The 54,281-nt window shown below is 66.6% G+C and carries 62 protein-coding genes (1 of these 62 running past the window's edge); 31 read left to right on the top strand and 31 right to left on the bottom strand.

From position 1 onward, the window contains the following. Nucleotides 1-439 precede the first annotated feature (439 nt). From ACZ3HV_RS17725 to ACZ3HV_RS17735, 3 genes are all read left to right on the top strand, one after another. Nucleotides 440-1,546 (top strand): lactonase family protein, encoded by a 1,107-nt coding sequence (locus tag ACZ3HV_RS17725; RefSeq protein ID WP_465685531.1) that lies wholly within the window; start codon nucleotides 440-442, stop codon nucleotides 1,544-1,546. Nucleotides 1,547-1,757: 211 nt separating this feature from the next. After that, nucleotides 1,758-2,225 (top strand): GNAT family N-acetyltransferase, encoded by a 468-nt coding sequence (locus ACZ3HV_RS17730; RefSeq protein WP_465685533.1) that lies wholly within the window; start codon nucleotides 1,758-1,760, stop codon nucleotides 2,223-2,225. Further along, on the top strand, nucleotides 2,222-3,079 hold the full coding sequence (locus tag ACZ3HV_RS17735) for a GNAT family N-acetyltransferase (RefSeq protein WP_465685535.1): 858 nt from the start codon (nucleotides 2,222-2,224) through the stop codon (nucleotides 3,077-3,079). The genes ACZ3HV_RS17730 and ACZ3HV_RS17735 overlap by 4 nt, the downstream gene beginning before the upstream one ends. A 23-nt stretch (nucleotides 3,080-3,102) precedes the next feature. On the opposite strand, the gene ACZ3HV_RS17740 is transcribed toward ACZ3HV_RS17735, so the two are convergent. The 3 genes from ACZ3HV_RS17740 to ACZ3HV_RS17750 form a co-directional block, all read right to left on the bottom strand. After that, nucleotides 3,103-3,462, bottom strand: coding sequence for a transaldolase family protein (locus ACZ3HV_RS17740; RefSeq protein WP_465685537.1), 360 nt, complete (start codon nucleotides 3,460-3,462; stop codon nucleotides 3,103-3,105). Between the two features lie 42 nt (nucleotides 3,463-3,504). Then, nucleotides 3,505-4,236 carry a hypothetical protein gene (locus tag ACZ3HV_RS17745; RefSeq protein ID WP_465685539.1) on the bottom strand — a complete coding sequence of 244 codons (732 nt, stop codon included), beginning with the start codon at nucleotides 4,234-4,236 and terminating at the stop codon, nucleotides 3,505-3,507. Nucleotides 4,237-4,447: 211 nt separating this feature from the next. Beyond that, the gene (locus ACZ3HV_RS17750; RefSeq protein WP_465685541.1) at nucleotides 4,448-5,689 is read right to left on the bottom strand and encodes a PucR family transcriptional regulator; all 1,242 of its coding nucleotides are present in this window, start codon (nucleotides 5,687-5,689) and stop codon (nucleotides 4,448-4,450) included. Between the two features lie 142 nt (nucleotides 5,690-5,831). Between ACZ3HV_RS17750 and ACZ3HV_RS17755 the strand changes: the two genes are divergently transcribed. Beyond that, the gene (locus ACZ3HV_RS17755; RefSeq protein ID WP_465685543.1) at nucleotides 5,832-6,095 is read left to right on the top strand and encodes a hypothetical protein; all 264 of its coding nucleotides are present in this window, start codon (nucleotides 5,832-5,834) and stop codon (nucleotides 6,093-6,095) included. Between the two features lie 17 nt (nucleotides 6,096-6,112). Beyond that, the gene (locus tag ACZ3HV_RS17760) at nucleotides 6,113-6,457 is read left to right on the top strand and encodes a DUF488 domain-containing protein (RefSeq protein WP_465685545.1); all 345 of its coding nucleotides are present in this window, start codon (nucleotides 6,113-6,115) and stop codon (nucleotides 6,455-6,457) included. 45 nt (nucleotides 6,458-6,502) lie between these two features. Here ACZ3HV_RS17760 and ACZ3HV_RS17765 read toward each other — a convergent pair whose 3' ends face one another. Next, nucleotides 6,503-6,910, bottom strand: coding sequence for a hypothetical protein (locus ACZ3HV_RS17765; protein WP_465685547.1), 408 nt, complete (start codon nucleotides 6,908-6,910; stop codon nucleotides 6,503-6,505). Continuing rightward, complete coding sequence (locus ACZ3HV_RS17770; RefSeq protein ID WP_465685549.1) at nucleotides 6,903-7,628, bottom strand: DUF2249 domain-containing protein; 726 nt, start codon at nucleotides 7,626-7,628, stop codon at nucleotides 6,903-6,905. Before ACZ3HV_RS17770 ends, ACZ3HV_RS17765 begins: the two co-directional genes overlap by 8 nt. Before the next feature lie 84 nt (nucleotides 7,629-7,712). Here ACZ3HV_RS17770 and fdxA point away from each other — a divergent pair, with 84 nt between their 5' ends. From fdxA to ACZ3HV_RS17785, 3 genes are all read left to right on the top strand, one after another. Continuing rightward, nucleotides 7,713-8,039 (top strand): ferredoxin, encoded by a 327-nt coding sequence (gene fdxA, locus ACZ3HV_RS17775; RefSeq protein WP_465685551.1) that lies wholly within the window; start codon nucleotides 7,713-7,715, stop codon nucleotides 8,037-8,039. Between the two features lie 4 nt (nucleotides 8,040-8,043). Beyond that, a complete protein-coding gene (locus tag ACZ3HV_RS17780; protein ID WP_465685553.1) occupies nucleotides 8,044-8,751 on the top strand; it encodes a helix-turn-helix transcriptional regulator in 708 nt (235 codons plus the stop codon). A 206-nt stretch (nucleotides 8,752-8,957) separates the two neighbouring features. After that, entirely contained in the window at nucleotides 8,958-9,386 is a 429-nt protein-coding gene (locus ACZ3HV_RS17785) for a hypothetical protein (protein WP_465685555.1), read from the top strand. An 8-nt stretch (nucleotides 9,387-9,394) separates the two neighbouring features. On the opposite strand, the gene ACZ3HV_RS17790 is transcribed toward ACZ3HV_RS17785, so the two are convergent. Both ACZ3HV_RS17790 and ACZ3HV_RS17795 read right to left on the bottom strand, forming a co-directional pair. Continuing rightward, on the bottom strand, nucleotides 9,395-10,630 hold the full coding sequence (locus ACZ3HV_RS17790) for an NAD(P)/FAD-dependent oxidoreductase (RefSeq protein WP_465685557.1): 1,236 nt from the start codon (nucleotides 10,628-10,630) through the stop codon (nucleotides 9,395-9,397). A 37-nt stretch (nucleotides 10,631-10,667) separates the two neighbouring features. Beyond that, nucleotides 10,668-11,099 (bottom strand): DoxX family membrane protein, encoded by a 432-nt coding sequence (locus ACZ3HV_RS17795; RefSeq protein WP_465685559.1) that lies wholly within the window; start codon nucleotides 11,097-11,099, stop codon nucleotides 10,668-10,670. A gap of 86 nt (nucleotides 11,100-11,185) precedes the next feature. Here ACZ3HV_RS17795 and ACZ3HV_RS17800 point away from each other — a divergent pair, with 86 nt between their 5' ends. Beyond that, the gene (locus ACZ3HV_RS17800) at nucleotides 11,186-11,887 is read left to right on the top strand and encodes a helix-turn-helix transcriptional regulator (RefSeq protein WP_465685561.1); all 702 of its coding nucleotides are present in this window, start codon (nucleotides 11,186-11,188) and stop codon (nucleotides 11,885-11,887) included. A gap of 67 nt (nucleotides 11,888-11,954) precedes the next feature. Here the strand turns inward: ACZ3HV_RS17800 and ctaD are convergent, their stop codons facing one another. From ctaD to ACZ3HV_RS17820, 4 genes are all read right to left on the bottom strand, one after another. Continuing rightward, on the bottom strand, nucleotides 11,955-13,646 hold the full coding sequence (gene ctaD, locus ACZ3HV_RS17805) for an aa3-type cytochrome oxidase subunit I (RefSeq protein ID WP_465686315.1): 1,692 nt from the start codon (nucleotides 13,644-13,646) through the stop codon (nucleotides 11,955-11,957). 155 nt (nucleotides 13,647-13,801) lie between these two features. Continuing rightward, nucleotides 13,802-13,996 (bottom strand): hypothetical protein, encoded by a 195-nt coding sequence (locus ACZ3HV_RS17810; protein ID WP_465685563.1) that lies wholly within the window; start codon nucleotides 13,994-13,996, stop codon nucleotides 13,802-13,804. Nucleotides 13,997-14,194: 198 nt separating this feature from the next. Further along, entirely contained in the window at nucleotides 14,195-14,854 is a 660-nt protein-coding gene (locus tag ACZ3HV_RS17815) for a response regulator (RefSeq protein WP_465685565.1), read from the bottom strand. Between the two features lie 2 nt (nucleotides 14,855-14,856). Further along, nucleotides 14,857-15,813, bottom strand: a complete 957-nt coding sequence (locus ACZ3HV_RS17820; protein ID WP_465685566.1) for a HAMP domain-containing sensor histidine kinase — start codon at nucleotides 15,811-15,813, stop codon at nucleotides 14,857-14,859. A gap of 342 nt (nucleotides 15,814-16,155) precedes the next feature. Here ACZ3HV_RS17820 and ACZ3HV_RS17825 point away from each other — a divergent pair, with 342 nt between their 5' ends. From ACZ3HV_RS17825 to ACZ3HV_RS17835, 3 genes are all read left to right on the top strand, one after another. Further along, nucleotides 16,156-16,470 carry a TraR/DksA family transcriptional regulator gene (locus ACZ3HV_RS17825; RefSeq protein WP_465685568.1) on the top strand — a complete coding sequence of 105 codons (315 nt, stop codon included), beginning with the start codon at nucleotides 16,156-16,158 and terminating at the stop codon, nucleotides 16,468-16,470. Nucleotides 16,471-16,538: 68 nt separating this feature from the next. Then, entirely contained in the window at nucleotides 16,539-16,910 is a 372-nt protein-coding gene (locus ACZ3HV_RS17830) for a TraR/DksA C4-type zinc finger protein (RefSeq protein ID WP_465685570.1), read from the top strand. A 140-nt stretch (nucleotides 16,911-17,050) separates the two neighbouring features. Then, a complete protein-coding gene (locus ACZ3HV_RS17835; protein WP_465686317.1) occupies nucleotides 17,051-17,692 on the top strand; it encodes a rod shape-determining protein in 642 nt (213 codons plus the stop codon). Nucleotides 17,693-17,953: 261 nt separating this feature from the next. Here ACZ3HV_RS17835 and ACZ3HV_RS17840 read toward each other — a convergent pair whose 3' ends face one another. Further along, nucleotides 17,954-18,334 (bottom strand): nuclear transport factor 2 family protein, encoded by a 381-nt coding sequence (locus ACZ3HV_RS17840; protein ID WP_360375456.1) that lies wholly within the window; start codon nucleotides 18,332-18,334, stop codon nucleotides 17,954-17,956. Between the two features lie 219 nt (nucleotides 18,335-18,553). On the opposite strand from ACZ3HV_RS17840, the gene ACZ3HV_RS17845 reads away from it, so the two are divergent. Both ACZ3HV_RS17845 and ACZ3HV_RS17850 read left to right on the top strand, forming a co-directional pair. Next, nucleotides 18,554-19,777: an MFS transporter gene (locus ACZ3HV_RS17845; RefSeq protein ID WP_465685572.1), complete on the top strand. Its 1,224-nt coding sequence runs from the start codon at nucleotides 18,554-18,556 to the stop codon at nucleotides 19,775-19,777. 4 nt (nucleotides 19,778-19,781) lie between these two features. Then, nucleotides 19,782-20,156, top strand: a complete 375-nt coding sequence (locus ACZ3HV_RS17850) for a GNAT family N-acetyltransferase (RefSeq protein WP_465685574.1) — start codon at nucleotides 19,782-19,784, stop codon at nucleotides 20,154-20,156. Between the two features lie 132 nt (nucleotides 20,157-20,288). Here ACZ3HV_RS17850 and ACZ3HV_RS17855 read toward each other — a convergent pair whose 3' ends face one another. Beyond that, complete coding sequence (locus tag ACZ3HV_RS17855) at nucleotides 20,289-20,822, bottom strand: GNAT family N-acetyltransferase (RefSeq protein WP_465685576.1); 534 nt, start codon at nucleotides 20,820-20,822, stop codon at nucleotides 20,289-20,291. 240 nt (nucleotides 20,823-21,062) lie between these two features. Here ACZ3HV_RS17855 and ACZ3HV_RS17860 point away from each other — a divergent pair, with 240 nt between their 5' ends. Continuing rightward, entirely contained in the window at nucleotides 21,063-21,860 is a 798-nt protein-coding gene (locus tag ACZ3HV_RS17860; RefSeq protein ID WP_465685578.1) for a GNAT family N-acetyltransferase, read from the top strand. Between the two features lie 81 nt (nucleotides 21,861-21,941). On the opposite strand, the gene ACZ3HV_RS17865 is transcribed toward ACZ3HV_RS17860, so the two are convergent. Next, nucleotides 21,942-22,580: a TetR/AcrR family transcriptional regulator gene (locus ACZ3HV_RS17865; protein WP_465685580.1), complete on the bottom strand. Its 639-nt coding sequence runs from the start codon at nucleotides 22,578-22,580 to the stop codon at nucleotides 21,942-21,944. Between the two features lie 183 nt (nucleotides 22,581-22,763). On the opposite strand from ACZ3HV_RS17865, the gene ACZ3HV_RS17870 reads away from it, so the two are divergent. From ACZ3HV_RS17870 to ACZ3HV_RS17890, 5 genes are all read left to right on the top strand, one after another. After that, nucleotides 22,764-23,204: a DUF5709 domain-containing protein gene (locus ACZ3HV_RS17870; RefSeq protein WP_465685582.1), complete on the top strand. Its 441-nt coding sequence runs from the start codon at nucleotides 22,764-22,766 to the stop codon at nucleotides 23,202-23,204. Next, nucleotides 23,204-24,253 (top strand): GNAT family N-acetyltransferase, encoded by a 1,050-nt coding sequence (locus ACZ3HV_RS17875; RefSeq protein WP_465685584.1) that lies wholly within the window; start codon nucleotides 23,204-23,206, stop codon nucleotides 24,251-24,253. Before ACZ3HV_RS17870 ends, ACZ3HV_RS17875 begins: the two co-directional genes overlap by 1 nt. A 73-nt stretch (nucleotides 24,254-24,326) precedes the next feature. Then, nucleotides 24,327-25,100, top strand: coding sequence for an SDR family NAD(P)-dependent oxidoreductase (locus ACZ3HV_RS17880; protein ID WP_465685586.1), 774 nt, complete (start codon nucleotides 24,327-24,329; stop codon nucleotides 25,098-25,100). 259 nt (nucleotides 25,101-25,359) lie between these two features. After that, the gene (locus ACZ3HV_RS17885) at nucleotides 25,360-26,223 is read left to right on the top strand and encodes an alpha/beta fold hydrolase (protein ID WP_465685588.1); all 864 of its coding nucleotides are present in this window, start codon (nucleotides 25,360-25,362) and stop codon (nucleotides 26,221-26,223) included. Between the two features lie 219 nt (nucleotides 26,224-26,442). Then, entirely contained in the window at nucleotides 26,443-26,745 is a 303-nt protein-coding gene (locus ACZ3HV_RS17890; RefSeq protein WP_465685590.1) for a DUF427 domain-containing protein, read from the top strand. A 161-nt stretch (nucleotides 26,746-26,906) separates the two neighbouring features. Here the strand turns inward: ACZ3HV_RS17890 and ACZ3HV_RS17895 are convergent, their stop codons facing one another. Beyond that, nucleotides 26,907-27,575, bottom strand: a complete 669-nt coding sequence (locus ACZ3HV_RS17895; protein WP_465685592.1) for a sigma-70 family RNA polymerase sigma factor — start codon at nucleotides 27,573-27,575, stop codon at nucleotides 26,907-26,909. Between the two features lie 386 nt (nucleotides 27,576-27,961). Here ACZ3HV_RS17895 and ACZ3HV_RS17900 point away from each other — a divergent pair, with 386 nt between their 5' ends. Further along, nucleotides 27,962-28,516: a uracil-DNA glycosylase family protein gene (locus ACZ3HV_RS17900; RefSeq protein ID WP_465685594.1), complete on the top strand. Its 555-nt coding sequence runs from the start codon at nucleotides 27,962-27,964 to the stop codon at nucleotides 28,514-28,516. Here ACZ3HV_RS17900 and ACZ3HV_RS17905 read toward each other — a convergent pair. From ACZ3HV_RS17905 to ACZ3HV_RS17920, 4 genes are all read right to left on the bottom strand, one after another. After that, nucleotides 28,479-28,808 carry a hypothetical protein gene (locus tag ACZ3HV_RS17905; RefSeq protein ID WP_465685596.1) on the bottom strand — a complete coding sequence of 110 codons (330 nt, stop codon included), beginning with the start codon at nucleotides 28,806-28,808 and terminating at the stop codon, nucleotides 28,479-28,481. The two genes, ACZ3HV_RS17900 and ACZ3HV_RS17905, sit on opposite strands and share 38 nt — an antisense overlap. 150 nt (nucleotides 28,809-28,958) lie before the next feature. Next, a complete protein-coding gene (gene msrA, locus ACZ3HV_RS17910; protein ID WP_465685598.1) occupies nucleotides 28,959-29,510 on the bottom strand; it encodes a peptide-methionine (S)-S-oxide reductase MsrA in 552 nt (183 codons plus the stop codon). Beyond that, nucleotides 29,507-29,998, bottom strand: coding sequence for a peptide-methionine (R)-S-oxide reductase MsrB (msrB, locus tag ACZ3HV_RS17915; RefSeq protein WP_465685600.1), 492 nt, complete (start codon nucleotides 29,996-29,998; stop codon nucleotides 29,507-29,509). Before msrB ends, msrA begins: the two co-directional genes overlap by 4 nt. A 131-nt stretch (nucleotides 29,999-30,129) precedes the next feature. Further along, nucleotides 30,130-30,384 carry a hypothetical protein gene (locus ACZ3HV_RS17920; RefSeq protein WP_465685602.1) on the bottom strand — a complete coding sequence of 85 codons (255 nt, stop codon included), beginning with the start codon at nucleotides 30,382-30,384 and terminating at the stop codon, nucleotides 30,130-30,132. A 220-nt stretch (nucleotides 30,385-30,604) separates the two neighbouring features. Between ACZ3HV_RS17920 and ACZ3HV_RS17925 the strand changes: the two genes are divergently transcribed. Further along, nucleotides 30,605-31,522, top strand: coding sequence for an NADP-dependent oxidoreductase (locus ACZ3HV_RS17925; protein WP_465685604.1), 918 nt, complete (start codon nucleotides 30,605-30,607; stop codon nucleotides 31,520-31,522). A gap of 100 nt (nucleotides 31,523-31,622) precedes the next feature. Here ACZ3HV_RS17925 and ACZ3HV_RS17930 read toward each other — a convergent pair whose 3' ends face one another. The 4 genes from ACZ3HV_RS17930 to ACZ3HV_RS17945 are packed head-to-tail and all read right to left on the bottom strand — an operon-like array spanning nucleotide 31,623 to nucleotide 33,416. Then, nucleotides 31,623-32,006, bottom strand: coding sequence for a nuclear transport factor 2 family protein (locus ACZ3HV_RS17930; RefSeq protein ID WP_465685606.1), 384 nt, complete (start codon nucleotides 32,004-32,006; stop codon nucleotides 31,623-31,625). Continuing rightward, entirely contained in the window at nucleotides 32,006-32,428 is a 423-nt protein-coding gene (locus ACZ3HV_RS17935; RefSeq protein ID WP_465685608.1) for a DUF6510 family protein, read from the bottom strand. The genes ACZ3HV_RS17930 and ACZ3HV_RS17935 overlap by 1 nt, the downstream gene beginning before the upstream one ends. Then, complete coding sequence (locus ACZ3HV_RS17940; RefSeq protein WP_465685610.1) at nucleotides 32,317-32,913, bottom strand: sulfite oxidase-like oxidoreductase; 597 nt, start codon at nucleotides 32,911-32,913, stop codon at nucleotides 32,317-32,319. The genes ACZ3HV_RS17935 and ACZ3HV_RS17940 overlap by 112 nt, the downstream gene beginning before the upstream one ends. After that, nucleotides 32,913-33,416 carry a Dps family protein gene (locus ACZ3HV_RS17945; RefSeq protein WP_465685612.1) on the bottom strand — a complete coding sequence of 168 codons (504 nt, stop codon included), beginning with the start codon at nucleotides 33,414-33,416 and terminating at the stop codon, nucleotides 32,913-32,915. Before ACZ3HV_RS17945 ends, ACZ3HV_RS17940 begins: the two co-directional genes overlap by 1 nt. Nucleotides 33,417-33,678: 262 nt before the next feature. On the opposite strand from ACZ3HV_RS17945, the gene ACZ3HV_RS17950 reads away from it, so the two are divergent. The 5 genes from ACZ3HV_RS17950 to ACZ3HV_RS17970 are packed head-to-tail and all read left to right on the top strand — an operon-like array spanning nucleotide 33,679 to nucleotide 41,922. Further along, nucleotides 33,679-35,793, top strand: coding sequence for a hydantoinase/oxoprolinase family protein (locus ACZ3HV_RS17950; protein ID WP_465685614.1), 2,115 nt, complete (start codon nucleotides 33,679-33,681; stop codon nucleotides 35,791-35,793). A 1-nt stretch (nucleotide 35,794) separates the two neighbouring features. Then, nucleotides 35,795-38,107, top strand: a complete 2,313-nt coding sequence (locus ACZ3HV_RS17955; RefSeq protein ID WP_465685615.1) for a hydantoinase B/oxoprolinase family protein — start codon at nucleotides 35,795-35,797, stop codon at nucleotides 38,105-38,107. Beyond that, nucleotides 38,104-39,591, top strand: coding sequence for an FAD-dependent monooxygenase (locus ACZ3HV_RS17960; RefSeq protein ID WP_465685617.1), 1,488 nt, complete (start codon nucleotides 38,104-38,106; stop codon nucleotides 39,589-39,591). Before ACZ3HV_RS17955 ends, ACZ3HV_RS17960 begins: the two co-directional genes overlap by 4 nt. Beyond that, nucleotides 39,588-41,204: a (2,3-dihydroxybenzoyl)adenylate synthase gene (locus ACZ3HV_RS17965; RefSeq protein ID WP_465685619.1), complete on the top strand. Its 1,617-nt coding sequence runs from the start codon at nucleotides 39,588-39,590 to the stop codon at nucleotides 41,202-41,204. Before ACZ3HV_RS17960 ends, ACZ3HV_RS17965 begins: the two co-directional genes overlap by 4 nt. Nucleotides 41,205-41,214: 10 nt before the next feature. Beyond that, nucleotides 41,215-41,922 (top strand): TetR/AcrR family transcriptional regulator, encoded by a 708-nt coding sequence (locus tag ACZ3HV_RS17970; RefSeq protein WP_465685621.1) that lies wholly within the window; start codon nucleotides 41,215-41,217, stop codon nucleotides 41,920-41,922. On the opposite strand, the gene ACZ3HV_RS17975 is transcribed toward ACZ3HV_RS17970, so the two are convergent. The 7 genes from ACZ3HV_RS17975 to ACZ3HV_RS18005 form a co-directional block, all read right to left on the bottom strand. Beyond that, entirely contained in the window at nucleotides 41,909-43,105 is a 1,197-nt protein-coding gene (locus ACZ3HV_RS17975; protein ID WP_465685623.1) for an alpha/beta fold hydrolase, read from the bottom strand. The two genes, ACZ3HV_RS17970 and ACZ3HV_RS17975, sit on opposite strands and share 14 nt — an antisense overlap. Then, complete coding sequence (locus tag ACZ3HV_RS17980; RefSeq protein ID WP_465685625.1) at nucleotides 43,102-43,350, bottom strand: hypothetical protein; 249 nt, start codon at nucleotides 43,348-43,350, stop codon at nucleotides 43,102-43,104. Before ACZ3HV_RS17980 ends, ACZ3HV_RS17975 begins: the two co-directional genes overlap by 4 nt. Further along, nucleotides 43,347-43,988 (bottom strand): VOC family protein, encoded by a 642-nt coding sequence (locus ACZ3HV_RS17985; protein ID WP_465685627.1) that lies wholly within the window; start codon nucleotides 43,986-43,988, stop codon nucleotides 43,347-43,349. The genes ACZ3HV_RS17980 and ACZ3HV_RS17985 overlap by 4 nt, the downstream gene beginning before the upstream one ends. 13 nt (nucleotides 43,989-44,001) lie before the next feature. Beyond that, on the bottom strand, nucleotides 44,002-44,751 hold the full coding sequence (locus ACZ3HV_RS17990; RefSeq protein ID WP_465685629.1) for a maleate cis-trans isomerase family protein: 750 nt from the start codon (nucleotides 44,749-44,751) through the stop codon (nucleotides 44,002-44,004). Between the two features lie 71 nt (nucleotides 44,752-44,822). Next, nucleotides 44,823-47,666, bottom strand: a complete 2,844-nt coding sequence (locus ACZ3HV_RS17995; protein ID WP_465685631.1) for a leucine--tRNA ligase — start codon at nucleotides 47,664-47,666, stop codon at nucleotides 44,823-44,825. Between the two features lie 59 nt (nucleotides 47,667-47,725). Next, nucleotides 47,726-49,177 (bottom strand): dihydrolipoyl dehydrogenase family protein, encoded by a 1,452-nt coding sequence (locus ACZ3HV_RS18000; protein ID WP_465685633.1) that lies wholly within the window; start codon nucleotides 49,175-49,177, stop codon nucleotides 47,726-47,728. A gap of 1 nt (nucleotide 49,178) precedes the next feature. Then, nucleotides 49,179-49,769, bottom strand: coding sequence for a hypothetical protein (locus ACZ3HV_RS18005; RefSeq protein ID WP_465685635.1), 591 nt, complete (start codon nucleotides 49,767-49,769; stop codon nucleotides 49,179-49,181). A 168-nt stretch (nucleotides 49,770-49,937) separates the two neighbouring features. Here ACZ3HV_RS18005 and ACZ3HV_RS18010 point away from each other — a divergent pair, with 168 nt between their 5' ends. Then, a complete protein-coding gene (locus tag ACZ3HV_RS18010; RefSeq protein WP_465685637.1) occupies nucleotides 49,938-50,510 on the top strand; it encodes a TetR/AcrR family transcriptional regulator in 573 nt (190 codons plus the stop codon). Nucleotides 50,511-50,663: 153 nt separating this feature from the next. Here ACZ3HV_RS18010 and ACZ3HV_RS18015 read toward each other — a convergent pair whose 3' ends face one another. Beyond that, on the bottom strand, nucleotides 50,664-51,344 hold the full coding sequence (locus ACZ3HV_RS18015) for a GntR family transcriptional regulator (protein ID WP_465685639.1): 681 nt from the start codon (nucleotides 51,342-51,344) through the stop codon (nucleotides 50,664-50,666). A gap of 219 nt (nucleotides 51,345-51,563) precedes the next feature. Here ACZ3HV_RS18015 and ACZ3HV_RS18020 point away from each other — a divergent pair, with 219 nt between their 5' ends. The 3 genes in view from ACZ3HV_RS18020 to ACZ3HV_RS18030 are tightly spaced (at most 17 nt apart) and all read left to right on the top strand, a layout consistent with a single transcriptional unit that may run on beyond the window. Next, complete coding sequence (locus tag ACZ3HV_RS18020) at nucleotides 51,564-53,282, top strand: GH39 family glycosyl hydrolase (RefSeq protein WP_465685641.1); 1,719 nt, start codon at nucleotides 51,564-51,566, stop codon at nucleotides 53,280-53,282. A 17-nt stretch (nucleotides 53,283-53,299) separates the two neighbouring features. Next, a complete protein-coding gene (locus tag ACZ3HV_RS18025; RefSeq protein WP_465685643.1) occupies nucleotides 53,300-54,136 on the top strand; it encodes an aldo/keto reductase in 837 nt (278 codons plus the stop codon). 7 nt (nucleotides 54,137-54,143) lie between these two features. Next, nucleotides 54,144-54,281 carry the beginning of a carbohydrate ABC transporter permease gene (locus ACZ3HV_RS18030; RefSeq protein ID WP_465685645.1) on the top strand. 846 nt of this gene lie beyond the right edge of the window, so only the first 138 of its 984 coding nucleotides appear in the window; the start codon lies at nucleotides 54,144-54,146; the stop codon falls past the right edge of the window.

The raw sequence follows: 54,281 nt of genomic DNA on the forward strand, positions 1-54,281 counted from the left end.
TCCACACAACCCGAGATCATCAACCGGTGGCTGTGCTACGTCCTGGACCGCCACACTGCCACACCGCAGATCACGAACTACGGCTGGAGTACTAGAGCACTCCCAATGCTGACGGTAGTAGCGAAATGACCACCCTGGCCGATTCCGTCATCGGTCCGTAAGGCCAAGCGGCCCGGATCAGATCGTGCCGGCGAACGTTCGTACGTGCTTGCCCTTCGCTCCTGTAACGCCTGGGCGCCCGCAGGCACTGAACCTTTCAGAAGCGGTCCGTCGCTGTCCGTATTCCACGGAACTACCGGCGACAACCTCTTATGATTTGCGAACAATTTCGACCGGGATAACAGGTCCCTTACCGCGACTGGAGATTTCTGATCAGGCATTTCTCAGGCATCTATTGTCGAAAGGAATTCAGCGGTATCCGCCTAGGAAAGGAACTTCCATGCGCACCAGATCGGCCCGCGTCCTCGCTCCCGCACTGGCCGCCGTCGCCGCGGCGTCCCTGCTCGGACTCGCCCCCGCACACGCGACGGCCGGCCCTGTCGCGAACCCGGTCGTCGGGCACGTCTACGAGACGACCAACTCGGCCGCCGGCAACGCGATCCAGGTCTTCAACCGGTTGCATGACGGCCGGCTGCAGGCCGGTGCCACAGTCCCGACCGGCGGTCGTGGGCTGGGTTCCTCCCTCGCCTCGCAGAGCGGTCTGGTCCGAGACGGCAACCTGCTGTTCGCCGTGAACGCCGGAGACGACACCATCTCAACCCTCGCCATCACAGGCCACGGCCTGGTACGCCGTGACGTCGCTGCCAGCGGCGGCGACCAGCCGGTCAGCCTCACCGTGCGCCATGGACTTGTCTACGTCCTGAACCAGAACAGCGAAAACATCAGCGGCCTCCGGGTGAGCCACGACGGCCACCTCCAGCCGCTGCCACACTCGACCAGGGCACTCAGCAAGACCACGGCCAATCCGACCGCGGCCGCACAGGTCTCGTTCAGCCCCGACGGACAGGCTTTGGTCGTGACCCACAAGGGCGACCAGACAATCGACACCTTCGCCGTCACGAACGGTTACGCCGGACCCGCTGTTGCCCACCACTCCTCAGGCTCGACGCCGTACGGATTCGCCTTCGACCGACGCGGCCACGCGATCGTCTCCGAAGCCGATGCCAGCGCCGTCTCGTCGTACGCCGTACACGCGAACCAATTGCGGACCATCAGCGCCTCGGTGCGCGACGACCAGGCGGCCGCCTGCTGGCTCGTGGTCACCAACGACAGCCGCTACGCCTACACCGTGAACGCGGCCAGCTCGTCGATCTCGTCGTACCGCATCAGCGCCGACGGGCATTTGCGGCTGGTGGCATCAGTAGCGGGAAGTACCAGCGGTGGTGGCACGGACGCCGCTCTGAGCCCTGACAACACATCCCTCTACGTCCGCCTCGCCAACGGTGCCGTCGCCTCGTTCACTGTCCACCACGACGGCTCACTGACTACGCAGCACGACACCACCGGAGCCGCCATCTCCGGCTCCGCAGGACTCGCCACCGACTGATCAGGCGATCAGAACGAGCACACGCGAAGGCTGGTGCCGGCGGAGATGCCAGCCGTGACGAAACACTCGAATCGAGTGCCTACCCGCGACTCGACATCCCCGCCGGCACTTCGCCTACAGGACGATCGCCGAGGTCGCGTAACGTCTCGCGCCCTCTGTGACACAGACATCCGGAGAGCCAAAGCCACGCCGACAAACGGAGTTCGCCGAGATGATGGTGCATCGCTATGACGGGGATCGGGAGCTGCTGCGCCCGCTCTTCCGGGAGGCCGACGACTCCGAGCAGCAGATCGATACCTACCTCGGCCTCGGCACCGTCTTCGTGGCCGAGGACGACGGCGAGATCATCGGCCACCTACAGCTGATGACCGGCGACGACGCCGCCGAACTGAAGAGCATGGCCGTCGCCGAGAGCCGCCGCGGCACAGGCGTCGGCCGGGCTCTGGTCCGAGCAGCGCTCGAACATTGCCGGCAGAACGCGGCGACACGCCTTCTCGTCGCCACCGCGGCAGCCGACATCGGCAATCTGCGCTTCTACCAACGTCAAGGTTTCCGCATGCTCCACATCGAACGCGACGCGTTCGAGGCATCGACCGGCTACCCCGACGAAATCGTCATCGACGGCATCCCACTACGCGACCGGGTCTGGCTGAGCCAAGACCTGTCAGGAGAATCATGAAGACCGGTCGGACACCTCTGTTCTGCGACGCTGACCTGGCCGCGCGTATCGAGCGGGCCGAAACCGAGCTCATCGAGACCACCGCCCTCGCCGCCCACCGCCGCCTCGCCGACGGCCGAGGCTTCGTGATCCCGGTGGCAGGCGGACTCGCGAGCTTCGCCGACGACGACTCGCCGTTCAACAAGGTCGTCGGGCTCGGATTCGGCGGCGTACCGACTGCCGACGAGCTCGACGAGATCGAGCACGCGTACGCCGCCGTGGGCGCACCCGTGCAAGTCGAGCTACCGCACCTCGCCGACCCCGAGCTCGGCATCGCCCTCAGCCGACGTGGGTACCTACTGGAGTCATTCGAGAACGTGCTCGGCATCGCCATCGAGAACGCGTACGACGTCACGCTGCCCGCCGGAGTCGAGGTCCGGCGAAGTGGCGAGGATGAACTCGACGCCTGGCTGAACATGATGGCCGACGCGGTCGCCGTACCCGACACCCAGGGAGTCCCGTGGCGCGAGGAGTTTCCTCGCGACACCTACCTCGAAGCCGAACGCGACAGCGCCGCAGCCGACATCACCCGCTACACCGCCATCCTGAACGGCGAAATCGCCGGCGGAGCCGGACTCCGGACAACCGACGACGTCGCCCAGTTCGCCGGCGCAGCAACACTCCCCGCGCACCGCCGCCACGGCATCCAGTCCGCTCTGCTGTTCACCCGCCTCTCCGATGCAGCTACCGCAGGCTGCGACGTCGGCGTCATCACCACCCAACCCGCATCGAAATCCCAGCAAAACGCCCAACACAGCGGCTTCGGCCTCCTCTACACCCGAGCCGTCCTCGTGAAGCACCTCGACCCCTCCTGACCAACCTCAAGACCACTCAGCACTCAACCCCGACGATCCCGACGTCCGCAGGTCGTTGCCAGCAGCAACGCGGTAGGTCGACCGGCGGGCGAATCGTCGAAAACCGGTCGCAGTACGGCTAGCGCCTGACCGGCGTCGGTGATGACCAACTCCCAGTAAGCCTCGTCCACGGATCTACCGGCCGCCATCAGCGCCGAGAATTGTTCGTCATAGTCGTGGGAGCCGGTGATGCTCCTGGCGAACATCGTCGGGTTGGCGGTGACGCCTCGGATCCCGTTGTCGACCATGCGCGCGAGGGTGCCGTCACGCAGGTAGGCACGGGTGAGGTTGTCCAGCCAAGGGCTCTGCCTGTAGTAGCCGTAGAGGTGTTCGAGCTTGGTCATCGTGTTCTCGGTTCCCCTGGCATTCGCCGGAGTAGTGGTTGTTCACATGTCCGTGTCGTGGAGTAGGGCGTCCCAGTCAATGGGGGCGCGACCTGCCGGGTCTCCCAGAACGAACCTGCTGGGGTCTCCAGCTGCTCTCGGTCCTGACGCCAGCCACGCGGCCATGCCATTGGCGGTGCGGCGCTCGATCTCGTCGAGATACGCCCGGCGCTCGTCGACGATCCGCAACCGTTGCGTCGGCGAACTGGCCCTTTGCAGAGCCGAGAAGCTAGCCCGCCAGGCCAGGCAGAGGGCTTTGTCGCTCAGGGCATCTGGCGTGACGTGAGGTTTGGCCCCCTGTTCTGGTTCGGTCCTCAGGACGGCTGCCGTCGCGGCCCTTGACATGCGTTCGGCACGATCCGGCCGGGCAGGCCGAGGCGCCGAGCTGGCCAGGTGGCCGTGATCGCTCAGCCGGCCAAGGCAGTACTGAATCGCAGAAGGGGATCCTCCGACGATGATGGCCAGCAGCAGCAGCGCTATCGGAGCGCCCAGCAAGGTACCCAGGCCAATGAAGGAGACCGTGCCACCCGCGCTGAGGGCTGCACTGCGGACCACTATCCGTCGTCGATCCCGCGGATGCCGGGTGGGTCCGTCGAGGTTCACCAAAGCGACCAACGCCACGACTGCACCCATGAGGGCGGCGAGGACGAGCAGCATGATGACGCTCGAGAGTGACCAGGTGAAGGCCATGACTGCACCAAGGGCGCTGAGCAGACCACCGAAGAACACCCACACGACCCGATAGGCCCTCATGACGTCTTCTCCGGCACCGTGGCGTCGGGTCGGAGGACGACTGATTGGTCCACGACAACCTCCTTGTTCGCAGCTACGACTTTGCCGCTGCCGGCCCACGACCGGTACGGTGCCGATCGGCGAACTGCGGCCGTCCTGATCGCCGAGGTCCGGCAACGATGGGCCGCCTCAGCGGGACACTGCGCCGGGTTGGCTAGGCGCGGGCCTCCGCGCCGTGAGGGAGCTCACGCGCGGGCCATTCGAGAAGGCGTGCGCCGAGGACCGCGATGTGCAGGATGAACCGCTGAGCAGGATCGCCTGGATCGTGGCCCGTCAGTTCCTTGACCTTGGTCAGCCGGTAGGTGACGGTGCGGACCGAGACGTTCAGGCGGCGTGCGGCGTCGGTGGCGACCTCGCCGACCTCGAAGTACGCCTCGAGGGTTGACAGCAACGGCTCAGCGCCGCCGCGGGCCGCGGTCAACGGGGTGAGCACAGCCTGGACGAGATCGACGATGGCGGCCTGGTCGCGGACCAGGACGCGGTACACGAGCATGTCCCGTGCATCGACGACCGCGGCGTCGAGTCGCAACCGGTCGGAAAGCGTCAACGCTTCCCGCGCCTCCTCGTAGGAGCGGGCAATGCCATACGCGCCGGGGTAGGGCCGGCCGGTCGAGACGCGCCACTCTCGGCCCGACCGGTGCCGGATCAACGCGTCATGGATCAGAGTCCCCACGTCCTGATTGACAGTGCGCGGTGCCGTGCTGGGGGCGATCGCCGGGATCAACACCACCAGCAGTCCCTCTTTGGTCGCGACGAGCACTTCACGGTCCCCGAAACGGTCGAGAATGAAGAGCTCGAGCATGTTCACGCTCGTGTCGCCCTCCGGTAGCTCGTCGGCGGGGCGGGCCAGGACCACCTGATGCGGCCGGCCGAGGTCGAGTCCGAACGGTTCGGCACGCTCGACGATTCGCGAGACGTCGGGGTCGCCCCGCAGCAGGTCGTCAACCAGTTCGCGGCGCAGCGCTTCCTCCTGCCGGATCAGATGCTGGGTGGCAACCTGATAGCTGTCGACGAGGACTGCGATTGCTTCACCGACAGCATGCAGGACCGCCTGTGCCGACGCCCGGACGGTGTCGCGGTCGCGGTACGGCACGACATCCGGGAGGTCCCTCCACATCCGCCAGGCCGCGGACAGGTACAGGTCAACGACCCGTCCGGCCGGGATGCCCTGTTCGGCAGCGCGACGCCCGAGTTCACGCACGATCGCCAACTCGTGTTCCCGGGGCCGTCTTCCGGAGATGGCAGCGTCTGCGAGCAGGCTGAGGTACTCGACCAGCAACTCCAGCGGCGCCTGGGAGTCTCCGGCGGCCGCTTGCGCGATCGCCGTCAGCCACGCTTCATCCGCACTGTTCCCGGCGCCGGAACCCGGCCACCGCAGACCACCGGACTCGCTCATGCCACTCCCCTCGCGCTGAACCGACGCAGGTGCTGGGCCATGTCCCAGTAGAGCATCGTTGCCGGACGAATACTTCGCCAGGTACATCATGGAGAAGTTGATACGCATCGCGCGGTCCGCGGGCAGATGAGGACGTGATCATATGCAGACCGACACGAGGAAAGGCGACCCCGTGGCCAAGCCGTTGACGAAGGCGGATTTCGAAGCGTCGGCTCAGTTCCGTTGTGGCATTCGCCGGTACCCGCGCTTCCGCGAGCAGACCGTCCGCGCGGTCCACGTGGAGCTCACGCTGCGCGGCGAGCGGGCCATGGCCAGGCCAGGTGCGTTGCACCGTGACGAACTTCGGCGCGCGCGCACCGCTTTGACGCTGCCTGACTGGGACGGGCCCGCCGGCGGTGAAGCATGACGCGCCGAGATGTCCGGGTGCGTAGGATCTACGATCGGCCCGCGCCCGAGGACGGCATCCGGGTCCTGGTCGATCGTGTGTGGCCACGCGGAATCCGCAAGGAAGCGGCCGCCATCGACGAGTGGGCCAAAGACGTCGCACCGTCCACGGAACGCCGCAAGTGGTACGGCCATGTCCCAGACAAGTTCACTCAGTTCGAGGCGCGCTATCGCGACGAACTGGCAGCACAGACCGCACGGACGGCGCTGGATCACCTGCGCACGCTGGCAGAACGCGACAATGTCACCCTGCTGACGGCGACCAGGGACGTGGACCACAGCCAGGCGGCGGTCCTGGCCCGACTCCTGCGGGAGCCACGGTGACCTCGCCGCCCGAACTCATCGGCACGGCGGATCGCTCCGTGCGACCTACTGACTGGAACGTTTGCCGATCTGCAGGCCGGGACGGCGCCGATGGACGGTCAGATAGGACAGGCCGTCGTTGCCCGCGGTGAGATTCCGGGTCGAGCCGTGGGGTAACCAGACAACGTTGCCGTCGGCAAGAACCTGCTCCGCGCCGGGTGTACCGACGGTGCCGCCACCCGCGACGACGACGAGTACGACGTCGAGATCCGGCTCGGTGTGGGTGTCCACGCGCTGCCCGGCGGGTAGATGGATGAGGTTCGCGTCAAGTTGGCGACCCGGCTCGGCAAGCGTCCAGCGAGCACCCGACGGTACGCGCGAATCATTGACGAGTTCGTGCACGTCGGCCAGGACCCGCACCGTCGGCTGCTCAGGCAGCGAGTCGACTGGAGCGACCGGCGAATCCTCAGGCATCAGCTGCAAGCCTGCCGATCCGGACTCGCCACTCCCCGGGTCCGGTCTGCAGGTAGTCCCAGCTGAAGGCGCCGTGGTGGATGGCCTCGAACTCCCGGCGCAATGGCTTGGGGTCATGGTTGTTGACCAGGATGAACGCCTCTCCGGGCGCCAGCCGCGCATAGCGGGCGAAGATCCGCGGGTGACGTCCACCGCGAGCGATTCGCCGGACGTCAATGATCGTCGGCTGTTCGACCTGCTCCCTCGCGAGGTAAGCCCGCAGGTTCGCGGCCAGCAGCGACGGATCCACGCCCGGCAGGCCTGCGAGCGCGGGGAGCAACACCGACTCCTCGATCTGAAGGTGAAGATCCAAGGCCGCCATGATCGTCACGCCGAGCCTCGCCGCATCGACCGGGTCGGCGGCCGTCAGTTGGTCGATCTGCGCGTCGAGATTTGCCGCTCCGAGTCGTAGAGCATCGACCAGAAGTCGCGTCTCGTCATCTCCGGCCGCCGGCATGTACAGGTCCTGATCCGCGGTGACCAAATACCGGCGTACCTCACGTCGGCAGAAGTCCACCAACTCCGCAGATCGCGGGGGATCGCCATCGACAACTGGCTGCGTGGCAGCCAACTCCGCCAGCCCGAACCGCAACCGCGCGTGGGCCTCACGGACCACGCCTCGGGCGATGACGTCCGGATCGGTCTCGGTCGCCTGGATGAAGATCTCCGTAGCCGGCATGTTGCCACTCTCCTCAGGTCTGTTCTTATGATTATTACATGTGATATTTGTAGTAATTACAAGCGTCTGGCGAGGGAGTTCGTTGTGACCTATGTGATCGCGTTGCCGTGCGTCGACCTCAAGGACCGCGCCTGCGTCGACGAATGCCCGGTCGACTGCATCTACGAAGGTGGGCGCTCCCTCTACATCCACCCTGACGAGTGCATCGACTGCGGTGCGTGTGAACCGGTATGCCCGGTCGAGGCCATCTTCTACGAGGACGACCTACCCGAGCAGTGGAAGGACTATCAGGTCGCGAACGCAGGATTCTTCGACACCCTCGGCTCCCCCGGCGGGGCATTCAAGACAGGTGCCGTTCCCTACGACCATCCCCTCATCGCGGCGCTACCGCCGCAGGATCAGGGAAGCTGACCCCATGACCAGGACTGACCAGACCGCCGACGACCAGCCACGCCGACAGGCCCTGCTCGATGCCCTGCGAGGCTCCGACGCTCCACTGGGTGTCACTGAGCTCGCCGACAGACTCGACGTCCATCCCAATACGGTCCGCTTCCATCTCGATGCCCTGGCGACGCAAGGACTCGTCGATCGCCGGCTCGAGGAGCCGACCGGACGGGGCCGGCCTCGGACCGTGTACACGCCACATCCCGGGATGGACCGAGGCGGCCGGCGTCAGTACGACCTGCTCGCCAAAATCCTGCTAGGTCAGTTGTCCACGAGTCCCGATGCGGGCGCCGCCGCCGAGGCCGCGGGCCGCAGTTGGGGCGGCTACCTGGTCGAGCACATCCCTCCATCCCGGCAGCCCGGTGTCGCCGAGGCCACCCAGCGGCTGAGCGCGATGATGACCGACCTCGGTTTCGCGCCGGAACCCGACAGCAAGTCAACCGAGCGCATCAGGCTGCGGCACTGCCCCTTCCTGGAGCTCGCAGAGGAGTACTCGTCCACCTTGTGTCCGCTGCACCTCGGCTTGATGCGGGGTGCCCTCGCCGAGATCCGCGCACCGATCGCAGCGACCAGCCTCGTGCCGTTCGCCGAGCCCGATGCCTGCATCGTTCACCTCTCCCCCACCCACAGCCCTGGCGTGGACACCGGCCCGCCCCAGCATCGAAACAGGAGCACATGATGCACCTCACCAGCATCGGCACCACACCCCGACGCCGGGCACCCTCGCCCCCGGGGACGTCGCCACCGGGGAACGCGTCAGCCTGACCAACCCAGGAACCGAACCCGCCGTCATGATGATCGTTGCCTCACCCCCCGAATTCGTCGCGCGAATCACCGGCCGGCCGGCCGCGTAGGTTTCAGCACGCCGCAGATCCAGGAGGAACAGTGAACACCGCTTCGGCCGCCGTAGCAGCTGCCGCCGTCTTCGTCTGGCTCGGCATGGTGCTGGCGATCTCCTTCCTGGAGACTCCGCTCAAGTTCCGGGCGCCGGGCGTCACCATCCCGGTCGGCCTCGGCATCGGGCGCGTTGTGTTCCGGGCGCTCAACCGCGTCGAGATCGCCCTGGCCCTGGTGACACTTGCAGCGATCGTCGCTGGGCGGCCGTCCGGGACGGCCGCGACTCTCACCGCGGCCGTCGTCATCATTCTCGCCGGACAACTGACCGCCATCCGGCCGCGGCTCAACCGGCGCTCTGACCGGGTTCTGGCCGGAGACAACCTGCCGCGATCGACTGTTCACCTGTACTACATCGCGTGCGAGGTCACCAAGGTGCTTGGCCTGGCGGCGCTCGGCGTCAGCCTCATGACAGGCTGACTCGCCACCTAGGCCATGACGTGCGCAGCCAGTGGCACCGAGGTGTCCGCGAGCCGATCCGGATCAACGGATTGCCTGCTGCGGATCAGATCCTCTACCGGCGCGATGCCGTCGTCCCATCGGTTGACGTGCATGCCTGCAACAACCCGGCCGCCGGCCAGCCAGAACGCATGGAATCCCTGGCCGGAGACGTCGCCGCGGGTTACCAATCGGTCGTAACCGTCCGGACCGATCCAGCCGGAGAATTCCATCCCGACGTCGTATTGGTCGGTGAAGAAGTACGGCAACCGGTCATAGACGACCTGCTGACCGAGCATCGCCTTGGCTGCGACCGGCGCCCCACGCAACGCGTTCGCCCAGTGCTCGGTCCGCAGATGTCGACCGTAGAAGGGATGGAACGAATTCGCGGCATCGCCCACCGCGTAGATGTCCGGGTCATCCGTGCACAGCGACTCGTCGACCACGATCCCGTTGTCGCAACTCAGCCCGGCGCGTTCGGCAAGCTCGACGTTCGGGATCGCACCGATTCCCACGACGACGGCATCCGCCGCGAACTCGCAGCCGTTGCCGGTAGAGACGCTGGTCACTCGACCGGCCCCGTGGAACGCCGTGACGGTATGACTCAACCGCAGGTCGACACCGTTGCGCAGGTGCAGTTCAGCGAAGAACGCTCCCATCTCGCTGCCGAGCGCAGCGAGTAGCGGCGCCGGCTGTGGGTCGAGGACTGTTACCTGACACCCGGAGTCCCGGGCCGCGGCTGCGGTTTCCAGACCGATCCAACCGGCACCCACAACGACGATCCGGCCTCCGGCGCCGATCACCTCGCGCAGCCGATCGGAATCCTCGACTCGCCGCAGGTAGTGCACGCCCCCGAGTTCCGCGCCCGGCACCCGAAGCCGCCGCGGAGACGAGCCTGTTGCCAACAGCAACTTCGCGTAGCCGATCCGTTCGCCGGTGTCGAGCTCCACCTCATGGGCGCCGCGGTCCAACGACGTCACCCGCCGCTCCAGCAGCAGATCCACCGCGTGCTCGGCGTACCAGGGCTCCTCATGGACATAGATCTTTGCTCGCTCGTCCTTGCCCAGCAGGTAGCCCTTGGACAACGCCGGCCGCTCGTACGGCAGCTCGGTCTCGTCGCCGACCAAGGCGATCCGTCCGGCGAAGCCCTCTTCCCGAAGGGCCTGAGCCGCGGTCGCTCCTGCCAGGCTCGCTCCGACGATGACGTAGGTGGACTGCTCGTTCATGATCACCTTTCCAGTGCTGACGTCTTCCCCAGCCCGTTCAGGAGCTGTGTCGGGCAGGGGCGTATTTGATGGCGAGTCGCGATAGTGCGAGGGCTGCGACGAGGAGTCCGAAGTCGCGGAGTGCGACGTCGTAGAAGCCTGAGAGCGTGAGCAGGTTGAGGATGATGCCCGCGAGCCAGGCGGCCACCAGCAGGGCTCCGTAGCGGGGGATCAGGGCGACCGCGATGCCGGCGATGATTTCGATGACGCCTACCGCATACATGGCGTCCTGGCCGGAGCCGGGGACGATGTCGTTGATCCATGGGGCCAGGTAGTCCGGCCAGTCGGTCAGAAGGTTGGCGAACTTGTCCAGGCCGAACACGATCGGCGCCACCGTGAAGACCGTCCGCAGAACAAGGAACGCCTGGTACGCCGGATCGGACAAGGCCTCCCGGCTTGGCGTGCGTGGCCTGTGCACCTCAGTCGTCATGATCTCACTCCTTCTAAAGTAGATATATCTTGACTTTAGAAGCGAGTACGGTTTTCGTCAATGGGAGTTGGCTTTAGAATCAGTTCGTGGACGAGACCAGAGAAGCCCGGATCTTGGCGGTCGCTACGTTGGAGGAACCGACCCGGCGGCGCCTGTACGACCACGTCGTACGCCAGACCGCCGCCGTGACCCGGGACGAGGCAGCTACGGCGCTGGGTCTGCCGCGCGCTACCGCCGCGTTCCATCTCGACCGACTCGCCGCAGAGGGTCTGCTCGACGTCGTTTACGAACGTCGCAGCGGCCGGTCGGGGCCTGGTGCGGGCCGGCCGGCGAAGCTGTACCGACGATCGGAGCGGCATGTCGAGGTGTCCCTGCCCGAACATCGCTACAACCTGGCGGGAAGCCTGCTGGCCGCGGCCATCGAGGACGCGGAGACCACCGGCGAATCGCCAAGAACAGCGCTCGAGCGGCGTGCCCGCCAACTTGGCAACGCGCTGGCGGCCGCCGGCCCGGGTACCGCTGGTGCCGGAGCCAGTTCCGATGCCGTGATGCGCATCCTCGAAGCGCATGGCTTCGAGCCACGCGTCGATGATGGGGCGATCGTGCTTGGCAACTGCCCGTTCCACACGCTGGCCCAGAACCACACCGACCTGATCTGTGAGATGAATCTTTGCTTGCTCGACGGACTCCTGGCCGGCCTGGACGCCACGCAACTACAGGCCCAGCTCAAGCCGGAGCCCGGCCACTGCTGTGTCCGCCTCGAGCCCAACCCGACATCCCGCTCATAAGCCTGCGAGGACTAGAAATCTGCAGCGGTGCTCCTTCCGTACTGGCTTCCGAACGAGGCCTCGGTCATTACGTCTCGTCCTCTCCTTCGGCCTCGATGCCAACGGTCCCCTCGAGATGCTCGCCCCGGCCCTGGTCCTCGCCGGCGTCGAGCAGGTTGTCCGTCGAGGCTCTGTTGTCCCGATACTCGGTGAGCGAGACGTCCGGATGGCGGAGGTCGAAGGCCGGGCTTTCGGACCGGATCCGTGGCAGCCGCTCGAAGTTGTGCCGCGGCGGCGGCGAGCTGGTCGCCCACTCCAGCGACCGGCCCCAGCCCCACGGGTCGTCGACGCCGACCGGCGGCGACTTGCGCGACTTGTAGACGTTGTAGAGGAACGGCAGCGTTGAGGCCCCGAGGATGAACGCACCGACGCTGGACACCTGGTTCAGCGTGGTGAAGCCCTCGTTGGCGCCGTACGACGCGTAGCGCCGCGGCATCCCCTCGACACCCAGCCAGTGCTGCACCAGGAACGTGGTGTGGAAGCCGATGAACAGCAACCAGAAGTGCAGCTTCCCGAGCTTCTCGTCGAGCATCCGCCCGGTGAACTTCGGCCACCAGAAGTAGAACCCGGCGAACATCGCGAACACCACGGTCCCGAAGACCACGTAATGGAAGTGCGCGACCACGAAGTAGGTGTCTGTGACCTGGTAGTCCAGGACCGGCGAGGCCAGGATGACCCCAGTCAACCCGCCGAAGAGGAACGTGGTCAGGAAGCCGATCGACCACAGCATCGGGGTGTCGAACGACACCGATCCGCCCCAGATCGTCCCGATCCAGTTGAAGAACTTCACCCCAGTGGGGACCGCGATCATGAATGACATGAACGAGAAGAACGGCAGACTGACAGCGCCGGTGACGAACATGTGGTGTGCCCAGACGGTCGCTGACAGCGCGGCGATCGCCATGGTGGCGCCGACCAGGCCGAGGTAGCCGAAGACCGGCTTGCGGCTGAACACCGGCAGGATCTCGGTCACGATGCCGAAGAACGGCAAGGCGATGATGTACACCTCGGGATGCCCGAAGAACCAGAACAGGTGCTGCCACAACATCGGCCCGCCGTTCCCGGCGTCGAAGACGTGAGCCCCTAGAGCTCGATCCGCCTCCAGCATCAGCAGCGCACCGGCCAGGATCGGGAAGGCGATCAGCACGAGGATCGAAGTGATCAGGATGTTCCAGGTGAAGATCGGCATCCGGAACATCGTCATACCGGGTGCCCGCATGGTGATGATCGTGGTGACGAAGTTGACCGCACCGAGGATCGTGCCCAGACCGGCCATCCACAGACCCATGATCCACAGATCGCCACCGATGCCCGGCGAGCGGACCGTGCTGGACAGCGGCGCATAACCGGTCCAACCGAAGTCTGCTGCTCCTCCGGGGGTCAGAAATCCACCGAACGCGATGAGGCCGCCGAACAGGAACAGCCAATAGCTGAACATGTTCAGCCGCGGGAACGCGACATCGGGGGCGCCGATCTGCACCGGCATGATGACGTTCGCGAAGCCGACGAACAGCGGTGTCGCGAACAGCAGCAGCATGATCGTGCCGTGCATCGTGAACAGCTGGTTGTAGACCTCTTCGTTCACGATCTGCAGGCCCGGCTTGGCCAGCTCGGCGCGGATGACCAGCGCCATCACACCGCCGATCAGGAAGAACGCGAACGAGGTGATCAGGTACATGTGGCCGATCAGCTTGTGGTCGGTCGTGGTCAGCCATTTCACGGCTGCGCCGCCAGGTCGGCGGCGACCTGCCGCTGGTTCGGCGAGTCCGACCCTGGCCGTCACCGACCAAGGACGGTCCTGGTGGGCACCGACGTGCGTCAACTGCTGGTGGATCGGGTCGCTGTCGCCGGCCTGAGAAGTCCCCACGGGCCGACTCACCAGTTCGCCGGCGGATCGCCGACCGGGAACGAATCCTCGCCCCACACCTCGACGATGTCACGCGGCGATCGCAGCTGCGACGTCGCAGGAAGCCGTCGCTGCTCCTCGAGCTCGCGGCGACACGATTGCGAGCCGGCGGCGTGCCAGTCAGGTGGTGCGCTAGGTGGTGCCACCGGATCCTGGTCGGTCATCGAAACCTCCTCGTCGCCACGGATCGCGGAGCCGCGATGTCCCACGCCTCCGGGTCCGCACGAGCCCAACGATGCCGTCCCGCACGCGGAGTGAACACGTGCCCGATCGGCGAAGGGAGGTCTCCCTCGTTGCCGGGTATCGGCAACCTCGCACCCTGGCTGAGAATCCGGCCCCGTTGGTGGGCGAAAACCTCAGGGTCAGGGCTCGATCAGGCCCGCCCGGATTGCGTAGCGGGCGAGCTCCAAGCGGTCGCGGAGTCCAAGCTTCTGGAGCATGTTCGCCCGGTGTCGCTCGACCGTTTTGATGCTGATGAACAGCGTCTCGGCGATCTCCTTCGAAGAATGTCCCTCGGCGACGAGTTTGAGGACCTCCTCCTCGCGGGCGGTCAGTATCTGCTCCGGGATCGTCTGACCGAGCCGGACACGGTTCAGGTAGTTGCGGATCAGCGCGTTCACCGCTCCCGGGTAGAGGAAGGGCTCGCCCCGCATGGCTGCGTGGCAGGCCCCCACCAGGTCCCGGTCGGCCACCGACTTCAGCACGTATCCCGCGGCTCCGGCCCTGAGCGCCTGGAAGAAGTACTGCTCGTTGTCGTACATCGTCAGCATGAGGATTCGCAGGTCGGGCCGGCGCGTCGACAGCTCACGCGCAGCCTGCAGGCCGGTCATCCGTGGCATCGCGATGTCGAGAATCGCCAGGTCGATCTCCGGGGACAGGGCCAGGTCGACGGCTTCCTTTCCATCACCGGCTTCGGCGACCACCGTGAGGCCAGGTTTGCTGTCCAGGATCAGCCGGATGCCCCGTCGTACCAGCGCATGATCGTCTGCGAGCAGGATGCGGATCGCTTCCGATGCAGCCATGCTCATGCTCCGTTCCGCTCGAGAGGCACCACCAGGTTCACCTCGGTGCCACCGGTCGGCGAGGCACCGAGATCCAGTGTGGCGCCGACAAGCAGGGCACGCTCCCGCATGCCACGGATTCCGGCGCCCTCATGGGCCAGACCGAGGCCGCGGCCGTCGTCACGGATCCGGAGACCTACAACTGCGTCGCTGTGCCGCAGGGAGATCTCAACGCGGGCAGCCTCGGCGTGGCGGGCGACGTTCGTCAGTCCCTCCTGGGCGACCCGATACACGACCAGTTCGGTCTGCTCGTCCAACGCGGGTAGCCCAGGCTGGAAATCGTGAAGTATCGCGAGGCCGGTATGCGTGGACAGGTCGGTGACCAGTGCGGTCAACGCACTGACCAGACCGAGATCCTCGAGCACGCCCGGTCGCAGCCGGCGCGCCAGTCGGCGTACTTCGTCGAGGCTCTCCCGGGTCGTCGCCTCGGCGTGTTCCAGGTCCGCGCGCAGGTCGGCGTCGTCCACCCGTTCGGCAGCGCGGATGAGTTCCAGCACGACGGCGGTCAGGCTCTGGCCGACCTCATCGTGAAGCTCCTGTGCAATCCGTCGACGCTCCGCCTCCTGAGCCGACAGCGCCCGGGTATTGCTGGCCGCACGTTCAGCCTCCAACCGCGCCAGCATGTCGTTGAAGGCTCGGATCAACTGCGAAACACCACCCTGCCCGGCAACCGGCAGACGCTGCCCGGGTCGCAGCAGATCGACCGTCGCCATTCGACGGCTCAGCCGGTCCAACGGAGCCAGGCCCACGTGCAGTAGTACGGCGTTCGCGATGAGCATGACCACCAATCCGCCCAGCAGCACCAGGGCTTCGGTGAACACCACCGGAACAGACACCGTCACCGGCGCCCACAGCAACAATGCTGTCGCGGCGGCAAGCACCACCGCGTTCAGCGCGAAGATGCGCCAGAACAATGGCACCGAAAACACCCCTTCCTTCGGTGACGCAGTCTCCCGACTCGGCAGGTACTGAGCAGGTGGTGTGCGGGCCGTGAGCAGACGTGACACACCATCCAGCCTGCCTGCAACCGCGCCGCAAGTCGATCCGGCCTGACACTCATCTGCCGACCGCTACCTGCAGGTCTCCGCGCGCACGAAATGGGTGTCAGGCCCGATGGTCAACGATCGCAGCATCGCCGATGGTGGAGACAGAACCAAATCACGAGCCTCAAGACGGGCGACGCAAGACTGCCGGCGTACGCAATGCCTCCTGCTGCGTACGCCGGCCTCCCGTTGCCGTCCCCTTGAAAGGATCCGATGCAAGTGACCATCCACCTGGGCCGCGCCCCGAACCTCACCAAGCACGACGCCCTCCAGCGCCTCGAACACGAGCGCAACTCCCGCCTTGCCCAACTCAGGGCGATCGAGGAGTCCGCACCGCACGCGGACAAGGATCTGCAGGAGGCTCAAACCGCGGCGATCGAGCGTGTGCTCGAAGAGATCGAAGCTGCCGGGGAACGTCTGGCGGATGGCTCCTACGGAACCTGCGGCAGCTGCCGAACCTCCATCCCCGTCGAGCGCCTCGAGATCTTGCCGTACGTGCGCTTCTGCGTCGGGTGTCAGCAACACGTCAGCTGAGCACGCCAGGTCTGCGCACGCCTTCCCGATCGAGCGTTGCCTTCGCCTCCACTCTAGGAGCTTCCGTCATGGCCTATCAGGTCTCTGCAGTCGACAACAACCGACTCGATCTCGCGGAACTCGCCGTTCTCCGGGCGAACCTGCACGAAGATCGCCGGTTCCGACGTCAACAACTTCAAGACATCGCCCGGAGCGCCGCCGATATCGTCGAAACGACAAGCTCCCCCGACACCGCGGCGCACAGCGAGGTCCGTCACAAACTCGCAGTCGCCGCACAAACCGCGCTGGCCGAAACCGAGGCCGCGCTTGCCCGAATGGACGCCGGCCGCTACGGCGGATGCGGCCGGTGTGGCGGCACCATAGCTCTCCACCGCTTGTTTGCCCACCCCCAGGCGCGTTACTGCGCGCGGTGTCAGCTTTTCCTCGAGATGCAACGATGAGCGGACTGCGCAGACTGGGGGCAGTCCGTCCGGGCGCCTGGCCGTGGAGCCGGCTCGGCCCGGGCCTGGCACTCGATCTCGGCAGCGTGCGTACCCGCGCCTGGGTTCCCCACCACGGCCTGATCGTCGATGCTCCCACGATGACAACATCGCACGCCGGTGTCAGCTATCCCATCTCGCGGGGCAGGGTCACCGACGTGACAGGCACCGCTCGCATGCTCTGTCGGCTTCTTCTCGGCCGTGCAGATCGCGCACCGCGGCCCGAGCTGATCGTCGTGACGATTCCTGTCCTCTGCTCCGAGGCCGATCGGCACGGAGTCATCGCGGCGGTCGAGATCCTCGAGCCCCGCACTGTCATCACCATTGACGGTGTCAAGGCAGCCGCGATCGGCGCCACGACCGACCTGGCCAGACCTCTGCTTGTCATCGACCTGGGAGCTCAGCTGACAGAAGTAGCCGTCCTGGCAGACGGATCGGTGGTCGAGGCACGCCGCACGCCCCACGGCACGGCTGATCTTCGCACCTCGATGACGGTCGACAATCTCGTCGAAGCCATCCGCGACATGGTGGCTGACCTGCTGAGCCACGACTGCGGCCCACAGGTCGTCGACGCGCTCGACAGAGGACCATTGCTAGCCGGTGGTGGCGCCTTGCTCCCGGCCATCACCTATCAACTGTCCAAACGACTCTCATGCATGGCTCAACCAGCACCAGCCCCGTACACAGTCGCCCTCCGCGGCGCGAGTACCGTCGCCCTCGCCGCCCACGCCGACGAGCCGTAGAAGCCCAACCACGCAACGCGGTACGCCTCATCGTTCGTCCTCCGCTCCAACCTTCGTCCAGCTACTACTGCGCCATCGCGGAACGCTGACGTCCTATCACGGCTGCCATGCCGGGTCGGCACAACCTGTGGGTAGTCCGCCCCACCACTCTGGTTGTGCCGACCCGGCCGCCTCCAAGGGCTCGGCCAACGCAGCCCCTCGTGCTCTGGTGGTCAGGGCGGGTACTGCGTTATCGACGGAGCCGGGCCATGGCATTCCAGGTCAGGTGCCCGGAGCGATCGCGCAAGCTGACACACAGACCCAGGTGCCCTCGCGCTTCTGATACGCGTCCGTGTACAGCGCTTCCTGTTCCGTGCCGTCGGCAAGCATCGTGTACGTGCTGCGACCGTGGATCAACGCGACATCGCTGAGGATGCGGACCTTGACGTCATGGACGGCGAGATCCTTGAAGGGCCGCGGCTTGGCGATGTACTCGAGGAACTCCTCGCGGTTGCGGGTGACGCCCGGAGTCTGTACGACGAAGTCTTCGGCGAGCAACTCGCTGAAGCGCTCGGCATCGCTGGCCTGATCGGCCTCGACGTAGTCGAGGTTCAGTCGTTCGAGGATCGCCAGGTCCTCGGCCGGCTGCATGGTGTCGCTCATTTGCTGCCCCTTTGTGTGTCCGGTCCGCTGGTGGTCATAGGTGTGTCGTGCAAGTGATGAGTGTCGGTCCGCCAGGACGTCTTACCGACACGCACGAACTCGTTCCTCCGCCACTGCCGGTAAGACAGCACGACGAGATCGACGCTGATCAGAGGTACGAGGACGCCATCGCGGTACTGCATGGCGCGGGGCGATCGACCTGGAGAGAGGCACGGCTCGATGCACGATGTGGCACCGGTGATCAATCTGCACCGCCGGGACAGGACGCTGACGCTGGCGTTCGTCTCCGCGGTGATGGCCCTGGTGGCGACGTTCGCCGCGGTGGGGTCGACGATCCCGCTTTTCAACATCTATCGCGCCGAGGAAGGGTTCACCAACGCCGACATCTCGCTGACCGTCGTCGCCTACTCCGCCGCGACTCTCAGCACACTCTTGGTCCTGGGACCACTGTCCAATCACGTGGGCCGACGGCCGCTCGCGATCGCCGGCCTCGGACTGCTCGTACTGGCTTGCCTATTGCTCTTGAACGTGCACGACATCGGCATCCTGATTGCCGGCCGGCTCCTGATGGGCCTCGGCGCCGGGCTGGGAAGCAGCAACCTCACCGCCTACATCGTCGACGCTGCGCCGACCCGGCCGGCCTGGCTGGCCTCCGTTGCTTCCAGCCAGACAGTCATGCTCGGTCTGGCCGTCGGCGCAATCGCGTCCGGTGCCTTGGTCCAGTTCGGGCCGTGGCCACGTGACCTCATCTACCTGGTTGTCATCGGCCTGCTTCTGGTGTCCGCCGCGCTCGTCGCGATCAGCCCGGAGACCGTGATCTCAACGCGGGGTGGTTGGCGATCACTGCGCCCGAGCGTTCGCCTACCGGTCCGAGTCAGGCATCTGCTGCCCGTCGCGGCCGCCGTGCTCCTGGCCACCTGGGCGACCGGCGCCTTCTACCAAGCGTTCGTGCCCGCACTGGTCGAGGATCAACTGCACACCGACAACTCATTCATCCTCGGCCTGGTGTTCGCCGCGTACATGGGCCCCAGCGCTCTGGGCGCTCCCCTCGGCGGCCGGTACTCACCGGCAGCAGCGCAACGCCTCGGCATGATCACCTTCCTGGTCGGGTGGATCGGCATCATCACGGCGATCGCCACCGGAACGCTGGTGCTGTTCATCGCCGCAACCGTCGTCGGAGGCGCCAGTCAAGGCATCGCCATCAGCGCGGCCACCCGGGGTCTGCTGTACGGCAGCACCCTGTCCGACCGGGCACCAATCTTTGCGGTGGTGTATCTGCTCAGCTACAGCGGCGCGACCGTTCCCAGCCTCATCTCCGCCCGGCTCTCCGGCATCTTCTCCGTGCCACACATCTCCCTCGGGTACGGTGGACTCGCCCTCATCGCCACGCTGTTCACCGTCTTCGCCGCACGTAATCCGCAGACCCATAGTGTGAAAGGCTGAGTTGATGAGCAACGAAGAACAGGCGTCGGTGGCCGAGGAGCTGATCGACAACACCGAGCAAGGCCGCTTCGAGCTCTACCGCGGCGGCGATCTGGTCGGATGGCTCTACTACACCCGTCTGAGGCCCAACCGGTACGCCCTCCGGCACACCGAAGTCGAGCCGAGTCATCAGCACCAGGGCGTGGCTGGCGCCATGGTACGGCGAGTGCTCGACGAGGTCCGCGCCCGCGAGGGCACGATCACCGCAATCTGCCCCTTCGTGGCCGACTACCTCTCGCGTACTACGACGTACGCCGATCTGCTCGACCCGAAGCACCCGGGCTACCCCGACCGCGCCACCGCCGAGGCAGCGCAGGCCAAAGCCGCCGGCAAAAGCTGACGCCGGCGGCAATCCAGGCCCGGGCACTCCCGCGTCGGGCCGAGCGTCACGATCGCGCCGAGACTGTGGGGCCGCGGTCCACACGATCAGCTCGGAGTCGAACTCCCTCGCGTTCGACAACACCACGTCCACTCACTCGAGTTCGGCCGCGCGGATGCGGTAGATCTGCATCGGCAGGCCGTAGTACTTGTCGGTCTCGCCGACCCACGCCATCCCGAGACGCCGTGCGGTCGCGCAGGCACGAACGTTCTGCGGTCGCGCGACCGCGTACAACTCGTCGATCGTGCCGGTTGCGAGTGCCCAGCGCATCAAGGCGTGGCTCGCCTCGGTCGCGAATCCCCGGCCCCAGGCCGCCGGTTCGAGTTGCCAGCCGATCTCGAAGTCTTCCTCGTACGGCGGTAACAAGCCGATCATCAGGCCGCCGACCACTGCCCCGTCTGCTTTGGTGACGATCGCCCATCGCCCGGCGGGTACGACGAGACTCTTGCCGGCCTCGGTCCACGCGCGGAGCAGCAGGCGCATGGTCGCCTTGTTCGGGACCTGGTCCATCGCGGGCGACAGCCACCGTGCCACCTCGGCAGACCCGTAGATCCCCAAGGCGGCGTCTGCGTCCGCCTCGGTCCACTCCCGAATCACGAGCCGGTCGCTTTCGGTGATCGCTGTCATTTCGCCGTCCTGTCGATCGAGAGGTTTCCACCCACCCGATGCCATAAAGAGGTCTGATCGGTCCACTTCAGGGAAGCAAGCCTCGCACGCCTTGCCCTGAGATCCGAATCATAGCCTGCCGCTCGGCGAGGGTAGCCGGGATGCGGCAGTCCATAGGAGGACGATATAGTCCTTTCATGGATACGAGCCAGCCCTCCGGCGCCCGCAGTCTGTTCAGAGCGCGGCACAGAGGAAGTAGCGATGACTGATCAGGTTCTTCGGCCCGACGGAACGGGCTTCTACCTCGCCGGTGGCGAGCTGTCGGTGACCGGCCCGGACGAGCAGACGCTGACCAGCGCCCGGCCGGTCGACTTCAGCGTTACCGCGGGTTTGTTCGGCAACGCCGAGATGGATTTGATGCTGGCCAACTGGAGCACCACGCGGACCGACGATCCAGACAGCGTGCGGTCGGAAGACGGGCGTCTGGTCCTGCCGTTGCGGACGCAGCCGGTGATGCTCAACTCGCTTCCGAGCAAGGTGCGGGTGCAGCTGCGTACCGGAGCCGGCCTCCACGAAACCGAGGGCGCCTGGCAGCTCGTCCTTCACTTCCGCAACCACGCGGGATCGAGCCTGACCTGGCATGCCAGTCTTCCCACTGAGGCGTTCGGTACAGGTTGGCTGGCTCCGTTGGCCGACCTGCTGACCATCGACGACGCAGGGGCCGTTGCGCAAACACCCACCAGCACGCCGGCTACCCCGACGATCACAGTGGTCCACCACGCAGACGACGAGTACTACGAACTCCTCGTCGACGGTCAACAGGCCGGGCTCCTCGTCTACCACCTGATCGGCTCGCACCTGTCCATCACACACACCGTCATCGAACAGACATACCGCGGACGAGGACTTTCGTGGGTGCTGGCCGGCCGCGCTCTCGACGACATCCGCACGCGGTCCGTGACGGTGTCGAACTACTGCGCCGTCGTCAGCCGCTTCATCGAGAAGAACCCGGAGTACGCCGATGTCCTCGGCGCGCCGCGGCCTGCCCCGACCTCGTAACCGAAGGAACGAGCGACCGTGACGGCGGAATCGTCAGGTCGACGGCTAGTCATCAGGACGGTGAAGGAAGCGTGTGGACGGCTACTTCTTGCCGGCCGGCTTCGCGTACGCCCGGACCGAGTTCATCGCCAGGTCGAGGGCGACCTGCATCGGTCCGGGGTCACGAGCGGCCTGGGCGAGAACGTACCCACCCTGAAGAGCAGCCATGATTCCCGTCGCCAGCGCTTGTGGATCAGCCGCCTCGGACAGCGTGCCGTTCGACTTCATCCGCTCGAGCGCTCCGGCCAGCAGCGAGATCCAGGAGGTCAGGTGCGCCTCGAGATCGATGCGTGCTGCCTCATCCTGGTCGGAGAGCTCGGTCGACAGTGACCCCAGTTCACAGCCGCGCGCCCCACGGCGCGCTGTCACTCGCTGAAGGATGGCCCGGCACCAGCGATCGAGTCCGCTGAACGAGTCGACCCTGCGGAGATACTGCTCCTCACGCTCGAGTACCCGGCCGCCCCGCAGTGCGACCACTGCCTGGACCAGGGCACTCTTGTCGCTGAAGTGCCGGTAGAACTGTGACTTGCTCGTCCCACTCGCCGCGGTCACCTCGTCGAGCGTCGTCGCTGCGGCACCCTTGAGAGACATCAACTCGTCGGCAGCGGCGACGATCCGGGCTCGCGTGGCCGCGCCGCGGGCGGTCAGGCGGCGATCGAGCTCGTTCACTGTCTCGGGCACGAAGCGAGCTTATCGGGGCCGAGCAATGATCGCTGCCGCTTCTGGAGATGAACGGTCCACCATCAGGGCAGGATACCCACCCGTGCCGTCCGTGGTCCTGCTCGACGGGTAAGTACGCGTGCCGTGGCCGACACGAACCCCGTGAGGAGCCGGCACGCCGCCGGCCGGTCGGCAGGAGGACGGATGAGCGAGGTCAGTCGGGAGTATTACGGCAGTTACAGCGTGGATGACGAGGACCAGCTCCAGTTCTCCGACACGCTCGACGGGCGCGGTGTCTCCGACCTTCTCGACGAAGGTTACTCGCCGCCGGAGAAGTGGTCGGCCGGTGAGGGATTCGGTACTACCGCGGCGGAGGCGTTGCGGGGTGAGACCTTCGAGCAGCGGCTTGCCCAGGAGGAGCCTGACATCGACCCGTACGCCGTACTGCCGGAGTTTGTCGACGGTCCGGAGGTCGGCCGGGAACGCGCCGGACGTCTGGTAGCTCCGGACGAGGGGTCGCACTTCGATCTCGAAGAAGAGCTCGTCGCGGCCGAGGTCGGCATCGACGGAGGCGCCGCGAGCGCCGAAGAAGCCGCGATCCACGTTGTCGAAGACGAGCCGCTGGAACTCGACGAGGTCAACTGATGAGAACCCTGGTGAACGACGCCCAGCGCGAGCTGACCGTGGTCGAGAACGACGAGTTGCGAAGGTACGAGTTACTCGTCGCAGGCACGACGGTGGGGACCCTCGACTTCCGTGTCCTCGGGCCACGGCGTGTCCTCGGTCATACCGAGATCACTGAGGATCAGCGGGGCCGTGGACTCGCCACAGCCCTGATCAAGGCAGTCCTCGACGACCTCATCGCCGAGGGAGTCCGGATCACGAATTACTGCCCTGCTGTCGAGCGATTCCTTCAGCGCCATCCGGAGTACGTCGTGGTACTCGATCCGTTGCACCCGCCGATCCAGCCCCACTCCGGGCCTCGGGCAGGCGGGAGACAGCAGATGGATCGTTCGGGCCCCCTGCAGCAGGTCGTGCATGCCCAGCACTCCAGGCTCAGAGAGCTGGCCGCGCGTTCTCAGGATCCGAGCATCGACGGATTCGAGAGGCGTCGCATCACGGATCAGTTCGCAGCCGTTGCCGCACAGCATGCCGCGGCCGTCGCTGACGTCTTGCTGACCGCGGCCAGGACGTCGTCCGGTGCGGACGCCGCGGTCATGCTCGAGAATCTCAGACAGTTCGAGCAGGCGCTGCGCGTACTCAAAGGTCGGGTGTACGGCGACGCCCGCTTCCTGGACCTCAGCGCAACCGAGACCTGGCGAGAAGCCGAACGCCTACTGGCCGAGCACGAATCATGGGAGACGAGAGTCGTGTCCGGACTGGAGCGAGTTCATGGTGCCGAGGGCACCACAGAGCTGGCCCGAGCCTTGGCGAAACGGCAATGGAGTTCGCCGACGCGACCGCATCCCAACTCGCCGCATGCCGGAGTCGCCGGACGAATAGCGCGCCGGATGTGGCGCATCGCCGACTCGACCTGGGACGAGCTGGAGGGACGCGGGCTTCCGACCGAGCCGATGGAGCACGCGAATCAGCATTCGACCTTCTCTCATTACCTGTTCGGAACCACCGACGACACCGACCCCACGGCCGGACCCGATACACCTCACACTCATCAAGATCCCGGCAACCAGTAAGGCCGGACCCCCGATCGGCACACAGATAGGGACATCCGGGTCACTCCGGCCCGGTACGGATCGAGGGAAACTCATGAGTGGATACTTCGAAGGCCGCAAACTCATCGTGATCGGTGGGAGCAGCGGCATGGGGCGACAGACCGCGACGGATGTTGTCGGGCAAGGGGGCAAGGTCGTCATCGTCGGGCGTCAGCAAGCCAAGGTCGACCAGACGGTCGGCGAGCTCGGTGAGAAGGGCGAGGCGTGGGGGATCACTGCCGACCTCGCGGATCGCAAGCAGGTAGAAGACGTCCAGGAGCAACTCGCCGCTGACCATGCCGATGCGACGCTGCTGGTCAACGCGGCCGGATTCTTCATCCCCAGGGAATTCCTCGACTACAGCCAGGAGAACTACGACGCGTATCTGGAGCTGAGTCGGGCTACGTTCTTCCTGACCCAGACTGTGGTGCGAGGTATGAAGGCTGCAGGCTCCGGTGGTGCGATCGTCAACATCGGCAGCATGTGGGCCCATCAGGCGGTGGCGGCGACGCCGGCAACCGGGTACTCGATGGCGAAAGCCGGCCTTCACGCCCTGACCCACAACCTGGCCATGGAACTGGCGGCCGACGGCATTCGCGTCAACGCGGTGGCGCCCGCAGTGGTGGCCACGCCGTTGTACGAAGGCTTCATCCCCGCCGACCAGCTCGAGGAGGCGGTGAAGGGATTCGACGGCTTCCACCCGTTGGGACGGGTCGGAACAGCCCAGGACATCGCCTCGTCGATCGTCTTCCTCCTCTCACCCGAGGCCAGTTGGATCACGGGGGCGATCCTGAACGTCGACGGCGGCGTGATGGCCGGTCGCAACTGACGGCGGAGTACGCGAACCTGGCCGGTGGTTGCTACTGAGGTCTGCAGAAGCACCCGCGGGGCCGGCCAGGGACGGTCGACGGCCAACGGCTTGTCCACCGAGCAGGGCTCCTCGCCGAAATCTCAGGTAAGAAACCGATCTGTCGCCGTGGCCAATTCGTACGAGCGCGGGTGGCCGCACCGATCAGGTGATCCCGAACGATGCCGCTGACCAGCGAGCGCTCGATCACGTCCCCCTGTGGAATGAGTGTGGAGTGCCGATGACGAGTTTTCAGACCGTGTCTGCCGGTGGGTTGGAGGTCTTCTACCGCGAAGCGGGGAAGCCGGGAGCGCCGAAACTCCTGCTACTGGGCGGATTCCCCTCCTCGTCCCACCAGTTCCGGACCCTGATGCCCGCACTTGCCGACAGGTTCCACCTCGTCTCGATCGACTACCCCGGCTTCGGGAACACCGAGATGCCAGATCCGGCGGAGTGGGAGTACACCTTCGACCACCTCGCAGAGATCGTCGACGAGGCATTGCTCGCCATCGACTTCACCGGACCGATGGGGCTGTACATGCAGGACTACGGGGGACCGATCGGGAACCGGCTGATCTCGCTTCATCCGGACTGGCTGCAGTGGCAGGTCATCCAGAACTCCACCATCTACGAAGAGGGGTTCACCGAGATCTGGGACGGGATGCGTCACGCCTTCTGGACCGACCGCAACGCTGAGAACGAAGCGCCGCTCGACGCCTTGCTCGAACCGGAAACCGTCAAAGCGATCTACCTCACCGGCCATCCCGATCCGACGAAGATCAGCCCGGACAACTGGAATCTGGATCTGCACTTCCTGGCCCGGCCGAACGCGCGCCGGGCACAACTGGATCTCTTCTTCGACTACCGGACGAACGCCGCGCAGTACCCTGCCTGGCAACGGCGGCTGCGCCGTGACCAGCCCAGAACGCTGATCTTCTGGGGTCAAGGCGACATCTTCTTCACCCCGGCCGGCGGCGAGGCCTACCTGCGCGATCTCCCTGACGCGCAGCTGGTCCGCCTCGACTCCGGACACTTCGCGACCGAGGACTGCCTGCAGGAGATCGTTGACGGCATCAACAGTTTCTACGACGAGATCGTCAAGTAATGTCCAGCCCGCTTCCAGTGAACCGCGATCCGATACGGCTTGCGCGGGCTCGAAGAGGGTTCGACCTGTCCGCGTTCGTCGACGAGATCGAGCGGCATTGCTGGATCTCGGGCTGCCGGCTGCGGTTGACCGCAACGCACCCGACCCTGGTGGCGGCCGGTAAGGCCGATGCCTCGACAGGACACAGAGTCTGCGAACACCTTGACCGGAAGGACGACAGTGCGTGCGACGATCGACGGCGTTCTACTCGCCGACGCAGACAGTGAACACGTCATCTCGATCGAAGGAAGTCGGTATTTTCCTCCGGACTCGCTGACGATCGGTACCTTGCAGGAGAGCGCAACTCCCTATGTCTGCCCTTGGAAGGGGCAGGCTCGCTACTACAGTGTGGAGACGCCGCACCATCAGTACCTCGACGCTGCATGGTGCTACCCGCATCCCAAGCGGTCGGCGATCGAAACGGTCGGACACGACTTCACCGGGTACTTCGCGTTCGACACCGCGCGCGTGATCGTCGGGTAGGCCGCGGCCGCCCGCCCGTACTCGCCGGTCTCGGAGATGACCGTGAACTCCCTTTTGTCCTTGGGGATCAGGGTGTCACGCTCACTGACAACACCGGGAAGTCTTCGGTCAGGTGCCTCCTGACCGGCAGATCTCTCGTCCTGCCCGTCCGCCGACACTGCTCACGCGATCTGCTGCTCCGGCAGGTAGCCGGCGTCGACCAACGCGGCGCGCAGCTTCCGGCGGGCGTCGAACATCACCTTGTAGATAGCATTGCGTGTCGCGCCGAGCTGATCGGCGAGCACATCGGTGGGCATACCGTTCAGCACCAGCTCAACGAAAACCATCCGTTGCTTCGCCGTCAGATTCTCGTCGACGGCGCGACGTACGGCGGTCATCAGGTCCCGGCTCTCGGCATGCGCCTCCGGTTCGATCCCCAGCCGTGCGGGAAGGCGGTCCCAGTCCTCCTCGTCGAACGCGACGCCGGCACGTTGCCAGAAGTGCCGGTTGACCTTGGCCGCCACGTCGAAGATCACGAACTTGTACGCCCAGGTGGTGAACTTGCAATCACCGCGGAACGTCTCGACCTTGCCGCAGATCGCCAGTAGTGCATCCGCGGCGGCCTGGTGGGCGATGTCGTCCAACTCCGGGCCGACGAGCCGCAGCCTCGCCGCCCGTCGGCCGGCCTCCGCTCTCGCGGCGCGCAGGAGAACCTCGTACAAGCGCCGGCTCGCAAGCTCACGCCGATCCCCACAGCTGCTCAGGTCGCGAACCCAGGCACGGTTCTCCCGGGCAACCTCTGCGGAAACCACCCGTACCTGCGACAACGACTCGGAACCTTCGCTCTTCATGGATCTCCGGCGATCAGCGGAACGTAGTGATCAAAGGTCCGGCACGTCGGTGTGTCGAACGGTGGAACAACGACATGGACGATACCGTCCATTCATGACTCCGTCCACTCAGAGCTGAGCGACGCAACTCACGCCGAAACACGACCAATCACTCACAGATCGATCCTGGTGATTGGTCGACAACTGGTCGATCCAGTCCTGTTTGTTGCGGCAGCCGAGGGGTCGGCCGGCGAATCGCAGATCCAGGCCCAGGATCCGGCCGTGCCAAGGGGGTCAGGTCAGCTGACACGAATATGCGTCGGGCGCGACACCCCGACCGGACGGGAGATCCGGATGGACGAACTCACTGCGATACGCCAGGAGATCAGGAACCACGCCTCGAACGCGTGGGCCAGGAACGCGGCTACGAGCCGATCTACTCCGCATCGCCGGGCTCGAGGATCGTTGTCATCGGCCAGGCGCCCGGCAAGCAGGCTCAGGACAGCCAGATCCCGTGGAACGACGCCAGCGGCATCAAACTGCGGCAATGGCTGGGCGTCACCGACGCCCAGTTCTACGCCCCGGACACGATCGCGCTGCTGCCGATGGATTTCTACTATCCGGGCAAGGGCACACACGGCGATCTCCCGCCGCGGCCGGCGTTCGCGTCGCTGTGGCACCCGAGGATCCTGACGCTGATGCCGGCCGTTCGTCTGACCGTCCTCATCGGGAGCTACGCCCAGAAGCACTATCTGGGTGCCAGCGCCAAGAAGAACCTCACCGAGACCGTCCGCACCTATCGAGACTATGCGCCGGACCGGATCCCGCTGGTGCACCCCTCACCCCTGAACTTCCGGTGGCAGGCGAAGAACCCCTGGTTCGAGACGGACGTGATTCCCGCTCTGCAGACACTGGTCGCGGACGCTATTCGTAGCGGCCTTCGAACCTCACGCCATCGCTGAGCCCGGTGAATCCGAGTCCGACGATCCGCCCGTCCTCAACCATCCAGCGAAGCACGTAACAGGCTCGATAGGACGGCGGCCAGAACGAACAGAACCGGCCCTGGCCATCGACGTACCACTCTCCCGAACTGTCGCCGCCTCGTTCGGTATAGGTCGTCCGCCCGTCGATCGCGAAGACCTGAGTCGCACCGTCGGCGTACACCAACCGCCCCGCCGTCACCGCCTTCGGGATATCGGCAGCCGCAACCGCTGCACCGTCATCGGCTTGGATTCCCTGCAACATCTCACTCATCGCGCCCGGGCCTCTCCCGCTCGACTGTGTTCGACTCATTGGTGACCGCCGATCCACCCCTGCTTACCCGCTCGCGAGGATCTCCGCGACACCACGGAACCAGTGAGGGTGTGCCCGTCGCGTCGGCGATGGGCACACCCTCGGGTCGGATCAGGCGGTGGTGGCGCGCCGCGGCAGCACCCAGTCCGGGCGTACGAAGTGGCACGTGTAACCGGCCGGGTACTTGATCAGGTAGTCCTGGTGCTCCGGCTCGGCCTCCCAGAACGGACCCGCAGGCTCGATCGTCGTCACGGCCTTGCCCGGCCACAGGTCCGAGGCGTCGACGTCGGCGATCGTGTCGCGAGCGACCTTCTCCTGCTCCGGTGTGAGCGGAAAGATCGCCGAGCGATAGCTGGTGCCGATGTCGTTGCCCTGACGGTCCACCGTTGACGGGTCGTGGATCTGGAAGAAGAACGCCAGGATGTCGCGGTACGTCGTCTTCGCCGGGTCGAAGACGATCTCGACGGCTTCGGCGTGCCCGGGATGATTACGGTACGTCGCATGGTCGTTCTGCCCGCCCGTGTACCCGACACGCGTCTCGAGTACGCCGGGCTGCCGGCGAATGAGGTCCTCCACACCCCAGAAGCACCCGCCGGCGAGGACGGCTGTCTCGGTGCCCGGCTTGCGGGTGACCTGCCCGGTGTCGTCGATTCCACTGGTCATGATGCATGCTCCTCTGTGCTCGTGATGTCGCTGGACGTGTCCGCCGTCTCGAACAGCGACCGATACTCGCCGTACCCCTGACTCTCCAGTTCCGAGACCGGGATGAAGCGCAGTGCGGCGGAGTTCATGCAGTACCGCTGGCCTCCCGCCGCGGCGGGGCCATCATCGAAAACATGACCGAGGTGGCTGTCGGCTCCAGTGGACCGCACCTCCGTGCGGGTCATCCAGAGCGACCTGTCCCTAACTGTGCGAACTGTGTCCGCCGCGATCGGCCTGGTGAAGCTTGGCCACCCGGTACCGCTGTCGTACTTGTCGGTCGACGAGAACAGCGGCTGGCCGGAGACCACATCCACATAGATCCCGGGCTCGTGGTTGTCCCAGTACTCGTTCCGGAATGCGGGTTCCGTCCCGTCCTTCTGCGTCACGCGGAACTGGCTGTCGGTGAGGCGACTGATCGCCTCCGGAGTCTTGCTGTAGTCGTGTGACACGGTTTCTCCTTTTCTGACGTCGCTGGCTGCGCCGTCACTGGGAACAACATCGCAGGCAGTTGATTTGGTCCCGGGTTCCGCAGAACTCGCTGTGACCGCGATCTCAGTTCAGCCTGGTCAGAATGATCGGGTCACTGGTCGCTGTCATCCCGGTCGCCGCTGTGCTGATCGTGGTCCCGCACAGCGGCTAGCAGCCCGTCAGCATCTTCCGCGCATGCTGCACAGGCGGCAAGGTGCGCCGCCAGTCCGGGATAGTGCTCGGCAGCGCCGACTCCGGCCGCGAGTAGTTCGGCATAGAGGTGCAGAGCAGCCATCGCCTCGTCACACCCGACGTCGTTCGGGTCGGTGGCGAGGAATCGCTCGAGCCCCTCCCTCCACCCGGTCAATGACTTTCACCTCTACCTGTTGATCAGAATCCGTCGGTGCTCTGTACAGATATCCGTTGGTGGTTGGACAGGCACGGATCTTACGGCCCGCATCGAAACAATTTCGCGATCTGCCCAACTCCCATCCCTCGCGTGGTAAGACGTCGAGGGTGTGGCGCCGCGAATGCTTACGAGCCGAAAGTGCCGCGTAGGCAAAAGACCGGATACAAGGAGGTGCCCGATGAGGGCGATCGTGGTGACGGACCAGGCAGCGGGGACGGCAGGGATGACTCTGGGGGAGCGTCCCGAGCCGCCGGCGGCGATCAACGACGTCGTCGTCGAGGTTCATGCCTCGGGCTACGTCCCGACCGAGCTGGAGTGGCCGTCGACCTGGACCGACCGTGCCGACCGGGACCGATCACCGTCGATCCCCGGGCACGAACTGGCCGGAGTGGTCACCGCACTCGGCTATGGCACGACGGGGCTGTCAGTGGGACAGCGCGTGTTCGGCCTCGCCGACTGGCATCGCGACGGAACCCTGGCGGAGTATGTGGCGATCGAGGCACGCAACCTCGCACCACTCCCGGGCGACGTCGACTTCACCGTCGGCGCGAGCCTGCCGATCTCCGGACTGACCGCCTGGCAGGGACTGTTCCAGCACGGCCGCCTGCAATCCGGGCAGACCGTCCTCGCGCACGGTGCAGCCGGCGCGGTCGGCACCATGGTGACGCAACTCGCCCGCGAGGCCGGTGCGTATGTCATCGGCACCGGACGCGCCGCCGACCGGGAGAAGGCGCTCGACTACGGCGCAAACGAGTTCGTCGACCTCGCCAAGGACTCCCTCGAGGACATCGGGCTGGTCGATCTGGTGTTCGATGTCATCGGCGGCGACATCCAGAAGAGGTCCGCGGCCCTGATCAAGACCGGAGGAACGCTGGTCACCGTCGTCGGGCCGCCGGAGTCACGGCCCGCGGACGGCCTGGCGATCGACTTCGTCGTCGAGGCCGATCGCGCCCTGCTGACCGAGGTCGTCCAGCGGGTGCGGGACGGGCGACTGCGGACGAACATCGGTACCGTCGCATCTCTCGACGACGCCGTCACCACCTTCAACTCGACCGAGCGGCTCAAGGGGAAGATCATCATCAGCGTTCGTCCGTAGTACATCTCTCGTCGGTACTGCGATGCCGTCGGGCGGGGGTGCTGCAGAACGGCCGAGGCTGTTCTGCAGCACCCTCGATGCCTGACGCGAGGCGACGGAGTCAGGGAGCGATCTCAAGCTTGGTGATCAGACCGTCGGCGAGGGTGAACCGGTAGATGATGTCGACGACACCGCCGGGGAAGTCACCCTCCAGGTGATTGGTGACGACGTAGTGGGAGTCGTCGAACTTCTCGACGTGGCTGACCTCGACCGTATAGGCGTACTCGCTGGTCTCGGTCTCCCGCCAGCGGTGGATCTCGTCGTGACCGGTGTAGGCGGTGCCGTCGTCGTCGATCACCGTGGCGTCGGTGGCGAAGGCGGCCAGCAGGTCGTGAGCGTTCGCCTTGTGCTGGGGATCGGCCTCGCGCAGGTACTTCGTGATCGCCGGCGGTAAATGCTTCGCCATCTCGGCGGCGGTCGGGTCGGGCGGGTGCTGGATGGTCATCAGGCGCCTTTCAAGGTGAAGGTGGTGCGGTCATGCGCTGTCGGTGGCATTCCGGGCAAGTCGACGCAGTACATCCCATGGCGTTCGGTGAGGATCAGCAGAATCGTGTCGCAGTCCCTGCATCGCGCTACCGTGCCGGGTCCTGACATGTACACCACCATCTCCGCCATGACCCCGGTACGGCCACAACCCGTGCACTTGTAACCCACGTGACCTGCATGATGCCCGGGCCAATCAGGCACGGCGAGAGTGATGCTCTTCACCCGCGGAGTCTCGAAGGTCGTAGAGATCACCGTGCCTGTCTGCCACGTCAGTCGCCGGAGTAGCGCTGCTCTTTCCACGGGTCTCCATGGTTGTGATAGCCGAACATCTCCCAGAAGCCGGGTTGATCGGTGGTGCGCAACTCCAGACCACGGATCCACTTCGCGCTCTTCCAGAAGTACAGGTGCGGTACCAGCAGTCGCGCCGGCCCGCCATGCTCCGGATCAAGCGGGCGCCCGTCGTACTCGTCGACGATCCATGCCTTCCGACCGCTCAGATCCGCCACCGGAATGTTCGTCGTGTAGCCGCCGTCGGAGAACGCCAGTGCATAGGCCGCCTGGGGCGGCACCGCGTCCAGGAAGGCGTCGAGGGACACTCCCGACCAGACCATGTCCAACCTCGTCCACTTCGTCACGCAGTGGATGTCGACGGTGAACGTCTCGCGCGGCAATGCCTGGAATTCGGCCCACGACCACGAGACCGGATGGTCGACTGCTCCACGGACCGTGAAGTCCCACGCGTCCAGGGGTGTGTACGGCGTCGGCCCGGCCGACAACACCGGGAAATCCCGCGTGACGTACTGCCCGGGCGGTACTCGCGAAGAATCCGCAGTACGCCGGCCGACGAACCCTCTGGTGACAGCCATCAGGCCTTCTCACCAAGCTGCATCCGCAACAGCCACTGCTGCTTCTCCAACGCCCCAACCACCCTGACCAGTACGTCCTGCGTCACCAGATCCGCGGCCCCGATCGACTCGAGTCGCGCCCGGATCCGCTCAGCCACCGCCGCCACCCTCCGGCCCAGCTCCCAGACCACCGCATGATCAGCCAGCGACCGGACCTCCACAGGTTCAACCCGCGACCCGGCCGCCACCGCCGAGCTCTGTCCATCGGGTACGAAACCCAACGTCACCGCACGCTCAGCGACAACATCTGCCAGCTCGCGCCACTCCTCCACCAACTCATCAAGGAACAGATGCACGCCATGAGCGGCCGCCCCGACCACGCTCCAGTGCAACTGCTTCCCGACCAGCGACAGATCGATCAGATCCTTCAGCACCACCTGCAACTCCGCACCAACCGCCGCCCGCTCGTTCGGATTCTCCAACGGCGGCAACTGCACCGAATTAGCAACAGCTCCAGTAGACATACCTCCCCAGTGTCATGCCCACGGCCGTACCTTTCCTCCCCACCCAAACCAATCGCTACCAGCCGCACACCGACTCACACCGGTCCCCGGAAGCTGGCCAGCGATCGCAACCTCGTTGTCAACACGCTGAGTGTTACAAGCTGCAGAACCGTTGACGACCGGAGCCGCGCATCGTGAGGCGACGGCAGTGTCGAAGTATTGACACTTGTGTTGAGTGGTCTCTAGCGTGGCTGGTATTACTGCTACGGCCGGAAGGTGAGTCATGACGTACGTCATCGGTATCGACGTCGGTGGGACGTTCACGGATGGAGTGCTCGACGACGGCGCCGGCGTCATCGTGGCGGCCAAGGCGCCGTCGACGCCCGCGGACTACTCGCAGGGGGTGCTGGAGGTGCTCGCCGGGCTGGCCGAACAGCTGGACGCATCGGTCGAGGAGATGCTCGCGGAGACGCACCACATCGCGCACGGCACGACGTCGTCGCTGAACGCTCTGGTGATGGGCAACGTCCCGGACGTCGGGTTCATCACCACTGTCGGGCACCGCGACTCACTGTTCATCATGAACGTCGAGGGCCGCTACCTGGGGTCGGCTCCCGACGAGCTGCAGAACGTGCTGGGCCAGAGCAAACAGCACACGCTGCTCCCCAAGCGCCACGCGGTCGAGGTCGTGGAGCGGATCGACCGCGACGGCACCGTGCTGGTGCCGCTGAACGAGGAATCGGTCCGCTCGGCGGTGCGTGCACTGCTGGCCGACGGCATCCGCTCGATTGCCGTCAGCTTGCTGTGGTCGTTCCGGAATCCCACCCACGAGCAGCGGGTCCGCGAGATCGTCCACGAGCTCGACCCCGGGGCCTTCGTGGCGCTCAGCAGCGAGATCAGTCCACGGATCCGGGAGTTCGCCCGCAACGCCACCACCGTGATGAGCGCCCAGATCGGGCCGGGCCTGGAGGACTACCTGGGCAACCTCGAAGGCCGGCTCCGCGAGTCCGGTCTGGCCGGACCGCTGCTGGTCATGCAGAGCAACGGCGGCGCCATCGCGGCCGCCGAGGCGCCGAGCTACGCGATCAGCACGGTCGGATCGGTTCTCACCGGCGGCGTTGTCGGTGCCGTGTCACTGGGCGAGCAACTCGGTCACCGCAACATCATCTCCACCGACGTCGGAGGTACGACGTTCCTCGTCGGCCTGGTCGTCGACGGCGAGCCGGTCCGGGCGAGTACGACGGTCATCAACCACCATCCGATCAACGTGCCGACCCTGCAGGTGCACGCGATCGGGTCCGGCGGCGGTGCGATCGCGTGGATCGACCAGGGCGGCAACCTGCAGGTCGGACCGCGCAGCGCCCAGTCGGTCCCCGGCCCCGCATGCTACGGCGCCGGTGGCTCCGAACCCACCAACACCGACGCGAACCTCGTCCTCGGCATCCTCCCCGAGAAGGGCCTGCTCGGCGGCCGTAAGGCGCTCGACCTCGACGCCGCCCGGGAGGCGATCCGCAGCCGGATCGCCGAGCCGCTCGGCCTGTCGGTCGAAGACGCCGCGGCCGCGATCTACGCCGTCCAGAACGCCCAGACCGGCGACCTGCTGCGCAAGGCCGTCGTCGAGGCCGGACACGATCCACGGTCCTTCGTTCTCTACGCGTTCGGCGGTGCCGGACCGGCGTACTGCGCGTCGTACGCCCGCGAGGTCGGTGTCGCCGACGTGGTCGTGCCGCTCGGCCCGGTCGCATCGGCGTTCTCGGCGTACGGGCTCGCGTCGTCCGACGTGGTGCTCACCGCGGAACTGTCCGACCCGACGGCGATGCCGCTCGACCCGGTCCGCGCCGAGCGGACCTACGCCACGCTCGAGGCCCAGGTTCGCGACGGCCTGGCCCGGCAGGGGCTGAGCTTCGAGCGGATCGAGATCGTCCGGTCGCTCGACCTGCGGTACACGATGCAACTCGCCGAGGTCGCGGTCGAGGTGCCGGGCGGCGAGCTCGACGACGCCTCGGTCACCGGCATCGCGCACGCCTTCGACCGCCGGTACGCCGAGTTGTACGGCGAGGGCACCGGCTTCGCCGCGGCCGGCGTCCAGGCGATCACGTTCCGGGTGCGGGCGACCGGCGTACTCCCCTTCTCCCCCGCGCTGCCGAAGCTCGCGGACGCCGAGACGACCGACCCCACGGCCGCGCTGCTCGAGCATCGCAAGGTCTGTCTGAACGCCAGTACCGGGTACGTCGACACCCCGATCTACGACTACCGCGCACTCGGCGCCGGCCATCGCATCGAGGGACCGGCCGTGATCGAGGTCTCGACCACCACCGTCGTCGTCCCACCGGGCACCAGGGGTGTCGTCGATCACCTCGGCAACCTCGTGATCAGCACCGACTCGGAAGAGAACTGACATGACCATGGCCATCCCGGGCTCCGAACACTTCGCGAGCCGTCCCGTCGAACCCGAGACGCTGCGCGCCCAGCTGCCGCAGACGCTGAAGGTGCACTCGGTCGGTCAGGACCGGATCGACGCCCTCGACCCACTGACCTACGAGGTGATCCGGCACCGGCTCTGGTCGGTCACCGAGGAGATGGGCGAAGCGCTGCAGCGGATGTCCGGCTCGCCGATCGTCACCGACGCCAACGACTTCGACTTCGCGATCTGCGACGAGCTCGGCCAGGAGGTCCAGGTCGGTCTCTACAACACGATGCTCGTCGGCGCGGTCGACCTCGCCATCTACTGGACCCTCCAGCACCGGGCCGCCAACCCGGGCATCCAGGAGGGCGACATGTTCCTCTGCAACGACCCTTGGGTCGGTGGCGGCCTGCACCAGAACGACGTCATCGTCTTCCAGCCGATCTTCCACGACGGCGAGCTGTTCGCCTGGACCAGCGCGATCTGCCACGAGCCCGACCTCGGCGGGGTCGGCCTCGGCTCGTTCAGCCCGGCCGCACAGGACGTCTTCTCCGAATCGTTGCCGACACCACCGGTCAAGGTGGTCCGCGACTTCCGGTTGCAGGACGACGTCGCCGACCTGTGGGTACGGCGGTCGCGCGTCCCGATGCTGGTCAGCCTCGACCTGCGGGCCAAGATCGGCGCCAACTCGGTCGGCCGCAAACGACTCGCCGAGGTGATCGACCAGTACGGCGCCGACACGGTCAAGGCCGTGATGAAGCGGATGATGTCCGACGCCGAAGGCCGGCTGCGCGGCAAGCTGTCCGGTCTGCCGGACGGCACCTGGCGGGCCACCGGGTACCAGGACCAGTCCCACGAAGGCGACCGCGGCGTCCACAAGATCACCGTCGCGATGACCAAGGCCGGCGACCGGCTCAGCTTCGACTTCACCGGCACCGATCCGCAGGCCGGGATGATCAACTGCACCTACGCGGGCATGCGCGGCGGCGTGATGCTGGCACTGCTGCCGATGCTGGCGCACGACATCCCTTGGTCCGCGGGCGGTCTGATGCGCTGCTTCGACCTGGTCTCGGAGGAGGGCACGATCAACAACGCGTCGTACCCAGCGGCCGTTGGCCGGGGACCGATCGGGCCCGCCTGGCTGACCGGGACGCTGGTGGCCGAGTGCCTTTCGCAGCTGCTGGAACGCGATGCGGATCTCGGCAAGAGCGTGCAAGCTGCGTGTTGCGGCACCTGGGACACCGCCGTCCTGGCCGGGCTCGACGAGCGCGGCCAGGTGCCGATGCCGTTCCTCAACATCATGATGGAGCCGATGGCCGGCGGGTACGGCGCCCGCCCGGACACCGACGGCATGGACACCGGCGGGCTCTTCTGCATCCCGATGGGCCGCGTACCCGATGTCGAGATGACCGAGTTCCTCTATCCGCTGCTCACCTTGTGGCGGCGTGAGGAGCCGGACTCCGGCGGTCCGGGTCGCCGGCGCGGCGGCGTCAGCGCCTCGCTGGCGGTCACGCTGCACGGTTCCAGTCAACCGGCCGGTCTGGTCCTCGCCTCGGCGGGCAAGGCCGTCGCGCAGAACGCCGGTCTCTCCGGTGGCTATCCGGGCAACACGGGCCTGGAGCAACTGGCCCGCAATGCCGATGTCGGGAGCCTGCTGAAGACCGGCCGGATTCCCCAGTCCGTCGGCGAACTGGGCGCCGAGGTCGAGCTCGGTCCGTGCTATGCACAGTCCTATCTCGCGCCCGGCGAGGTGCTCTACATGCACTGGCAGGGCGGCGGTGGGTACGGCGATCCGCTGCTGCGCGAGCCCGAGGCGGTCGCCCGTGATGTGCACGAGGACAAGGTCAGCGCCGCCGCGGCCGAGTCCGTGTACGGCGTCGTCCTCCGCAACGGAACGATCGATGCCCAAGGCACCGAAGCGGCGCGCGCCGCCGTTCGCTCCGTACGCCGGGATCGCTCGACCGGTGGGAGCACCAACGGTCCACGCATCGACCCGGCCGCGGCACAGCGACTCGACGACAACCTCGTCCTGCACGGAACCACCGTGGCCTGCGCGCACTGCGGACAGGGCATCGCCGACACGACCACGGACACGACGCTTGCCCTGGCCCGGTACGACGGGCCGTCGTACGAGGCGGGACCGCAGGTCACGTCCGACCCGACCGAGTACGTCGACGCCGAGGTCGTCTTCCGGCAACTCTGCTGCCCGGGGTGCTGGACCGCGATCTACTCCGCGATCGTGCCGGCCACACATCCGGATCACGTCGGTGACGTCTCCCGTTTCACGCCCGTGGGGAGTCCGTCTTGAGGCTGCGGACCGTTGCGGTGCTCGGCGGCGGGCCGGGCGGTCTCTACACCGCCCGCCTGCTCAGACTCCGGATGCCGGACTGCGACGTCCGGCTGATCGAGCAGATCGAACCTCGCCACACCTTCGGCTTCGGCGTCGGTCTGGCCACCCGCACCCAACGGAACCTGCAGGCCGCCGATGCCGAGTCCTTCGATGGCATCCTGTCGATCGCGCACTCGCACGAGATGTCGATGGTGGTCGACGGCCACGCGGTCACCCTCGCCTCGGACGACCTGATCGCCGTCAGCCGCAGCCAACTGCTCGACGTACTGCGAGAGCATGCGGCGGCCGCCGGCGTACGTCTCGAGTACGGCGACCGCGGGTGTGCGACCGACCTGGCCGGAGAGGTCGACCTCGTGATCGCGGCCGACGGTGTCAGTAGCGCCACTCGTGAGGAGCTCCCGGTCGTCGGCAGCTCCGTGACGACCGCGGACGCGCTCTACCTCTGGGCCGGCACGGATGTCGCCCTGCCCACGGCACTCTTCGCGCCGGCAACCACCGAGCACGGCACTTTCGTCGCACACGCCTACCCCTACGCCGCGGACCGCAGCACGTTCCTGGTCGAGACCGACGAGGAGACCTGGCGTCGTGCGGGGTTCGACGTGACCACCGAGCAGACGCCGTACGACGGTGACGACCAGGCGGCCCTGGACTATCTCTCCGACGCGTTCGCCGACCATCTGCACGGTCATCGGTTGATCGGCAACCGGACCAGGTGGATGCGGTTTCGGACGGTCAGCTGCGAACGGTGGCACGATCGGAACGTGGTCCTTCTGGGCGACGCCGTACACACCGCGCACTACTCCATCGGCTCCGGCACGAAGCTGGCGATGGAGGACGGCATCGCGCTCGTCGACGCGCTCGACGCCGCTCCCGACCTCGAGATCGCGCTGACCGAGTACGAGATCGCACGGCGACCCGCGGTCGAGCACCTGCAGTCGACCGCGCTGCGCAGCATGCGGTGGTGGGACTCCTTCGCCGCCCGGCTGGAGCTACCGGTCGAAAGACTGTGGGTCGCCTACATGACCCGGGCCGGCAAGGTCAGCCTGGACCGGTTCGCTGTCACCGCACCGGAGGTTGTCGGTCGCGCGGTCGCTCACTACGCCGGGCGCGCGGACATACCTGCTGACGGCCTCGTCGACTGGGTGTTCCGGCACCAATCTCCTGGCGTCGGAGAGCTTCCCGAGGTGTTCGTCGACATCGACGATCCGTGGGGCCCCGCAGCAGACACGCTGATCAAGGACATCGACGCTACGGCCGTCCTGCTGACGAGTGACGACGATCGGGAGTCCGTACTGACGATGCTCGACGTCGCCGAACGGATTCGGCAGGAGACCGCGGCCCGGGTCGAGGTCCTGGTGCCCCGCGCGGAGCGTGAGCTCGGTGCGGCGGCCCTGGTCAGTGGCCGGGCCGACGCTGTCCGGCTCCGGAACGAGGCCGGATGAGCACCGCTGTCGAGGACTTCCCGGCGCAGGACCCGGCGTACCGCACGGCCGGGCTGTGGGACGCGCTCACCATCCCCGGCCAGCTCGCCAGAGTCGTTGCCCAGAACAACGATCGCGTCGCGGTCGTTGCCGCCGAGGGCTCGATCACGTACGGCGAACTCGACGTGCGGACCGACCGGATCGCGGCCGGGCTGCTGCGGATCGGGTTGCGTCCGGGGGATCGCGTGCTGCTCCAACTCACCAACCGGCTGGAGTCGGTGGTTGCCTGGTATGCCTTGCTCAAGGCCGCCCTGGTCCCGGTCGCAACGCTGGCTCCGCATCGCGAGCACGAGATCGGCGCGATCAGCCGGCAGTGCGAGGCCCGGGCGCATCTGGTCGAGGCCGGCCTGCCGTTCGACCTCGTTGCCTTCGGCGCAAGAATGGCTCTCGAGCATCTGTTGACGATCGGTGAGCCCGCGGCGGCCGGCGTACCGCTGGAGTCACTCGGTGCCGACCTCGACCCGGCCGAAGCTCGCGCGCTGGTCGCGACCGCGCAGGCCGGCGTCGGTCCGGACGAGCTGGCTGTGCTGCAGCTGTCCGGCGGCACGACCGGCACGCCGAAGCTGATTCCCCGGCAGCATGCGGAGTACTGGTACAACGCGGCGGCGTACGCCGAACGGCTCGGGTGGACCGACGAGACGCGGATCGCGCACCTGATTCCGATCGTGCACAACGCCGGGGTCACCTGCGCCGTGCACGCCGCGGCCAGCGTCGGCGCCACGCTCGTACTCGGAACGGCCGACCCGGTGCAGTGGGTGCCGCTGATCGCGCGGACCGCGGCCGACGCCGTGCTGATCGGGCACGGTCACTTCAGCGCCCTCGCCGGTGTCCTCGACGCGCTGCCTTCACTCCGGCAGGTGGTCCTTTCGGGCGCCAAGGTGCCGGATGCGTTGTTCGACGACCTCGAACGCCGCGGGATCTGGTCGGGGCAGCTGTTCGGCATGGGCGAAGGGCTGTTCTGCATCAGCAACCTGGACGATCCACGAGAAGCGCGGCTCCGTACGGTCGGCACCACGCTGAGCCCGCTCGACGAGATCAAGCTGCTGGAGCCGGGCAGCGAACGCGAGGTCGCGGACGGTGCGACCGGCGAGCTGTGCTGCCGTGGTCCCTACACGATCCGCGGGTACTACCGCGCGCCCGAGCACAACCGGACAGCGTTCACCTCCGACGGCTTCTACCGGACCGGCGATCTGGCGCGCTGGGGCATGTACGGCGGCCGCGCGTACCTGCATATCGAAGGCCGGATCAAGGACGTCATCAATCGTGGCGGCGAGAAGATCAGCGCCGACGAGGTGGAGCGGTTGTTGCTGGCCCATCCGGCGATCTCCCAGGCCGCGGTCGTGGCGATGCCCGATCCCCGGCTCGGTGAGCGGGCGTGCGCGTTCGTGGTCGCGGAGCAGGCGATCGACGTACCCGGCGTCCAGGAGCATCTGGCCGCCCTCGGGGTCGCCAAGTTCAAGTGGCCGGAGCGCGTGGTCCGGGTCGCCGAGCTGCCGCGGACGAACGTCGGCAAGATCGACAAGGCCGGCCTCCGGCGGCTCGTCACCGGGGGCGACGGCGCCGCCGCCGGTTAGGGTCGGAGCCATGACGTCGGATCCCGCGCCCCGGAACCCGCGGAGCACCACCCGCCGCGACCTGGTCGAAGCGCAGATCATCGCCGAGGCGACCCGGCTGTTCGCCGAGCGCGGCTTCGCGGGGACCAGCCTCAAGGACATCGCCGAGGCCACCGGGCTGACCCGGCCGGCGCTCTACCACTACGTGCGCAGCAAGGAGGACATCCTCGCCAAGCTCGTCACCGAGCTGGCCGAGCTGCCCGCCCAGGCACTGCGCGCGGTCAACGCCGAGAAGAAGCTCAGCGCGTCCGAGCGGCTGCGCCGGATGGCTCGCGCCGTCGCGCTGCTGCAGGCCACCGGCCCGGCGAAGTTCCAGCTGCTGATCCGGTCCGAGGCCGACCTGCCGCCGGACCTGGTCAAGCGGTACACCGAGAGCCGGCGGAAGGTACTGCGCGAGTTCGTCGGAGTGATCGAGGCCGGGACCAGTTCCGGCGCGTTCCGCGCGGTCGATGCCCGGATCGCCGCACTCTCGATCATCGGCCAGTGCAACTGGGTCGCCTGGTGGCACCACGACGGCACACCGGAGGAGAACGAGCGGGTCGCCGACGAGATCGCCGACCTGGCCGTCGCGTCGGTGCTGGCCGCCGGCGACGACGCGGTTGACGGCGATCCGCGCCGGCGGTCGCTGGCCCGGCTGCGCCGCGAACTGGACTATCTCGAGCAGGTCATCGACGACTGATCCACTCGTCGATCACGTGCGCGGCGAGCTCGGTCCCGGTCGGCGCACCGTTGGCGATCGGACCGCCGAAATGGGTGCCCGGCACGGAGGCCACCGTGACGTCGTCCGCGCCGAGCGCGGCCCGGAACCGCGCGATGTCCGCGGGGAACGAGGCCTGGTCGCCGGTCAGCTCCAGCAGCAGCGACGGCACGGTGACTCCCGGGGCGCAGCGCGCGAAGTCGGCGTTCGTGGTGTTGGCCGACCAGGTCGACAGCCACGCCTCGGCGGTCGCGAGCCGGCCGAAGCCGACCAGACCGTAGTTCGTCAGGTCGGGCCTGCGCCCGAAGAGCGAGCCGTACGGCCGCTCGTTCGGATCCAGGGACAGGTCGACGTTGCGCAGATCGGCGTCGGTCCGGTACGTCGTCAGCACCCGTGGCGCGATCGCCCGCCGCCGGTCGTCATGCTTCTTCGCGGCACGTGACTCGGCCACCCACTCCCGCGCGCGGGCATCGATGCGCGCGATCCGGGTGGCCTGCGCCTCGCGGTACCCCGCTACGAACGCCGCGTCGTACGTCGTCGACTCGGGTGCTTCCACGAAACCATTGGCGGCTGCGAACGGATCCAGGTCGGGGTCGACGGACAGCGGATCGGACTCGTCGGCGACCGACGGATCGATGACGCGGAGGAGCAACGCACCTTGTCCCGGGTGCGGTGCCATGAAGATGCACCCGTCGGGCAACGGCATCTCGGTGTCGGCCAGCGGCACCGGCCGTCCGGCCGGAGTCGTCGTCAGCCGCTCGGCCGCGCCGGCCTGCTGGCAGTAGAACGCCGCGAGCGTGGCACCACCGGAGTGGCCGAGGCAGACCACCTGGTCGAAGCCGAGGTCGCGGAGCCTGACGTGACCGGCGGCGAAGTCGACAATCGCCTGCTCGTGCAGCAGATTGAGGTCGTTGTTGGGTGAACGCGATCCCTGGGTCCAGACGGCGTACCCGTCGCGAAGGAGGTACGGGACCGACGCGTGGTGGGTGACGTCCTGACGGGGATGCATCAGTGTGACGACCGTACGCGCGCCAGCGGGCACCCGCAGTACGCCGGTCACCGTCGCACCGTCGCTGGTGGTGAGCCGGTGGACCGTGGTCTCCACATCCTCGGGCTCGTCGAGCAGGTCGGTATGGCGCCCGGCGCCGAGTCGGCTGACGGTCATCGGGCCTCGACGCGCAGCGCGTCCTTGTCCCATTGGGTGATCCGGCACCCGGCCAGGCCGGCGACACACGAGTACCAGACCGCGTGCCGGCATCCGGTCGCCCGGCGATCGACAACGATCGGGTCGTCCGACTCCAGGGCGACGTACGGACCGATGCGCAAGCTCTTGACGGTCTCCTGTTCCGCTGCGACCTCGTGGACGCGGGTGTTCTCGGGCACGTCGAGGACGAACAGCCGATGGGTCATGGCGCCACCGGGCCGGTTTCCTGCCAGCGTTCGGCGCGCTCGACGATGAGTTCGGCCTTGCGGAGCAGGAGATCGTCCATGCTGTGGCCCGGGTTCTGCACGATGTCGACCAGGGCGTCGATGGTGAGGTTCGCGTCGAGGTCCTCCTGCGGCGTCACCGGGCGGAGCGCGCGGGTGATCTCGACCATGTAGCCGTTCGGGTCGTGGGTGTAGATCGACTCGATCGTCTCGTGCTGGATCTGCATCTCCACCGGCCACTCCGACGCATCGAGCCGGCGCCGGTACTCCATCAGGTGTTCGTCGGAGTCGACGTGCAGGGCCAGGTGCCGCGAGCGGACGAAGTACTCGGGCGTGTCCGCGTCGAAGCGGGCGTAGACGTCGCCCTTGCCCACCGAGCGGTCCGGCGCGGCCAGACCGAAGTAGTAGAAGAAGGCGATCCGGTCGTCGTTGCCGATGTCGAAGAAGAAGTGGATGAAGTCCGGGTGGTCCTCAGGCCCCCAGCCCGCCGCACAGATCGAGTGCACCACCGGGAAGCCCAGGACGTCGCGGTAGAACCGTACGGTCCCGGCTGGGTCGAACGTCGGGAACGCCGCGTGGTCGACCCCACGGACGAGGTGACTGTCGTCCAGCGATGTCATCGAGTCTCCTTGTCTAGTTGATCAGTGCGGCGGTGTCGCGCCGGAGCAGTGAACCCGCTCCGGTGATGGTCAGCGGCAGGTCGAGAGCCTTGAGGATGCTGTAGGCGCCGGCCGTCGCGGCCGAGATCACCGGTACGCCGAACTCGCGCTCGGCGTCGTCGATCAACGGCAACGACGGCATCTGCACGCAGGCGGACAGCACGAGCGCGTCGGCGTTCGAGAGATCCAGCGAACGCGCCGCGGCCATCACCTCCGTACCGGGGATGCACCCGACCGCGTGGTTGTCCTCGACCTCCAGCGCCCGCCAGTCGACGATCTCGAACCCCTCGGCCTCCAAGTACGTGACGACCTGCTCCGCCAGCGGACGCAGGTACGGCGTGACCAGAGCCACCCGGCGCGCCGGGATCGCGTGCAGCGCCTCGACCAGCGCACCCGCACTCGACCGGACCTTCGCCTCGGACCCACCCGTCGCCAGCTGCTCCGCGACCAGACCCTCCACGCGCTGGTGCTCCCCTGGCCCGCCCGCCATCAGCGCGACCAGGCAGGCGTACAGAATCACGTCCGGCCGCGCATCTCCCAGCTCCAGCACGCACCGTTCTCGCTGTGCGTTCATCGCTGCCAGCTGCGCGGCCGACACCTTGGCCATCCGCATCCGGCTCGCGTGGAACGAGAACCCCGGCCCCAGCAAGGCAGGCATCTCCGTCTCCACCGTCACGTTGGAACTGGGCACGACCAATCCGACCCGCAAGGCTGAATGCTTCACATCTTCAGTCTTCGACGCCAACGACGAAAAGTCAACACATGCGTCAGCATTCTGGCGGAGCTGCATCTACCTCAGGATTTCGTCACCACGTTGACGATGCGGTCGGGGACGATGACGAGGCGCAGGACCGGCTGTCCTTCGAGGTGGTGCAGGTAGTCGGCGTTGCCGGCGAGGATGCGTTCGATGTCCTGCTGCGTGGCGTCTGCCGGGACCTCGACGGTGAAGCGGGTCTTTCCGTTGACCTGGACGGGAAGTGTGACGGCCCTGTCAGCAGCCAGGTCCTCGTCGGCCTCGGGGAAGTCCGCGTACGTCAGCGAGGTCTCGTGGCCCAGCCGCATCCACAGCTCCTCGGCGACGTGTGGCGCGAGCGGCGCGATCATGAGCACCAGTGGCTCGGCCAAGGTCCTGGGTAGCGCGCCGTCCCTGCCCACGATCCGGGCGGCGTGATTGGTCAGCTCCATCAGGCGGGCGATGGCGGTGTTGAACCGCAACGCACCAAGATCCTTGCGCACGATCGTGATCGTGCGCTGCAGGCGCCCGAGGGTGTCCTCGTCCAGCTCCTGGTCGCTGACGCGGGTTTCGCCGGTCGCTTCGTCGACGATGCTGCGCCACAGACGCTGGAGGAACCGGTGCACACCGATGATGTCGTCAGTTTGCCATGGCCGGTCGGTGTCCAGCGGGCCCATGGCCATCTCGTACAACCGCAGTGTGTCGGCGCCGTACCTGGCATACATGTCATCTGGGCTGACGCTGTTCTTGAGGCTCTTGCCCATCTTGCCGGCCCGCCGAGTGACCGGTTCGCCGTTGTAGACGCAGGCGCCGTCATCCGCCTGAACCACCTCGGCCGCCGGAACGTACATACCGCGCTCGTCGGTGAAAGCATCGGCCAGGATGTAGCCCTGGTTGTACAGCCGCCGGAACGGCTCCTTGGTCGAGACATGGCCGAGGTCGTAGAGGACCTTGTGCCAGAACCGGGCATACAACAGGTGCAGTACGGCGTGCTCGACTCCGCCGACGTAGAGGTCCACGCCACCATCGCCCGGCTGGGATGCGTCCGGTGGGACCATCCAGTAGCGCTCGATCTCCGGGTCGACGAACATCTGGTCGTTGGCCGGGTCCAGATAGCGCAAGTAGTACCAGCAGGACCCAGCCCACTGCGGCATCGTGTTCAGCTCGCGCCGATACCGCTTCGGACCGTCTCCAAGGTCGAGTTCGACGGTTCCCCACTCCCCTGCGTTGGCCAACGGCGGGACCGGATCGCCGGTCTCGTCCTCCTGTGGCGCAGGCCGGAAGTCCGTCATCTCTGGAAGCTCGACGGGCAAGGCCGCTTCAGGGAGCGCAACAGGCAGACCGGTCTCGTCGTACACGATGGGGAAGGGCTCGCCCCAGTAGCGCTGGCGGGAGAACAACCAGTCGCGCAACCGGTAGGAACGTTGCCGGCGCCCACATCGCGTGTCCTCGAGCCAGCTGATGGCGGCTGAGATCTCCTCTTCCTGGGAGAGGCCGCCGAACCACGAGACCGGTGGTCCGGGTACGGCGTGCACCTCCAACGCAAACTCATGAGCGAAGTCGAGGTCGCGCTGGTCGTGGGCAGGCACCGCCATGATCGCGCCGGTCCCGTAGCCCATCACCACGTAATCGGCCAGAAAGACCGGGATCTGTGCTTCGGTCGCCGGGTTGATCACGTAGCTGCCGGTAAAGACGCCGGTCTTGTCGTACGCCGCGGCCGTGCGCTGCCGGTCAGTGAGCCGCCCGGCCATTTCCTGGTATGCGGCGACAGCATCCCGCGGTGCCCAGTCGGTCGCGGCGCGGCCGCGTCCCGCTGGATATCGCCATGCTGATGGGATGTCGTCCGACCAGGACTCCGCGACCAGCTTGTTCACCAGCGGATGCTCCGGCGCGAGCACGACATAGGTGGCACCTGGCAAGGTGTCCGGGCGGGTGGTGAACACCTCGATCGACAGGTCCGGGTGGCCGACAACTCTGAGATCGATGCGAGCGCCGTCGCTGGCTCCGATCCAGTTGCGCTGCAGTTGCTTGATCGACTCCGGCCAGTCCACCAGGTTCAAGTCGTCTATCAGCCGCTCTGCCAAGGCCGTGATCCGCAGCATCCACTGGCGCAGCGGTCGCCGGTAGACCGGGAAGTTGCCTACGTCGCTGCGACCGTCGGCAGTGATCTCCTCGTTGGCGAGCACCGTGCCCAAGCCAGGGCACCAATTGACGAGTTCCTCCGAGACATAAGCCAGCCGGAAACTGTCGATCAGCTCTCGCCGTTCGCGCTCCGCCAGTTCGCTCCACGCTCGTCCATCGGGCGTCGGGCGCTGACCGGAGACGAACTCGGCGATGAGTTCCCCGATCGGGCGGGCGTGCCCCGTCCGCTGATCAACCCAGCTGTTGAAGAGCTGCACGAAGATCCATTGGGTCCAACGGTAGTAAGAAGGGTCGGTGGTTGCGATCGACCGGCGGGTGTCGTGGCCCAATCCGAGACGCCGCAACTGGCGGCGCATGTTGTCGATGTTGTCCTGCGTCGTCACCCGGGGATGCTGACCGGTGTCGATCGCGTATTGCTCGGCAGGCAGCCCGAACGCGTCATATCCGAAGGTGTGCATGACATGGCCGCCGGTCATCCGCAGGAATCGGGCGACCACGTCTGTTCCGATGTAGCCGAGTGGGTGACCCACATGCAGGCCCGCACCGCTCGGATACGGGAACATGTCGAGGACGTAGAACTTCCGGCGCCCGGCCATCCGCTCGAAACCGCTGGCGAACGGACCGGACGGGTTGGGTGAGTCGAAGGTGCCGTCCGTTGCCCACCGGTCCTGCCACCGCAGCTCGATCTCGTTCGCACGACGTGCGTCGTAGCGGAACGGCACCTGCCCGTCAGCAGGCGCCTCGCCGGGCTCGGTCTCGCTCATCTGATCCCCATCGCTCACACGGCCCTGAAAGGCAGCATGCCTTTTTCCAACGGCTTGGTCTATCGGTCGCGGCCGTCGGTTTCGAGGAGGCGGAGCCAGAGTTCGCTGATGGTTGGGTAGGCGGGGACGGCGTGCCAGAGGCGATCCAGCGGGACCTCGCCGGTGATGGCGATGGTGGCTGCGTGGAGGAGTTCGGCGACGTCGGGTCCGACGGCGGTGAAGCCGATCAGGGTGTTGCGGTCGTCGTCGATGACCATCCGGGCCTGTCCGCGGTAGTGGTCGGCGTGCAGTGCGGCGCCGGCGACCGCTCCGAGGTCGTGGTCGACGATCCGGATCCTCTTGCCGGCCGCCGATGCGGCTTCGGCGGACAGACCTACAGCCGCTACTTCGGGATCGGTGAAGATCACCTGGGTGATGGCGCGTTCGTCGGCGGTGACCGCATGGCGTCCCCACGGACTCAGGTCGAGCTTCTCGCCGTGCGCTCGTGCGGCGATCGCGTCTCCCAAAGCGCGAGCTTGGTACTTGCCGTGATGAGTGAGTACGGCGCGCTTGTTCACGTCGCCCGCGGCATACAGCCAGCCACCGTCAACAGGCTTGCCCGCGTCGTCGACAACAGCGAGCGTGTCGTCGACATGCAGCCAGTCTCCGGGCGTGAGATCGAGGTGATCCAGGCCGAGGTTCTTGGTGTTCGGTGTACGTCCGGTCGCGACGAGAACTTCGTCAGCATCGACGGCTGTGCCGTCGGAGAGCGTGAGGTGCACCGTGCCGGAGTCATCGCGGCGGGCCTCGGTGGCGTCGACGTCGAGGTGAATCGACACCCCCGCCGTTCGGAGAGCAGCGGTCACCTGGTCACCGGCGAACGGCTCCACACCGGGCAGCAGCCGGCTCTGGGATATGAGGGTCACCTGCGAGCCGAGGGCGCTGAACGCGGTGGCCATCTCGGACCCGACGACCCCGCCACCGATGATGGCCAACCGATTCGGGATGACCTGGACGGCGGCGGCCTCTCTGCTTGTCCACGGCGCCACGTCCGCGAGTCCTCGAATGGGTGGCAGGTGGGCGCTGCTACCGGCGGCGATCACTACCGCATGGCGTGCTTGCACCGCCGTGGTCGTGCCGCCGGTATGGGCGATGCTGACGCTACGGGTGCCGGTAATGCGTCCGTGTCCACGGATCAGGGTGATCCCTGCGTGGTTCAGCCATTCGACCTGGCCGGAATCGTTCCAGCCGGAGGCGAATCGGTCACGCCGGGCCAGCACCAAGGCTGGGTCCACGTCGCTGGTGACGGTTTGGCCGGCGGCCGGCAGTGCGCGAGCGGCGCGAACCGCGGCGGCGTCGCGGAGCAGGGCTTTGGTCGGCATGCAGGCCCAGTACGAGCATTCCCCGCCGACGAGCTCGCGTTCCACGATCGCTGCGGTCAGGCCGCCCCGCACCACCCGGTCGGCAACATTCTCACCGACCGGTCCGGCTCCGATGATCACCACGTCGAAGTACTGGCTTGTACTCGTCATGTCATTTCGCCTTCGCCGCAAGGCGGTGCAGACGGATCGCGGAGATCAGGAAGAAGACTCCGCCCAGGATCGCGTAGCCGGCGACCGTGGTGAGTGAAGCGTTCGGCCCGCCCGCCATCACGATGAAACTGCTGCCGGCGAGGACGGAGATGCCACCGCTGAGGATCATCGCCCACTGGCCACCGAGCCGGTAGCGCAGGATCGCGACGATCAACTGGACGATGCCCGCGGTGATCGCCCAGACGCCCCACACCCGCAGCACACTCGGGATGCCGGAGGCGGCCGCGACGGCCAATCCGATGGCAGTGAGCAGACTCAGGCCCATAGTGAGGTAGAGCGGTGCTTTCGGGCGTGTGGCACCCGAGGAGCGGAAGTCGATCACGGCCGCGGCGAGGTCGAACAGCGGGTAGATGACCAGCAGGGCGACAGTTCCGGGGTTGATGGTCTTGGCGATCGCCATCATCAGGATCGCCCAGATGATGGCGAATCCGAAGCGGACGTAGTACAGGGTTCGGAGCGCCTTGGTGCTGCTGGTGGCATCAGCCACGGTGCCGGTGCGGCCGGCGTCGACGGCCTTGAATGCGCTGGACATCGGATCCCTCTCTCGGTGGGTGAAGCTGGTGGATCGTCCCGCCGTCAGCGGCATAGATAGAACGATCGGTACACAGGAGGAGCTTGCAGCAGCGTGTCTGTCGTTGTCAAGACCGATCGTTCTATCTGCTACGCTCGCTACAGCACCTCAGAGATCGGAAGGGAACGGATGTCGGAAGCACGGGCTCGACTGCTCGACACGGCCACTGGGCTCTTCTACGGCGAAGGCATCCACGCCGTGGGTGTCGACCGCGTCATCGCCAAGGCACAGGTAACGCGCGCCACGCTCTACAGGCACTTTCCGAGCAAGGACGACCTCATCGTCGCCTACCTGACGCAAGCCGACGAGGCACTCCGTGCGCAGGTGAGCGCCGCGCGGACTCCAGGCGCCGGCTCCGACGACGTCATTCGAAGCATCGGCCGGTCGATCGCCGACGACATCCAGAGCGCCGGCTTCCGAGGCTGCGCGTTCCTGAACGCCGCCGCCGAGTACCCTGACCCGGACCATCCGGTCCACCAGGCAGTTCTCAAGCACCGGCAGTGGTTTCTGACAACCCTGACCGAGCTCTTCTCCGGCATCGGGAAGATCGATCCAGAACCGGCCGCCCGGCACTTCGTGATGCTGCGAGACGGCGCGATGGCCGCCGGCTGCCTGACCGATCCGAAACCCATCTGCGAGACCTTCCTGCGAGGAGTCGAAGGTCTCCTCAAATACCGCAGTCGTCAGGAACCGGCCTTCTGATCTGGAGGGGTCCGTGCTCCGATGATGGTTGTGCGGAGGACGCGTGCCGCGCTGCGCACGGCGCCGGTTCCACACGGAATTCGCAAGGCACTACCGCCCGGTGGACCTGTCTTCAAGGTGCGTTGAACCGGGGCTTAGGGCAGCGGTTGGGGGTCAGCGTTCTGGGAGGTTCAGGCGCTTCAGGCGTTCGTAGGCGCCGAGGATGTGCTTGTCGATTCCGTCCTGGGCTGCCTGCGGATCACCCAGGGCCAAGGCGTCTCGTAGCTCCTTGTGCTCGCTGTAACCGACGTCGAGGAAGTCGGGGAAGCTCGCGTTGCGGGCCCGCAGGAAGACCGTCACCTGACCACGGATGGACTCCCAGACCCGCTGCACCCGGGCGTGATCGCAATAGGTGTAGATGATGTCGTGGAACTGGAGGTCCAGCCGTACGGCGTCCTCCGGATCGATCTTGGTGTCGACGCTCTTCATCTGCTCCAGGACCGCATCCATCTCGGCGAATCCCGCACCCTGCATCCGGGTGCACGCCCGGCCGGCGGCCAGTCTCTCGATGGCGCCGCGGAGGGTGTGCACTTCCTCGACATCCGTCTTCGTCAGGGTGCTGACGAACGCCCCGCGGTGCCGCCTGATCTCGACGTGGCCCTCTTCCTCGAGCCGGGTGAGCGCTTCTCGGATCGGCCCACGGCTGACCTTGAGCGTCTTGGCCAACTCGGTCTCCTTGAGATGCTGGCCCGGCTGGAACTTGGCATCAGTGATCATCTCCCGCAGCACGTCAGTGACCAGATCACCAAGACCGCGCTGCGACGGCAGTGGGGACACGACGTCGTCGGGGATCATGCCGACCACCTCCTCGAAGCAGTTACCGCCAGTATCCGAAAGCAGGACGACTCTAACCCCTCTCGGGTCTCTTTGTAGATTGTAAACAGTTAATCATTGACAGTAAACCGATTACCAGGTCAGACTCGGGACCTCCACTCAGGCAGAGCGGCACAGCGCCGGCGCCACCGTCGGCCGACCGTGAGGCAGCCCGACCCCCAGGGCAGAGAGGTCACGACGATGACCACCGACACAGCGGTTCACACCGGACGCACGGCCCTCGGCCCGTTCCCGCCGGCCGCTCCCCGCAATCCCGACGCGCCGCACGTCACCGCGGCGACGATCGATGTCGACGCCGCGCAGATCCTGGGCCCGCTGACGCGCGTCTGGGAGAGCTTCGGCTACGACGAGTTCAACTGGACGTACACGCCCACCGGCAAGCGGCTGCTGCAGACCTTCACCGACTTCTCCGGCGGCGGCTACTTCGTCCGGCCGCATTACATGTACTGCTCCGGCAGCGGTTTCGGCATCCCGCACTGGAGCTCAGGCAACGTCTACCACGAAGACGCCGAAGGCAATCCCTACTACGACTTCACGCTGCTGGACCAGGCATACGACGCGATCGTCGGCGCCGGGCATCACCTGCTGGTGGAACTCGGCTTCACCCCGCGGGATCTCCTGCCACCCGAGGCCGACGAGCTGACCGTCGTGCCCAGCCCCACCGCGTACACCAATTACGAGGCAGGTGCCTGGGGATATCCGCCCAAGGACTACGCCAAGTGGGCGGGCCTGATCGGCGCAACGGTCCGGCACTGCATCGAGCGCTACGGCGAGGCGGAGGTGAAGACCTGGCTCTGGGAGCTGTGGAACGAGCCGGACATCAGCTATTGGCGCGGCACTCTTGATCAATACAACGAGCTCTACACCGCTACGGTCCAAGCGATCCGCGGCGTGCTGCCCGAGGCCAAGGTCGGCGGACCGGCTGTCACCAGTGGCGGACTGAACTTCCTCCGGGGCTTCCTGGACTACACCTCGCGCCGTGACGAGCCGCTGGACTTCATCTCGTACCACACCAAGGGCTGCCACTTCCCGACCCGTGACTACAAGCCGTTCGCCGAGCCGGCGGCCGAGCAGCTCAGCCCGTCGTCGACGAAGATGCTGTACGACCTGCGCGAGTTCAACCGGCTGATCGGTTCGTACCAGGCGTACGCCGACCTGCCGGTGATCGTCGACGAGTGCGACGCCGCCGTACCGGCGCACTTCGGACGGTACGACAACCGCAACTACAGCTTCCAGAACACCGAGTACTACCCGGTCTTCCAGGCGAAGCTGATGAAGAAGATCCTGGACCTGAACGCCACCGAGCCGGCCCAGGTCGCCTACGCCACCTCCTGGAGCTTCTACTTCGAGGCCGAACGCTACTTCGAAGGCACCCGGTCCTTCCTCACCGCGGGTGGCGTCGAAAAGCCGTTCCTCAACGCCTACCGGATGCTGTCGCTGCTCGGTCAGGACCGGCTTGGCACGACCTCGGACGCGGCCTGGCAGGTCGGCGAGCTCGAGCACACCGACGGCAGCAGCATGCCGGAGGAAGTCGACGCCCTCGCCTCGCGTGCAGAAGACGGGACCGTCGCCGTACTGGTCTGGCGGCACATCGATGATCAGTACCAGACCAGCGATGAGCTGACTCCGGTGAGCGTGACCGTACGCAACCTGCCGGCCGGGTCCTACCGGCTGCGGCACTTGCGCATCGACGCCGACCACAGCAATTCCTTCACCGCCTGGGAAAAGCTTGGCTCGCCCCAGGATCCGACCGCCGAACAGCTGGCCACGATCCACGCCCGGCAGGGTCTCGAGGAGTTCGAGGCCGAAGGCAGCCTCACCGTGGACGGCGACGTGTCCCTGGAGGTCACGCTGCCGTTGCCGTCGGCATCGTTACTGATCCTCGAACCGAGCAGCTGACCCGAGAGGGGCGGACGATGGACCAGAACGTGATCACGCTGAACAACGGCGTACGGATTCCCCAGCGTGGCTTCGGTGTCTTCCAGGTCCCGCCGAGCGAGACGCAGGCCGCGGTCGAGCAGGCGATCGAGATCGGCTATCGGCACATCGACACCGCAGCGGCGTACAACAACGAGGCTGGGGTGGGTGCGGCCGTGCGGGCCAGCGGACTCCCCCGGGAGGAGCTGTTCGTCACCACCAAGCTGCGCAACGGGGAGCACGGCTACGAGTCGGCGCTGAAGGCGTATGAGGACACGCTGCGGCGCCTGGGGCTGGACTACGCCGACCTGTATCTCCTGCACTGGCCCAATCCGGCTGCCGATCTCTATGTCGACAGCTGGCGGGCACTGCAGCGGATCTCCACCGACGGGCGGGTACGGGCCGTTGGTGTGTCCAACTTCCTTGCCGAACACCTGGACCGATTGGCCAAGGAGAGCGAGCTCGTTCCGGCGATCAACCAGATCGAGCTGCACCCCAGCTATCAACAGCGCGAACTGACCGAGCTGTGCCGCGAGCGGTTGATCGCGGTCGAGGCGTACTCGCCGCTCGGCCAGGGCGGTGACCTCGATCATCCGGTGCTGGCATCGATCGCGGGGGCGCACCACGTGACGCTGGCGCAGGTCGTACTGCGGTGGCACCTGCAACTCGGGCACATCGTCATCCCCAAGTCGGTCAATCCCGAGCGGATCCGCGCCAACTTCGACCTCGGCGGCTTCGAGTTGACCGACGACGAGGTTGCCTCGATCACCGCGCTGGAGAACGGCAACCGGCTCGGCAGCGATCCCCGCACGTTCGCCATCAGCCAGATCAGGTAGCCGGATCATGACGACCAGATCTGTGCAACTCACCCGGCGGCAGACCCGCCGGTCGCGGGCCGGCACATCAGCCCTCGACCAACCGAAGCGACCAGGTCAGGGCTGGAAGAAGACCACCTGGATCTGGATCTTCCTGCTGCCGACC

The organism is Kribbella sp. NPDC020701 (genome assembly GCF_055562215.1).

Coding starts and splice junctions, on each gene's coding strand:
- ACZ3HV_RS17945 (WP_465685612.1), bottom strand. CDS start 33,416: ATGTCTACTGGAGCTGTTGCTAATTCGGTGCAGTTGCCGCCGTTGGAG.
- ACZ3HV_RS17965 (WP_465685619.1), top strand. CDS start 39,588: ATGAGCACCGCTGTCGAGGACTTCCCGGCGCAGGACCCGGCGTACCGC.
- ACZ3HV_RS17850 (WP_465685574.1), top strand. CDS start 19,782: ATGAGCAACGAAGAACAGGCGTCGGTGGCCGAGGAGCTGATCGACAAC.
- ACZ3HV_RS17895 (WP_465685592.1), bottom strand. CDS start 27,575: ATGAAGAGCGAAGGTTCCGAGTCGTTGTCGCAGGTACGGGTGGTTTCC.
- ACZ3HV_RS17940 (WP_465685610.1), bottom strand. CDS start 32,913: ATGGCTGTCACCAGAGGGTTCGTCGGCCGGCGTACTGCGGATTCTTCG.
- ACZ3HV_RS17905 (WP_465685596.1), bottom strand. CDS start 28,808: ATGAGTGAGATGTTGCAGGGAATCCAAGCCGATGACGGTGCAGCGGTT.
- ACZ3HV_RS17880 (WP_465685586.1), top strand. CDS start 24,327: ATGAGTGGATACTTCGAAGGCCGCAAACTCATCGTGATCGGTGGGAGC.
- ACZ3HV_RS17860 (WP_465685578.1), top strand. CDS start 21,063: ATGACTGATCAGGTTCTTCGGCCCGACGGAACGGGCTTCTACCTCGCC.
- ACZ3HV_RS17930 (WP_465685606.1), bottom strand. CDS start 32,006: ATGACCATCCAGCACCCGCCCGACCCGACCGCCGCCGAGATGGCGAAG.
- ACZ3HV_RS17795 (WP_465685559.1), bottom strand. CDS start 11,099: ATGACGACTGAGGTGCACAGGCCACGCACGCCAAGCCGGGAGGCCTTG.
- ACZ3HV_RS18010 (WP_465685637.1), top strand. CDS start 49,938: ATGTCGGAAGCACGGGCTCGACTGCTCGACACGGCCACTGGGCTCTTC.
- ACZ3HV_RS17815 (WP_465685565.1), bottom strand. CDS start 14,854: ATGGCTGCATCGGAAGCGATCCGCATCCTGCTCGCAGACGATCATGCG.
- ACZ3HV_RS17790 (WP_465685557.1), bottom strand. CDS start 10,630: ATGAACGAGCAGTCCACCTACGTCATCGTCGGAGCGAGCCTGGCAGGA.
- ACZ3HV_RS17740 (WP_465685537.1), bottom strand. CDS start 3,462: ATGACCAAGCTCGAACACCTCTACGGCTACTACAGGCAGAGCCCTTGG.
- ACZ3HV_RS18020 (WP_465685641.1), top strand. CDS start 51,564: ATGACCACCGACACAGCGGTTCACACCGGACGCACGGCCCTCGGCCCG.
- ACZ3HV_RS17885 (WP_465685588.1), top strand. CDS start 25,360: ATGACGAGTTTTCAGACCGTGTCTGCCGGTGGGTTGGAGGTCTTCTAC.
- ACZ3HV_RS18000 (WP_465685633.1), bottom strand. CDS start 49,177: ATGACGAGTACAAGCCAGTACTTCGACGTGGTGATCATCGGAGCCGGA.
- ACZ3HV_RS17985 (WP_465685627.1), bottom strand. CDS start 43,988: ATGACATCGCTGGACGACAGTCACCTCGTCCGTGGGGTCGACCACGCG.
- ACZ3HV_RS17840 (WP_360375456.1), bottom strand. CDS start 18,334: ATGAGCGACACCATGCAGCCGGCCGAGGACCTGGCGATCCTCGAACGA.
- ACZ3HV_RS17950 (WP_465685614.1), top strand. CDS start 33,679: ATGACGTACGTCATCGGTATCGACGTCGGTGGGACGTTCACGGATGGA.
- ACZ3HV_RS18005 (WP_465685635.1), bottom strand. CDS start 49,769: ATGTCCAGCGCATTCAAGGCCGTCGACGCCGGCCGCACCGGCACCGTG.
- ACZ3HV_RS18015 (WP_465685639.1), bottom strand. CDS start 51,344: ATGATCCCCGACGACGTCGTGTCCCCACTGCCGTCGCAGCGCGGTCTT.
- ACZ3HV_RS18025 (WP_465685643.1), top strand. CDS start 53,300: ATGGACCAGAACGTGATCACGCTGAACAACGGCGTACGGATTCCCCAG.
- ACZ3HV_RS17730 (WP_465685533.1), top strand. CDS start 1,758: ATGATGGTGCATCGCTATGACGGGGATCGGGAGCTGCTGCGCCCGCTC.
- ACZ3HV_RS17855 (WP_465685576.1), bottom strand. CDS start 20,822: ATGACAGCGATCACCGAAAGCGACCGGCTCGTGATTCGGGAGTGGACC.
- ACZ3HV_RS17980 (WP_465685625.1), bottom strand. CDS start 43,350: ATGACCCATCGGCTGTTCGTCCTCGACGTGCCCGAGAACACCCGCGTC.
- ACZ3HV_RS17735 (WP_465685535.1), top strand. CDS start 2,222: ATGAAGACCGGTCGGACACCTCTGTTCTGCGACGCTGACCTGGCCGCG.
- ACZ3HV_RS17870 (WP_465685582.1), top strand. CDS start 22,764: ATGAGCGAGGTCAGTCGGGAGTATTACGGCAGTTACAGCGTGGATGAC.
- ACZ3HV_RS17725 (WP_465685531.1), top strand. CDS start 440: ATGCGCACCAGATCGGCCCGCGTCCTCGCTCCCGCACTGGCCGCCGTC.
- ACZ3HV_RS17875 (WP_465685584.1), top strand. CDS start 23,204: ATGAGAACCCTGGTGAACGACGCCCAGCGCGAGCTGACCGTGGTCGAG.
- ACZ3HV_RS17755 (WP_465685543.1), top strand. CDS start 5,832: ATGCAGACCGACACGAGGAAAGGCGACCCCGTGGCCAAGCCGTTGACG.
- ACZ3HV_RS17995 (WP_465685631.1), bottom strand. CDS start 47,666: ATGAGCGAGACCGAGCCCGGCGAGGCGCCTGCTGACGGGCAGGTGCCG.
- ACZ3HV_RS17925 (WP_465685604.1), top strand. CDS start 30,605: ATGAGGGCGATCGTGGTGACGGACCAGGCAGCGGGGACGGCAGGGATG.
- ACZ3HV_RS17955 (WP_465685615.1), top strand. CDS start 35,795: ATGACCATGGCCATCCCGGGCTCCGAACACTTCGCGAGCCGTCCCGTC.
- ACZ3HV_RS17830 (WP_465685570.1), top strand. CDS start 16,539: ATGGCCTATCAGGTCTCTGCAGTCGACAACAACCGACTCGATCTCGCG.
- ACZ3HV_RS17975 (WP_465685623.1), bottom strand. CDS start 43,105: ATGACCGTCAGCCGACTCGGCGCCGGGCGCCATACCGACCTGCTCGAC.
- ACZ3HV_RS17765 (WP_465685547.1), bottom strand. CDS start 6,910: ATGCCTGAGGATTCGCCGGTCGCTCCAGTCGACTCGCTGCCTGAGCAG.
- ACZ3HV_RS17970 (WP_465685621.1), top strand. CDS start 41,215: ATGACGTCGGATCCCGCGCCCCGGAACCCGCGGAGCACCACCCGCCGC.
- ACZ3HV_RS17780 (WP_465685553.1), top strand. CDS start 8,044: ATGACCAGGACTGACCAGACCGCCGACGACCAGCCACGCCGACAGGCC.
- ACZ3HV_RS17810 (WP_465685563.1), bottom strand. CDS start 13,996: ATGACCGACCAGGATCCGGTGGCACCACCTAGCGCACCACCTGACTGG.
- ACZ3HV_RS17770 (WP_465685549.1), bottom strand. CDS start 7,628: ATGCCGGCTACGGAGATCTTCATCCAGGCGACCGAGACCGATCCGGAC.
- ACZ3HV_RS17835 (WP_465686317.1), top strand. CDS start 17,051: ATGACAACATCGCACGCCGGTGTCAGCTATCCCATCTCGCGGGGCAGG.
- ACZ3HV_RS17845 (WP_465685572.1), top strand. CDS start 18,554: ATGCACGATGTGGCACCGGTGATCAATCTGCACCGCCGGGACAGGACG.
- msrA (WP_465685598.1), bottom strand. CDS start 29,510: ATGACCAGTGGAATCGACGACACCGGGCAGGTCACCCGCAAGCCGGGC.
- ACZ3HV_RS17750 (WP_465685541.1), bottom strand. CDS start 5,689: ATGAGCGAGTCCGGTGGTCTGCGGTGGCCGGGTTCCGGCGCCGGGAAC.